We start from the raw sequence: 57671 nt of genomic DNA on the forward strand, positions 1-57671 counted from the left end.
CACGCCTGACCGAAGCCGACTGGCGGCTGTTCACCACGCTGGTGCGCTTTGATGCTGTTTATGTCGGTCACTTCAAGTGCAACATCCGGCGCATCGACGACTACCACAACCTGTCGAACTATCTCAGAGAGCTCTACCAGATGCCGGGGATTGCAGAAACGGTGGAATTCGAGGCCATCAAGCTGCACTACTACGGCAGCCACGACACCATCAATCCGAACCGCATCGTGCCGCTGGGGCCAGCGCTGGACTTTCATCGGGCGCACGATCGCGCGCGTCTGCCGGCTGATTGATTGCCCTGATCTCATGCTGCCTGCCGGCGGCCGACAGTCGGTCGGTTGCGCGCCGCGAGCCGCCCACCTGCGTGGCCAGACGGCGGCGCCCGGCCGGACGGGTTGACATCAGTGCCTGCACCAGCAGCGGCACCACGATCAGGGTGGTGCCCACCCAGAACCACAGGTCCGGCACTTCGGCAAACAGCAGCCAGCCGATCACGAAAGCCCAGACGATTCCGGTGTACTCGGAGGCCGTGACCTGATTGGCGTCCACATGGCGATAGGCCAGGATCACGGTCATGTTGTAGCCGAGAATGAACAGCGCCGAACCAAACGCCGCCCCCAGCGAGGAATAATCCAGCGGCGCGCCCTCGATGAAGGCCAGCACCGTCGCTGCGGGCAGGGCAAACAGGTAGTTCAGCAGCAGGCTGTGCACCACGGTCTGTTTTTGTGGGAGCTTGCGCACCAGCAGCGCGTTAATCGCCAGCGCCACGGCCAGTCCCAGCGCCGTGAAGCCGGCCGTCGTCATTTCGGTCGGGCGCAGAATGATCAGCACGCCGAGCAGGCCGCCGACCACGGCGACCACGCTGCTGCGGTTGAGTCGCTCGCCGAAGAAGAGCACGCCCATGATCATCACCAGCACCGGCGCGGCATAGAAAATGGCGTTGGCGGTGGCCAGCGGCAGGGCGCCCAGGGCGACGACCATGCACAGGATGCCGCCCAGGCCGACGTGCGAGCGCAGCAGATGAACGCGCGTTCCGCCCCAGAAATTCTTCCAGTCGACCTGCCCCAGAAAAGGCACCAGCAGCAGCACCGTGAACACGAAGCGCACCGCCACAAATTGAAATATGGCCAGGTCGCCGCTGGCCCACTTGATCAGCGTATCGGAGAAGATCGCCAGCAGATTGCCGACGACCAGCAGAAAGATCGCGCTGTTGACGGTGCGTCCGGACATCGCTTTCGCCTTCGAATACGGTTGAGTGACAGTGTCGCGAGCCTGTCATTGTGGAAGCGCACCGTCATTATGTAAAATGATCAATGCTCATCCCCCATGAAAAAATTAAATAACAGCCTGGCGGGATGCCGGAATCAGATGATTCGCAAGGTGATGGCTTTCAGCACGGCTCGCGTGCGGTCACCGGTGTTGAGCTTGTCGAGAATGTCGGAAACGTAGTTTTTAACCGTACCTTCGGCCAGGTGGATGGAGCGGGCGATTTCACGATTGGAGTAGCCGCCGGCGATGAGGCGCAGAATTTCGACTTCCCGACCGGAAAAGGTGTCCGCCGGCGGCGAATCATCGCGGTAGGGGTAGCGCTCGGCCACCCCCGTGGTATCGATCGGCTGCAGCCGGCGCTTGCCCTGCAGGATGGCGGCGATCAGCCCGGCGAGGTCTTCGGGCGAGATGTCCTTGAGCGCAAAACCCTGCGCGCCGGCATCCACGGCGGCCAGCATCAGCTCGCTGTCGTCGAAAGTGGTCAGCAACAGTACCGGCGGCGCGTTTTCCCGGTGCTTCAGGCGTCGGCACAGCTCGATGCCGTCGACGCCCGGCATGCGGATATCGGATACGATCAGGTCGACCGTGTCGTGATCCAGCGCCTCAAGCAGGGGCGCGCCGGATGCGGCTTCGACGGCGACGGTCACGCCCGGCAGGTCGTTAAGCACGGACTTAAGACCCTCGCGAATCAGGGCCTGATCGTCGGCCAGCGCGATGCGGATGGGCATCAGTGCAGCTCCAGGGGCAGGGTGGCAGTCAGTTTCAGACCGCCGGAATCCGACTGCGAGATTGCCAGCGATCCGTCCAGCTCGGCCAGGCGCTCGTGCATGCCGGTCAGGCCGTGGCCTGGCCGGACCTTGCCGTTGACGCGCCCGTCGTCTTCGACGGTGAGAATCAGGTCATCGGACTCGCGCCGAAGCTGCACGCCCAGCGTTTCGGCCGGGCCGTGGCGCGCGGCGTTGGTCAGCGCCTCCTGGACCACCCGCAGCAGCGCCTCGGCCTGGTCGGCCCGCGGTACGCGCGCGGTTTGGTCCAGGCGCAGCTTCAGCTTCGGCCGCGGAAAGGGCCGAGCCAGTTCGTGCAGGCTCGACGCCAGCTCGATGCCCTCGCTCTGGCGCAGGTGCTTGACTACCGAGCGCAGGTCCTGCAGCAGCTCGTCAGCCAGGCTGGTCGCCCGCTCCACTTCCATGGCGGCCGCGGCGTCGTCAAGCCGCTGCGTCAGCCCGCGCAGGTTGAGCTTGAGGGCGGTGAGCTTGTGTCCGGCCACGTCGTGGAGCTCGCGCGACAGGCGCAGACGCTCCTGGTCGCGGGCTGTCTCGCTCAATAGCGAGCGCGTGGCCAGCAGGCGCGCGTTGACCGACCGGAGATCCTCGGCCATGTCCTCGGCGCGGATGGCATAGCGCATCACCAGCACGGCAAACATCTGGAAACCGATAAAGCTCAGCAGGGAGAAGCCGGCGTCGGCCGGACCGATTTTCCAGCCAAGGATCAGGATGCCGGCAAAGACAAGATTGATCGCCACCAGGGCGGCTGCCAGCATCGGCGTGCGCAATCGCTGCGCGAACTGGGTCACCAGCAGGATCATCAGGATGGGCGTCGCACCCGAGGGCACGAACCACAGAATGATGAAGGTCAGGCCCGTGAGCGCGATCAGAAAGAGGTCGAATATCCGCCGGCCGACAAGCTCGTCGAGCAGACAGCCCAGCCAGGCGACAAGAAAAAGCAGCAGCAGCCCGTCGACCCACCAGTTCATGTCGCGCCAGCCGAACACACCGGTGACCGTCAGCCAGACCGCCGCCCAGGCGGCATACGAGGCCCAGGCCAGCGGATTGGTCAGCAGCTCGTGCGCGCCGTCTTTCCACAATTGCTTCATGCCCCCTGTATAACGGTGCCGGGCGGCGACGACAACTGTCAAAGCGCAAGTCATGACTTTCGGCACCTGGTGTACCCCGCACCGGTCATGACCGGTGCGGGGCTTTCCGTCCGCCGTTCGACTGGCGCTTTCAGCGCATCCGAATGCTGATTTCGGCACCGTTCTCGCCGACTTCGAATGCGGCTTCTTCGAACGTGGCCTCGCGCATGACCTGCGGATTGTTGCTGAAGCCGTAGCCTTCGACCGGGACGCCGCTGGGGCCTACATCGAGCCTGCCGTTGTCATTTTCATCGTGCATGACCTTGATCGCATAGATGCCCGGGGCCAGGTCGGTAAAGGAGACGGCTTCCTCGCTGCCCGAGGGCTTGCGCGAGGCTGCGGCCGCGAAGTCGCTTTTGCCTTCCCAGGCTTGTTGCGAGTCGGCGACGCCGATATGCAGGGTGCCGCGGGTGTTGTCGATGTTGGAAAGGTTGACCGTCAGGTCGGCAGCGTGCGCGGCCGAGCAAGTGATCAGGGCGGAAACGATCAGTCCTTTGCAGATAGCTTTCATGTGTTTGCTCCGTTAAGTGAGTGGATGCCGGCAGGTAAGTCAGTGGGTGCCGGCAGGATTCATTCTCGGAGCCACGCGGCATCGCGACAGGTGCCATTTGTCATCGAATCGTCGGCCGAAAGTCATCTTTCACCGATGCCGGGTTAATATCAGCGCTGATGCATCAAGATTGACCATGAGCGAATTGAATAATGCGCCTGCCCCCGCTCAGGGCCCTCCCGGTCTTCGAGGCCGTGGCCCGAACGCTGAGTTTTTCCGCTGCCGCCGTGGAGCTGCACGTCACCCAGTCGGCGGTTTCGCACCAGATTCGCCAGCTCGAGGATGATCTCGGTGAGACCCTGTTCGACCGAGGCGGTCGCCGCGTGGCGCTGACCGAGCAGGGCGAGCGCTATCTGGAGTCCATTGGCCCTGCACTGGCGCAGATCGAGCGCGCCAGCCAGCAGCTGCGCGGCGTGGAGGATTCGCGCATTCGCCTTGCCGTGCCCAGTTCATTTGCCGTTGGCTGGCTGATTCCACGCCTGCCGCATGTGCAGCGCCAGCACCCCGAGCTGGATCTGGACCTGGAAATGGTTGCCGACATGCCGCTGATGTCCGAGCGGCTGGCGGATTGCTTCATCACGTTTCGCTTCAATCAGCGCGGCTACCTGACCGAGCGTCTCTACGTCGAGCGCCTGTTCGCCGTGTGCTCGCGACAGTACTGGAACCGCATTCGAGAAGACCTCGACGAGGCTGGGCTGAGAAAGATCGGCAGCGGGCTGGATATGCGCCCGGAATGGTTTGCACGCTTTACGCTGCTTTCGGCCGCCAGCGTGTTCAATCGCCCGGGCGAGGACTGGCGACGCTGGTTTGCCACCGGCGACGCCGTGCTCCCCGACGAGGCCCACGTACAGCACTTTTCCCACATGCTGCTGGCCCACGAGGCCGCCCGTCACCACCAGGGAATTGCGCTGTCCAACGACTATATGCTCGACACCGCCACCGATCCGGATCTGGTTCGCCTGCCGGCGCACGAGCTTCGCACCGGCGATGAATTTCACTTTGCCTGCAAAACCGCGCGCGCCAATGAACCAGGCGTCCGCCACCTGCGCCAATGGCTGGTCAAGCAGGCTGAAGCCTCGGGCTGGGAGCGGGGCGACTGATCCGGTAGCGGCGCCCAGGGAGGTCAGTTGTCGAGCAGGTCGGGTTCGTTTCGGGCCAGCCCGGCGCGGAAGTCGCGCACCTTGCTGCCGCCGCAAAACACCCGCTTGAACTCTGCGCGGGAGACCGGCACGTAGCGATCGTTGCCGCCGATCTCCACCTGTTCGCCGGCGGTGACGGCGTAGCCGTTTTCATCCACTCGCACCACCATGGTCGCCTTTTTGCCGGTGTGGCAGATGGTCTTGAGCTCCTTGAGCTCGTCCGCCCACGCCAGCAGATGGCGGCTGCCCGCGAACAGCTCGCCGCGAAAGTCCGTGCGCAGACCAAACGCCAGCACCGGAATACCCAGACGGTCGACAATCTCGCTTAACTGGTAGACCTGTTCGCGGGTGAAGAACTGCGACTCGTCGGTGAGCACGCAGTGAATGTTGCCCGCCTCGAGACGGTTGCGTACGAGCTCGAACAGGTCGTCGCCAGCGTCAACGGCCAGGGCCGGCTGCTCGATGCCCACGCGCGAGCGAATCACCCCGCGGCCGGCGCGGTCGTCGATGCCGGGGCTGAGCAGCAGCGGGCGCATGCCGCGCTCAAGGTAGTTCCACGCCGATTGCAGCAGCAGCGTGGTTTTGCCGGCGTTCATGGTCGAGTAGTAGAAATAGAGCTTGGCCATCAACACGCTCCGTGCGCACTCGCGAATGCTTCAGGGCCGGCGGCCGGCGGCCGGCGGCCGGCGGCCTTATTCGGCCTGGTGGCGATCAATCCAGATGTCGAAGCGGACGGCGTCGAGTTCCGGCGATTCTTCCAGCCACTCGCTGAGGGTCGATTCGACCTGTTGACACTTTTCGCAGTCGCCCTGCTGGTAGAGCAACAGGTAGATGTCGGCGGCCGGCAGGTCTTCGACGGCGTATTCCCCGCCTTCGGGCGTGATGGTACGTTCGAGCAGGGTGTCGATGGCCACCATCGAGCGCTCGCGCCGGCCGTGTTCGTAGGTCAGCGCCAGCTTGCGTTCGAAACCGCGCCGGTAGCCGTGCAGATGCCAGGCCGGGCTGCGGTCGGTGAAATAGGCGTAAAGCTGCGGCACGTCCTGGATGACACCTTCGCGCTTGGCCTGCGCCCGCAGGTTGCCGACAAAGCGCTCGTGCTTGAGAAGCACCTCCTGGCGCTGGTGCAGCTCCACCCGGGTGACGTTGGCGTTGGCGCCGGCGGCCGGAGGGGCGACCAGAAGGGCGGTCAGGAAAAAGCTGAGGCAGAGGACTGTTCGCATGACAGAGAGTATATCGCCTCCGAAGCCCTGGCCGGTTGAGGTGAGCAAAAAACCAAGGCGGCTTGCAGTGGCAACGGCGTTCCTCAGATAGCCCGCTGGCCGCGGCGCCCGGAAACCCGGCCTGCAGCGCCCTTTTCCGCGGGGTCTGGACCAGTCGTTCGATCTCGGAAGTGTTCACACCGAGCTGAAGCGCGTGCTCCCGCCAAATCAGCCTTGCGCCAACCACCCTCCAGACCACCCCAGCTCGGTCCGGCTCTCTGTGACTTACGGCAATTTTCCCCTGATTACTGGCTCCGATCCTTGTCATAACAAAAATGGGGCACTTCACTTTTGCGGAAAGGGGGCATTACCGCTTTGGGATAACAAAGTTCATCGAATATTGACTCCCTGATTAACCTCAGGTAATTTCACGATGTCGCTTGGCATCGGGGGATGTGATTGACGCAAAAGCACCAGATGCTAGACGGCATTTGTCAATTATCTGGGAGAGCAATGAAATGGCGGCGGTAGCGACTTATACTGAGCAGAAGGCAGAAGGCAGAAGGCAGAAGGCAGAAGGCAGAAGGCAGAAGCAAACTAGTCTTGTAACCGCAAGGCTTCCCCGTGCCCCAATCCGGCGAGCTGCTCTGCTAATGCTTTTCTCAGCCTTGATCGGCTTCAGTACCCAACTCCCCGCCAGGACCGGATGCGCACGTGCTGATGATGGCTATTGGCGTTGCCATGAGGAGGTAGGGGATAACATACCTGGCGCACAGCCCGGCGGCGGTGGATTCCCCGGCGGTGGATCAGGCGGTTCTGGCCCCGGAGGAGGCAGTGGTTCCGGGCCGGCCCCACACTTGGGCCCAGTTCTAGATCGCTCTCCTATGGCGGATGACGACATCAGTTGTGGCAACTTATCGGAGATTCGACGGGCCTATGCGGGCGTAGAGGTGATTTACAGCCGGGAGCAAACAGGATGGCCACCAGGCAACCCATTAAATGGATCGCCGGCGCCCGGTTCTCTTTATACAATTGAGTTCGGGAATGGTCAGCGTGAATCCTATATTGCGGGTCCTTACGGAAGCCCGACGATCGCCGGAGGCGCAGAGGTGCCGGAGACCTGCCACTGATGACAATCAAAGAGCGCACAATATTTTTACTGATAGCAGTTCTTTTTGTCGGCATTGGTATCGTTTTTTGGGCGTGGTTTGGCCAATCGGAGCCGTTAACCGGGGAGGAAGCAGCTCCCCTTGCTTCTGAAAGCTCCTTGCAAACGCCAAGGGAGCCAGCAAGCAATCAGGCTGCTGGTGCAGAAACTGCAAAGCACCCCACCGCATTAGACTCGTCTCAAGCACAGTCTGTAAAGACTAAGGATGAAACTCAGCTGGCGCGCGATTTCAGAAGTGCTTTTGAAGCGCTCGCTGCTGAAGATGTAGTCGCCCAAGCGGAACAATCCGGTTTGGCCGTCGCCGTGGACTGGAGGATGCAACTTGATGCAGCTTGCAGCGCCGAGAACCTGGCCTGGGTGTCAGATAGGGCTAAAGCGAACCAGCGGCCATACGTGGAAAAGCTTTCCTCTTACTGCGATGGATACGTTCCTTCTCAGGATTTGTCTGGTCCTGACAATCAAGAAGCAGTGACTGATACGTTGCTGAGGCTGGATCGAGCTCAATCCAGGGATCGATTCGCCAATAGGTTGGAAGATGCAAGTGTTTCTGAGACGAATGGGATCGTGGTGGATTGGCTGCGGTCCGCGAGCATACCGCAGCAATTGCTGGGGGCGGGGGACTATCTTTCCGAATACTATCGAAGTACTGGGGATCCGCTTTGGCGACCGGAAATAGGTAATGTGAATGTAGGCGAATCGGCGATCACAGACTTGCAAATTGGTGCACTCGAGCTGTATTCCTGTCGGAGATTCGGCGGATGCGCGCCGGATTCATTGAAAATGATCCGGATTTGCGCTCAGGTGCCGGGTTGTCAGCCAGGCTGGAGCTATCAACAGTACGTGTTTGCAAATAGCAGTCCTCTTGAAATGGAGTACATTCAGCGGTTGCTTCAGCATATTCACGGGGCAGGAGAAAGCCCCTGACGCCATTGAAACCGGTCAGGGGCTCAGCGGTCACCGAGTGTCCCGGATGTCTGGACAGGTCCGGGCGCAGCGTTTCGGTAACGGGTGAGTGGAATCGAAAAGGCGGGCCTGCCCGGCCGCGTAACAGCCGGGTCAGGCTTCGCCTTCTTCCCCTGGCGATGTAGGCCAGGCCCGCCGCCGAGCGACTACTCGCTCGTGCCGGTCAGCACCGTGGTGTATTCACCGCCGCCCATCTGCGCGGGCAGTTTGCCTTCGACCTTGAGCATGGTGCGCGGTGTGTCGGTGGTGGCCCACAGCGTCATGTCACCGCCTTCGCCGTCGAGCGCTTCGAGGCTTACCTTCCAGGCATCGAATTCTCCGGCCGGCACTTCCACGCTCTCGCGTCCGGCCACGCTGAGCGTGAAGTAGCGCACTCGCTGCTGCAGGCCGACTTCGGCAATCCGGATCGGCGTACTGTAGTCGGCTTCCAGCGGCAGGCCAAGAATCACGGCCTCGAGGGCGGCATCGCCGCCGTAGACCGGTGCATCGAGCTCGATGTCGATCGGGATTTCCTGCTGCGCCTTGATGGTCCCGGTGACCGCGCGCGCCCCGTATTCCACCTCGATGGCTGCCGGGCCCTGAGCGAGCTTGCGGCTGATGGGCCGGAGGGTTTCGCCGTCGAGCACGATGCGGTCGCCGGCGGCGCCCATGGTCGATGAGGTGTCGGTGGTAATCACCAGAGTCTGGCCGTCTTCATTCTGCTCCATGCTGATCGTGCGCACGGCCTGCATCTCCATCTCGTTGCCCTGCATGCTCAGGGTGGTGGTGTAGCCGAAGCGGCCTTTGGCGATTTTCGCCGGGTCGCTGTTGGGCAGCGGCCGGGTTCTGGCCGCGTCGAGTTCGTCGGCGACGTTCTCGACTGTGACTGAGTCGACGTCGACGGTGATCTCACCGAGCCGTGTGGCGATCTCGTCTTCCATGCCTTCCTGGTAGCGACCGCCGAGGTGCGCCGCCAGGAATTCCTCGGTGCGGGCAAACATCGCCAGGCGATTGCTGCGGCCGCGGAAGCCGTGGCCCTCGTCGGGGGCGACGATGTACTCCACCGGCAGGCCGGCTTCGCGCATAGCAACCACGATCTGGTCGGATTCAGCCTGCTTGACGCGCGGGTCGTTGGCGCCCTGGATGACCAGCAGCGGTGCGGCAATGTTGGCAACGTGATTGAGCGGCGACTTGCGCTCGAGTTCGGCGCGGCCCTCTTCGGTGCCCGGATCGCCCATGCGCAGCGTGAACAGCTTGCGTATCGGACCCCAGTAGGGCGGAATCGAGTTGAGCAGGGTGATCAGGTTGGACGGCCCGACGATATCGACGCCGCAGGCGTAGAGATCGGGCGTGAAAGTCATGCCGGCAAGCGTGGCGTAACCGCCGTAGGAGCCGCCCATGATGCAGACTTGCCCGGCATCGACCACGCCCTTTTCGATCAGATGCTTGACGCCGTCGGTGATGTCGTCCTGCATGGCGTCGCCCCATTCGTTGTTGCCGGCGTTGAGAAACGCCTTGCCGTAGCCGGTGGAGCCGCGGAAGTTGGGCTGCAGCACGGCGTAGCCGCGGTTGGCCAGAAACTGGGCCAGGGCGTTGTAACCCCAGGTATCGCGCGCCCAGGGGCCGCCGTGAATCAGCGCCACCAGGGCCAGGTCCTGGTTCTCGACGCCCTTGGGTGTGGTCAGATAGGCAGGAATTTCCAGCCCGTCGCGCGCTTGGTAGCGGATCGGCTGCATTGCGGCCATGTGTTCGACCGGCAGCTCCGGGCGCGAGCGGTAGAGCTCGCTGACTTCCATGTCTTCCCAGTTGAACAGATAGGTGGTGCCGGGATCGACGTCGCGCGACAGGCCGACCAGCACCAGACGGTCGTCGGCGGTCTGCGGCCGGAAGCTGATCTCGCCGTCGGGCAGCTGCTCGCGCAAGAAGGCCAGGGCGTTCTCGAATTTCTCGTCTTTGGGATAAATGCGCGGCTTGTCGCCGACGTAGACGGTGGCCAGGATCTCATCGTTGGCGTTGGCGTAGATGGCGCCGCTGAAGTCGACTTCGCCTTCGGGGTCGCGCTCGACGAACTCGAGCTCGCCGCTGGCGACATCCATCAGATAGAGGCCGACCAGGTCGTTGTCTTCGCCCTTGTTGGACTGGAACCAGACGCGCTCGTTGTCCGCGTGGAAGCGGGTCGGGCCGCAGGTTTCGCGCCAGGAACAGGTGTAGAGCGTTTCACCGACCTTGCCGCCGGCAACGCGCAGGGTTTCGGTGCCGCCGTCTTCTGTCTGACGCACCGCCAGGCGGACCTGGCCTTCCAGGTCGACCACCCAGCCGACGATGTTCTGGTGGTTTTCGATCAACAGTTCGCGCTCGCCCGATTCGATATCGACGCGATAGACGTCGTGCAGGGCCGGGTCGCGATCGTTGAGGCCGACGATGATCTCGCCGGGCGTGGATTCGGGCACGCTGTAGATCTGGGCGCGCACACCGTCGATATCGGTCAGGTTGCGTGCAGCCGGCACACCGTTGTCGCCGGCGGGTTCGGCGTCGGCATCCACGGCCCAGACGTGATAGTTCTCGTTGCCGCCCTTGTCCTGAACATAGAGCACGTATTCGCTGTCGTGGCTCCAGAAGTACCCGGGCACGGGACGTTCGTCATCGGTCAGGGGCCGCGCCTGGTCGAACGGCTCGTCGACGCCCTTGATCCAGATATTGCGCACGCCCTGGTAGGGCCGCATGAAGGTCATGAAACCGCCGTCGGGCGAAACCTGGGCGCCGGAAATTTCAGGGTCGCCGAAGAATAGCTGGCGATCGAGCAGCGGCGGCAGCTCGTCGAGATAGTCCAGCGGCTCGGTTTGTTCGGCGGCGCCGGCAGACAGCGCCACGAGCGCGGCCAGGCTGGCCAGCGCGGATTTCAGCAGTCGGAAACTCATCGGCAATTGCTCCTTGGGGAATACCGCCGCTCCGGGAAGGCCGGCGCGAGCAGTTCAATATTAACCGCCAAGTACTTTATACCGGTCGCGGTTTGCGCGCCAATAGCCCGTTGGTCACGCGCACGACCTGCTCAGTGTCGGGGCTCGAAGCGCTGCATGTAGGGGTTGGCAGCGGTGGGCGCAATCGAGATGAAGCCGTAACCGGTGGCCTCGTGGCAGCCGTTGCACGCGGAGACCACGCCCCGCAGCCGCGGCTCGATCGTTTCCATGTCGCCGCCGTCGAGCGCCTGTTCGAGCTGTTCGAAGGTCGGCGTCAGAATCGAGCCGGTCAGCCGGCCGACGGGAATGTCGTGGTAGGCCTCGATCGACTCGGCGGCCTCGATGGCCTCCTCGAGTTCGTGGGCGTAGAAGTCGGCCAGCTCGATGTTGCCGGCGTCCACCGACAGGCTCAGCTTGTGCAGGAACAGCTGCAGCTGCCCCATGGTGTCGATCAGTTCGGGCTCGTCATCGGCCAGGGCGCGGCCGGCGGCGATGCTCAGTGCGAGCATCAGAAAAAGGGACAGCGGTGCTTTCATGGGTGGCTCCGGAATCAGCGGTAAATAACAATCATTCACATCAAGGCCATTGTAGCCCCTGACTATTGGCACTGGCTGGCCAGTTGCGGCTACGCTACCATCTTGCCAAACGCTCGAGAAAGGGAACATCCATGCGCTATCTGAGCCTGCTGCTGGCCTGCCTGGTCGTGCTGCCCGCCGTCGCCCGTGAGGACGAATCCCCACCCGTTGATGTCGATCCGGTGGTGATCAGCGAGACGGCAGAGCTGCAGCCCGGAGAACCGGCAACCGATGAGCTCGAGCCCGATGCGAATCAGACTTCTGCGGCGCCGGAGCTGGCGGATGAATTCGAGTGGCTGCGACAGCCGGGTCACGACAGCGTGGTTTGTCCCTTTCGCGACCGTATCGACTACGAGCCCGGCGAGGTTGAATGTGGCCTGATCCAGGTGCCGGAAAACCGCGAGGTCGAAGGCAGCCGCACCATCGAGCTGCACTTTGTGCACATTCCGGCGCGTGGCAAGGACGCAGACGGCAACAAGGTCGAGGTGCGCGATGATCCCGTGATCTACCTGACCGGCGGCCCCGGCGTCGTGGTCGAGGGCTATGTCCAGCGGCTCAAGGACCACAGCGTGGTCAACGGCCGCGACCTCTACATTCTCGAGCAGCGCGGCGTCGGCTACTCGGGCGATTTCTGCCCGTTCTTCGCCGATCGCAATCGTGCCGAGCTTCAGGCCGACAACTTCGTAGACAGTCAGCGCGCCATGTTCGAACAGGTTCGCGCCTGCATGGACAGCGCCCGCGCCAGCGGGGTCGACGTGACCGGCTATCACACGTTCGAAAACGCACGCGACGTCAAGGCGCTGCGCCTGGCCCTGGGTCTCACGGACTGGAACGTGTGGGGCATTTCCTATGGTTCGGTGCTCGGGCAGGCCTACATGAAGGTCGATCCCGAGGGCATCCGCGCCGCCGTCATTGACGCCATCGTGCCGCTGGATCTGCGTGATCTGATGCGTATTCCGCACTGGCACGAGCAGAACCTGGATCGCCTGTTTGCCGCCTGCAAGGAGCAGCCGGGCTGCGCCGCCGCCTTCGAGGGCCTGGAGCGTCGCTATCGCGCTGCGATTGCCAACATGAACGAAAACCCGGTGCGCGTCGAGGTGCCCGCGGGCGAGCGCTATCCCAACGGCGAGGCGTGGTTCTTTGGCGATGTCATTGCCGGCCTGCCCTTCAGCCTGCTCTACGAGCAGTCCAACCACCCGGCCATTCCGGCCATCATCGCCGGGCTGACAAGCGCGGTCGAGGACGAGGACGAAACCTTTTTCCGGGCGCTTGCCCTGGGCGAGTTCGACAGCGGCTCCGGGGTCAGCATGGGCATGTCCACGGCGGTGCGCTGCATGGACGGTTACGTCGACCGTCAGGCCGAAGCGGCGCCCGCCGACTTTCGCGATTATCCGACCATTGCGCGCGCATTCGGCGCCCTGGAAGTGATCGAGGAAATGCCCGAGCGCTGCCGCGACGCCGGGCTGGCCCCGCGCGACCCGGCACAGTTCGAGCTGGTAGAAACCGACCTGCCGGTGGTGGTGGCCAACGGCGCCTGGGATCCGATCACGCCGGTGCCCCTGGCCGAGGCGATCATGCCCGGCTTCAGCAACGGCCGGCTGGCGGTGTTCCCGCATGCCGGCCATGGCCCGACGCGCTCGCTGGACTGCGCCGGCGATTTCCTCAACAGCTTTTACGATGACCCGTCTGCCGAACTCGACACCGAGTGCGTGGAAGCGGGTGAAGAGGCGGCCACATACGTTGCGCCCCACTACGCCACCCGCGCCCTTATCGAGGGCGTGGTGCTCAACGAGGAACACGAAAAGCGCTTCAAGGCGCATATGGCCTGGGGCGGGGTGTCAACAGCGCTGTCTGCGCTCGGACTGCTCGTGATCCTGCTGGGCTGGCTGGCACGCCGCCTGGATGGCCGGCGTCTGGAAGCGGCCGGAGGGGCCCGCCTGATGGTCTGGCTGGCCACGCTTGCGACTGCCGTTTACGCCGGCGGTCTGGGCGCGGCTGTGCAGGCCACCGTGGAAGTCAACGAGGCGTTGATGCTGTTCGGCCTGGTGTCGTGGGCCAGCCTGATCGCCTGGTTCGGCCCGCTCAGCCTGCTTCTGGGGCTGCTCGGCCTGATTCAGACCTGGCGTTACCGCAGCCGAATCGCACCGGCTAGCCGCATCGGCCTGATACTGACGGCGCTGGCCACGATCAGCCTGTCGATCTTCGGTCTGGTTTGGGATCTGTGGCCGTTCTAGCTGCCGGGGTTCCGGGAGCGCTTGCGCCTGGCGGTTAGACTGGCCCGACTCATTCTTCGGGAGAGGGAGCGATGATCGAATCACCGATGGCGGTGCTCACCGTGCTGGCCGGGGTGGCCGCGCTGTTCTTCTATCTCGAGCAGCGCACCGGCTGGAAGGGTTTCAACTACTTCCCGCCGCTTCTGTTCATCTACGCCACGCCGGTGCTGCTCAACAACGCCGGCGTGATCCCCTCCGACTCGCCGATCTACGGGGGCCTGGGCGACTACGCCCTGCCGGTATTCATCGCGCTGATGCTGTTCAACGTCAACGTGCCCTCGGCGGTGCGCATCATGGGCAAGGGCGTGCTGGTGATGCTGCTGGGCACGCTCGGCATCGTGGTCGGCGGCGTGGTCTCCTACGCCATCGTCCATGCCGGGCTCGATGCGGAGGCCTGGCGCGGCTACGGTGCGCTTGCCGGCAGCTGGATCGGCGGTACCGGCAACATGGCCGGCGTCGCTGGCGCGCTGGAGACGCCGCCGGAGATGCTCGGCCTGGCGGTGCTGGCCGACAACCTGGTCTACGTCGTCTGGCTGCCCATCCTGCTCGGCTCCAAAGCCTTTGCCGATCGCTTCAACCGCTGGGCGAAAGTGCCCGAAGAGCGCCTCGAACAGATGGAAACCGCGGCCGCCCGCGAGGCCCGCGAGGAGGTCGTGCCGCGCATGCAGGACTATCTCTACCTGCTGTTCTGGGCCCTGCTGGTGGCCGGCGCCGCCAGGTTCCTCGCGCCGCTGCTGCCCGAGGTCGGCGAGGTACTCACCACCTCGACCTGGACGGTACTGCTGGTGACCACCTTTGCCCTGGCGCTTTCGGCCACGCCCGTGCGGCACCTGCCGGGATCGCATCCCCTGGCGATGGCAATCATCTACGTTTTTGTCGCCGGTATGGGTGCGCGCGCCTCATTGGCCGGTTTCGATCAGGCGCCGCTGTTCTTACTCGGCGCCTATATCTGGATCTTCATCCACGGTGCCTTCTGCCTGTTCGGTGCCTGGCTGTTCCGGGTCGACGTGCATTCGGCCGCCATCGCCTCGGCGGCCAACGTCGGCGGCGCGGCCTCGGCCCCGGTGGTCGCCGCCTATCATCGCAAGGCGCTCGTGCCGGTCGCCATTCTCATGGCCCTGATCGGCTACGCCCTGGGCAACTATCTGGCCATCGTGACCGCCCAACTCGCCCACTGGGTCGGGGGTTGAGAGTGGTTAGCGCTTGTGCAGGGCGCGCAGCCGGAAGGATACGATCGGGCTCAGCAAAACAGCACCGGCAAAGCAGTAGAGTCCGATCCGCGGCTCGAGGGTGGCCATGTCGGCCAGGCGGATCAGCCCGATGCACAGCGCCAGCGCGAAGACGTCGACCATGGCCCAGCGCTGAAACTCGATCAGAGTGGCGATCGCGCGCTTGCTGCCGCTGCCGAACAGCTGCGCGAACGAGAGCACGACCAGGGCCAGGGCGACCAGCAGCGGCAGCGTGATCACGAACAGGAAAAAGCCCGCGGCCAGCAGCCACTCGCCGTCGGTGACCAGCTTGAACGCGCCGGCAAGCACCGAGTAGTCTTCTTTCCACAGCAGCCACTTTTCGACCCGCATCATCGGCAGCAGCAGACCGAGCGCGAGCAGCCCCAGGCCGGCAACGGCCAGCGGTGGCAGCAGGAACGAGCGCTTGCGCGGTGACGACAGGTAGCGATGCTCCGGGCCGACGAGGGCGGCAATGAGCATCACCACGATCATCGACAGCAGGATGGCGGCGCTGAACACGTAGGCGCCGGCAAGCACCGAGGCGTCGGCGATCAGGCCCAGCTTGACTGCCCCGGCAAACAGGATCACCACCAGCACGTCGAGCATCGACCACTTGCCCAGCGGCTCGATGATGCGCAGGCTGCGGCGCCGGTTCTCGCGCACCGTCGGCGCAAACCACAGCCAGCCCAGCGCCACCAGCTTGGTGCCGGGAAAGATGCAGGAAAACAGCAGGATGATCGATCCGATGAAAATCTTGCCGTCGCCGAAATAGCCGGCGATGCCGCCGAGGATCGAGTACGAGGAATCCGCCGCCAGCGCCGATTCGATGCGCACGATGGGCATGAACAGACCGACGATCAGGGTGATCGCCGCCGCGGCGATCAGCAGCGGCACGTCAATCCGGCGCGGGTGTTCGCGGAAAAGCGGGCTTGGCGATGTTTTCGACACGGGCGCGGCCTGTCGTTCAATATCAATATGTCAGGGGCTCCAAGAATGGCCCGACTCGGCGTTGTCGCTCTTGGAAAGGGAATGACCCTTCCCAGCGAGCGACGCCTTGATTCGGGCCATTCCTGGAGCCCTGAGTGCAACCTGCTTTGATGCCGGGTTAATAGCGATCGGTTGCGGGATCGGCCACCGGATCGGGATCGTCGGCTTCCATGCGCAGGTAGGCATCGAGTTCGTCACGAATTTCGGGGATGATGTCCTCGGCGTGCGTGATGCGCATGTAGAAGATCGAGAAATAGATCACCTTGACCGAGTTGGTCAGCCGGTCGAGCACCACGCCGCCGAGCTTGCCCAGCCAGATGGCCACCAGCACCGGCAGCCAGGAGAAGTGCAGCTCGTCGGGCAGGAAGCCGGCTTCCACGCTGGCGAACAGTTCGCGCAGGTCGCCGGCATAGAACGCAGGGAAGGTATCGCCCACCCACAGGCCGAGCGCCAGCGCGCCGACGAACAAGACGAGATAGATCGGCGCCATGATGCTGCCGACCGCGCGCGCGGCGATGTCGATACCGAACACGCCGGCCAGGGTCTCGGGCACGTTGTCCTTGAGCGTGCCCATGCGCGAGACCGACTCGCGAATGCCGTAGCCATCGACCGCCGCTGAGGGCAGCAGGTAGTTGTTGAGCAGATCCCAGACTTCCTCGAGCCCCTTCATGAACAGCCGCACCAGCGCCCCGGCCTTGCCGGACGATCTCGCCAGCGCCATCAACCAGGCCACCAGCAGGTCGATCAGCGCGATCTTGCGGGCCGTCCAGGCGAGCTCTTTCACCCGTGCACCGGCCTGCACGGCGTTGCGTTTCTTGCCCTTGAGCGCACCGCTGACCAACCAGGCCTGTCGCAGCTCCTGTCGGGTGTCGAAGAAGTAGCGATAGACGAAGCCGATGATGGCAATCAGCAGCAGTAGCGCGCCCGTACCGCCGGCGCCCACGATGAATGCCGTGACGGCGGAGAAGAACAGACAGGTCAGCACCAGCCCGTAGATCGTCATGCGCACCCAGGGCCGGATGATGCCCGGATCGCGGCCGACGATGGTAAAGGTGTGCTTGAGCAGATAGGCGAGCTGCTTGAGCCGTTCGCCGAAGCCGGGTTTGCGCAGAGTCTGTTGCATGCTGGGATCCTTGAAATTCTCCCTGCCCTAACGCAATCGGGCGTAAGAATCTGACAGCCGACTCCGGCCGGTCGCTCGCGCGCCCGCCAGGCCCGTGATTCCAAGGAACAAGGCCAGTACAAGAAGCACCAGGCTGACACCCCAGGCGGCCGCGTTTACCGGGTCGCCGACGCACAACGCGGCATGCCAGGCGACGATCAGCACGATGAGCGCGGCGCTTGCCAGCTGTAGCCGGCTGCGAACCAGCAGGCCGGGAACGACCGCCGCAAGCGCGATCAGGCCAAGCTGAATCAGCCAGAAAAGTGCCACCAGCCAGGCCATTCGGGCGGTGACGGCCAGATCGGCGAAAGCGACCGCCGCCAGCGCCACGGGCGCGCCCCAGACGGTCGCGACCCAGGCCCGCTCCAAAGCGGGCACGGCGCGGCCGGCTTGGCGGCGCTTGGCCAGCCAGATGTTGAGCCCGCTGGCGATCACCACGCAGGCGGCCAGGCCCAGCAGGCCGTAGAGGATCTTGACCGGCAGGCCACCGAAGGAACCGAAATGCAGCGGGTAGAGCGCGGCTACCACCTGCTGGCCGACTTCGCCGTTGGACAGCCCGGTCCAACGGCCCAGCGTGCCGTCGGCATTGAAGCCGATATAGTCGCCGAAGATCAGGCGGCGCGGATGGTAGGCCAGAATTTCGGCGCTCTGCCCGGCGGTGGCGGGATCATGAAAGCTGACCACCCAGGCGCGGGCTCCGGGCTGTTCGCGCGAGAAGTTGATCAGGGCCGATTCGATATCGGCCAGCGGCGCCGGCGTGGCCCGACCCTCGATCTCCGAGCCGAAAACGGGATCGAAAAAGGTCGCGGTGTCGCCGTGGTTGACCACCGGCGCAAAAGCCGCGGCGACTACCAGCGCCAGGCCCAGCGCGGCGCCGGTCAGCGCGATCACCAGGTGGAACGGAAACGCCCAGACGCTGAGCCGGTTGTGCAGATCGGCCTGGGCCAGGCGCGCTCCGGATTTCAGGCGCAGGCGGAAGGCGTCGCGAAACAGCCTGGGGTGGGCCAGCAGGCCCGACAGGCACAGCCCGGCCATGAGCACGCCCAGAATTCCGACCAGCGTCAGGCCCGGCAGCGCGGGAAGGGTCAGGTAGTAGTGGATGCTTTCCAGAAAGTGCGACCACTCGTGGTCGGCTTGCGCAACGATGTTGCCGCCGGAGTCTGCAAACCAGGCGCGTTCGTCGGTTGCCACCCACAGCCGGGGCAGGGTCGGCGTCGGCAGGCCCAGGCAGAAATGGTGGGGCGCCTGTTCGAGCCGGGAGAGCGCCGTCCGGGCGGCCTGCGCGGCGGCGGCCGGGGTGACGCTGTCCATTTCCGGCACCGCCGGCTGCTCCCAGCGCTCGAACTCCTCGTGGAAAACCATCGCCGTGCCCGTAAGGCACAGGATGTAGAGCAGCATGCTGGCAGCCAGCCCCAGCGTGAGGTGGCCCGAGAGCATGCTCGAGACCAGCCCGGACGGCAGCCGGGACCACTTCAGGTTCACGTCGCACCTCCGGCCAGCGCCAGCGTTGCGCCGAGCCCGACCAGCCCCGGCAGGATCACCAGCAGCGCGCGCCTGCCCAGTCCACTGCCCATGGTGCCCAGGATCGTGAACACGGCCCAGATTACCGGCACCGAAAGCATGGCCACGGCGAGCACGTTGGCGGCATCGACTCCGGCCCGCGCCAGGCCGAGCCACAGCGCCAGACCGATGGTCAGCGTCGAGGCCAGCGCGACGGGACCGGCCAGGCAGAAAATCCACGCCCGGCGCAGCCACAAGCCTGCGCCGCGAGAGCTCGTTGCGGGCGGATCATTGCGCGGTTCGCGCCGGCGCTTTTGCCGCGTTGGCGCTTGCCAGGCTCGCCAGCCCTCGATGAGCGCGAGCGCCAGACCGACCAGCATGAACAAACCGACGGCCAGGGCGATGCCCCGGTCTTGCCCACCGGCGTGCACCCACGGCAACAGCGCGATGGCCAGCAGCAGCCAGCCGATCCAGCGCAGGGCCAGCTGCCGGCCGGGCCCGGGGCGGCGGCGCCAGTGCCAGGCCAGCCTGAGCGCCAGCACGCCGGCTGCGGTCAGCATGGCGGCAAGGGAGAGCGTCATCGTCATTTCCCGGCTCGATCAGAAGCGATAAGCCACGGTGCCGACCACCGTGCGGCGCTCGCCGAAGAAACAGTCACCGCGGGCCAGGCAGGAGGCGAGATAGGGCTTGTCGGTGAGATTGCGCGCATTGACGCGAAAGCGCCAGTCGCCGGTCTCGTAGCCGATCATCAGATCGTAGAGCGTGTATCCGGGCGCACGAATGTCGTCGAAGCCGTCCCAGGTCTGGCCGACGTAGCGGGCGCCGGCGCCGGCGATGAAACCCGACAGCGCGCCGTCGGGCTGCCAGCCCAACCAGGCCGAGGCCTGATCGCGGGGCATGCCCTGAAAGCGATAACCGGCCGCGTTTTCGGTGCTCAGTCGGCTGGCGTTGACCTCGAGCGTGAACGGCTTCATGCGCAGCACCGATTCGATCTCCACGCCCCGAATCACGGCCACGCCCTCCTGCTGAGAAAACTCGCCCGGCAGGCTGCCGGGATTGGGCAGGTTGGACTGCTCGATGTCGAAGGCCGAAACCGTGATCTGCCCCGGAATGCCGCGCGGCTGGTACTTGATGCCGACCTCGTACTGGCGCCCCTCCTGCGGGTCGAAGGGTTGGCCGGTGATTGCGTCGACGCCGACGACCGGCTCGAACGATTCGGCATAGCTGGCGTAGGGCGCCAGGCCGTTGTCGAAGCGATACAGCGCGCCGACGCTGTAGCTGAGCGCATCGTCGTCCTGCGACTGGGTGCCGGTGTCGGTGGCGACATCGTCGTAGCGCAGTCCGGCGGTGATCCGCCACTCGCCGATGCTGATCTGATCGTTGAGATAGAGTCCGCGGTCGGTCGTACTGGCCCGCGGGCCGTCGGACATCAGCCGCTCGAACAGCGCTTCCGGCGGCACGTCGCCGTAGACGGGGTCGAACAGATTGATCCAGTAGCGGTCGCCGAAGTTGTCGTCCGGCAGTCCGGTGGCCGGGTCCAGGCCCAGGGCAAAGGCCGAGCCGGCATCGTTGTCTGTGGTGACGTCCTGGTACTGAGCGCCGATCATCAGCTCGTGCTCGAACCGCCCGGTGAAGAATTCGGCGCGCACCCGCGAATCCAGCGCCATCTGCTCGGAAGTGGCGTCGCTGGCATACCAGGTTCTAGGCACCGTACCGTCCTTGTACAGGCTGCCGTCGGGGTTGTAGATGTAGCGTCCGGGAATGAAAGCCGGCCAGGCCTGGCGGTAGTCGGCGCTGCCCCGGGTCCAGCGCCCGGTCACTTCAACCGACCAGGTGGCGTTGAACACGTGATCGGCCAGCAAGGTGATCGAGTCACTGTCGGTGTCGTAGCGATCGAAGCCCGGCTCGCCGGCAAAGGTGCTGTCTTCGATGAATTCACCATTGGGCGCGGGCACCAGGGTGCCCTGAACCGGCATGAACTGCGCGCCGGCCTGGCCGCGCGTGCGCTGCACGCTGCCCAGAAGGGTGATGTTGGTCAGCGGCGAGGGCGAAAAAGTGATCGAAGGCGCGATCAGGGTGGTGTCGTTGGCCACGTGATCGACCATGGTGTCGGCGTCGCGGCCAACGGCAATCACGCGATAGATCAGCGAACCGGACTCGTTGAGGCCGCCGCCGAAGTCGGCGGCCAGCTGCTTGTGGTCGTGAGTGCCGTACTGCAACACCACTTCGGGCTGCAGATTCAGGCGGGGGCGTTTGCTGACCACGTTGGCCAGGCCGCCGGGCGAACCCTGGCCATAGAGCACCGAGGCCGGCCCCTTGAGGATCTCGACCTGCTCGATTGCATACGGGTGCGTGCGGGCATTGTTGTAGTTGCCGAACAGCGCCTGCAGGCTGTCGCGGTATTCCGGCACGTCCAGGCCGCGCACCCGAACCCAGTCGCCGCGGGTGGCGAAGCCGTAGACTTCGCCGAAAACGCCGGCGGAATACTGGTAGATATCGGCCAGCTCCAGCGCGCCCTTGTTCTCGATGTCGCGCTCGGTTTCGATCGAGACCGAACGGGCGGTTTCCATGATCGGCGTATCGGACTTGAGCGCCGAGTAGCGCGAGAGCGTGCCGACGACCGTCAGGCGATCGAGTTCGGCGTTCTTCTCGTTGCTGTGGTCGTCGCGGCTGTCGTCGTTCTTGCCGACGGAACCGGGCCCAGCGTTTTCATCCGCATCGCGAGGCTCCCGAGCGGCAAGCGGCTGAGTGGACAGAAGGCCAACGGCAAGAGCCGCCAGAATGGTGCTGCGAAGCGGACGGAATCGGGGCTGTCTCATTTCTTGTCTATCTGCGCGAGTGGTTTGATGGCCTGAGGCGCGCAGATGGTAATGCGAATTATTACTATATGCAATCCGCGTCTGGGGAGCAGGTCACGGCACGCTGCCGTAAAATGCTCCTTCGGCCCGGGCCGGTTGACCGCGCCCCGGCGAGGGTGGAAACTCGTTGACAGGCGGCCGATCGCGTTCGGCTCTTTCGGTCCCTGTCCGGATCACGCCGCCGGCCGACCCGCACCGAGGCTGCCATGCCCGAGAGCACCGCAACGACCGTACGCCGCACTCTCGAGGGTGTCCTCGGAATACCCTTTTTTACCGACAACGCAGTCACCGCGCTACGGAACGGCCGCGAGATCTTTCCGGCCATGCTCGCGGCCATCGAGCAGGCCCGCGAGCGTATCGAGTTTCTGACCTTCGTCTACTGGCGCGGCGAGGTTGCCGAGCGCTTTGCCCGCGCTCTGGCCGAGCGTGCTGCGGCCGGCGTGAACGTGCGCGTGCTGCTCGACGCGGTGGGCGGGCGCACCATCGACGATGCGCTGGTCGAGCAGATGCGCAGCGCCGGCGTGATGCTGCAGTGGTTTCGCCCGCTCAAGCGCTGGAAAGTCTGGGAGATCGATAACCGCACTCACCGCAAGATTCTGGTCGTTGACGGCCGCATGGGCTTCACCGGCGGAGTGGGCATTGCCGCTGAATGGGAGGGCGATGCGCGCAACGCAAACGAGTGGCGCGACAGTCACTTCTGCATTCGCGGGCCGGCGGTGCAGGGCCTGCAAGGTGCTTTTTACGGCAACTGGACGGAAGCGGGCCGGCGTCTGGTCGAGCCCATGCACTGCATGCCCGAGCCCGAGGCCGCCGGCTCGACGGCCATTCAGGTCATCCGCGCCACCGCTGCCAGCGGCTGGTCGGATATCGCCACGCTGATCGAGCTGTTGATCAGCGCAGCTGACCAACGGCTGGTGATCGCTACCGCCTATTTCGTGCCCGACGAGGAGACCATCGCCAACCTGCGCCAGGCCGTCGGGCGCGGGGTCGAGGTCGATGTCATCATGCCCGGAGAATACACCGACGAACGTCTCTCCCAGCTGGCCGGCGAGGATGAATACCGGCCGCTGCTCGACGCCGGCATCCGGTTGTGGCGTTACCAGCGCAGCATGTACCACGCCAAGTTCATCGTCGTCGACGGCCAGGTGGCCTGCATCGGCTCGGCCAATTTCAATCAGCGCTCGCTGCGCAAGGATGAAGAGGTGGCCGCCGTAGTGCTCGATGAGAAGCTTGCCGATACGTTGATGACGCATTTTCGCGACGATCTCGAGCACTGCCAGCGCATCGACGCCGAGACCTGGCGACAGCGCGGCCTGTGGCAGCGCGGCCTCGAATGGGCGGCGCGCTGGTTCAAGCCGCAAGTCTGAGCATTGGCTGCCCGCGGGAGGCGTCCCGGCTTGCCGCCGGGTCAGTCCTTGCCGATGCCGCGCTCGCTGAGCAGATAGACGGCAAAGCTGGCCAGCCAGTGGCCGCCGGCGTAATGTTCGCCGCCAACGCCGGCCAGGCCGGCGCTGGCGTGGCGCGCGGCGGCGGCGCGCAAGCTTTCGCGGCGCGGGTCGTTGTCCGGCAGGCTGGTGGCGATGCCTTCAAGCATCCAGGCGCGCGACAGATTGAGCCCGTCGATATGCGCCAGCTTGCCGTCGGCGCGATCGGTTACCACGGCTGTCGGCAGCCAGTCGTCCCCACCGATCTGCGGCAGGAAGTCGTCGAGCCAGGCAGCGAACTCGTCCGCCGCCATCACGCGCCGCATCAAGTCCGCCTCGGCCAGGCAGGGCGAGAGGAAATCGTGGCCGGAAGGCTCGTAGTCCAGCGGGCAGTCGCGGTCGTCGGCGTAGAAGTCCATCGCCGCGCGCTCGATGATGCCCGCCAGCCTGCTGTCATCGACCTGCCGCGCGTAGTCCAGCACCAGGCCGAAGGAAAACGCTGTCTGATCGTGCTCGCCGACGCGAATGGGATAGTGCAGCTTCGGGATCCACTCGCCAAGGCGCCGCACGGCGATGGCTTCCACCGGCCGCAGCCAATCGCGCCACTGCCGGGCCTGCTTGTCGTCTTTCTCACTGCCCCATTGATCGAGCTCGGCGACAAGCTGCAGCAGCCACGCAAGTCCGTAGGGCCGCTCGAAACCGGTGCGTTCCGGATGCGCCATGTAGGCGGCCTCGGCAAGCAGCCCGTTCTCGGTCAGGTTGGCGGCCAGCTTTGCGCGCGCCGCGTCGGCAGATTCCGCGTTCGGGAAAAGCCGGCTCAAACGCACCAGCAGCCAGTGGCCGTGCACGGATGAGTGCCAGTCGAAGCAGCCGTAAAAGGCCGGCGTGAGCTCACGCGGCGGGCCGAGGTCGTCATCGCCGGCCATCTCGTGGTGAATCAGGTTGGGGTACTCCTGGTCGACGCAGTCCAGCGCCAGCGTGGCAAACCGGCCGGCCGTATCGGCATCAAGACGCGTCTGCGCAGTGCCGATACCGGGTGCTGCGATCATCACGATGACCAACAGGAACGTGGAGAAGCGGGTGAGTCCGTGCATGAAGAATCCTCAGGGTGATGCATGTTTTTTAGCTTACCGCATGGGCATGACGGTGGCTTCGCGAGGGCTCCGTCGGAGAATCTGGTGGCTTTAGCGGCAACGGGACGAAGCCGACAGGAGGGCGGCGCGGCTTCGATTGGTGGTTAGCAGGCGATGAGAAGGCTTTCGGGTTTCTGGTTTCGATCAGCGCCGGATCGCGGTCTGGAGACCGCTCCTACAGTAGGATGCGTGAAGCGCAGCGTAACGCATCAGCCCCCGATCCAGCCTCGCCCGATGCGTTACGGCCTTCGGCCTGCACACATCATACGATCCCAAGCACCTACACGGGCACCGTTCCCTCGCCGGTAGCGTGCGCAAAGCGCGTTGGGGCAATCACGAGCGCAAGCCCGAGACCTTTCCCATCGCCACTTCCGGAAACTATCCCGGGCACCACGCGACCAGCCGGGCTGTCGCGAAGCCCGCCCACCGAAGGGGCCAGCCCCCGCAGCCTCCCATCTCCTGAGATAACCGAGCGTGGGACTTTGACGTGTCGAAACCCGCACAGCAACCAGGTAACCGGGCCCATCCGGCGTCGCGGGGCACGGTGCATCAGCCCGAGGTGAAGATCAGCTTCGGCCGGTTGTAGAGCGTGCCGGCAACGGCGGCCAGAATGCCGGCCAGCGCGGCGGTCGTGCCGATGCTCAGGCCGAACCAGGCCCAGTTGACCGGCTCGCCGCGGACCAGCTCGAGAATCAGCACGTTCTGGCTGAGCAGCGGCACCAGCGTCATCCAGGTTTCCGCTCGCGTGGGATCGATCAGAATCCAGAAGCTGGGGATCATCGGCACCAGGATGACCAGGCCCATGTAGCTCTGCGCCTCGCGAAAGCTCTTGGCAAATGATGCCAGGATGGTGAGCATGGCCGCGGCGAGCAAAGCCGCGGGTGCGACCAGCACAAAGGCCAGGCCGGCGACCCGGAAGTCGAGGTTGAGGGCGACATCCATGGCGGCGACCGGCAGAAAGCCCATGGCGTAGACAAAGGCAATCAGACCCAGCGCCAGGGTGGCCAGGGCAAAGAAAGTGGTGGCGGCGAGTTTGCCGGCCATGATCTGCCAGCGCGGCAGCGGATTGATCAACAGTGGCTCGAGCGACTTGCGCTCGCGCTCGCCGGCGGTGGTGTCGATGGCCATGTGCATCGAGCCCATGAACACCGTGATCAGTATGAAATACGGCAGGAAGGCCAGCACCATGCCGCCGCGTGACTCGGGCGTGGACAGATCCTGGATCGTGACGTTGATTGGCCGGGTGATTTCCGGGTGTACGCCGCGCAGCTGCAGCCGAAGCTGGCTGATCTGCTGGCTGTAACCGTTGAGGTAGGCGCGCACCCGACTGATCGAGGCGCCGGTATAGCGCCTGGACTGGTCGGCGATGATTTCTACCGGCGCCGGCCGGCCGGCCTTCCAGGCTTCGCCGAATTCCGGACTGATGCGCAGCACGACCTCTTCCTCCTCGCGTCGGACGGCACCTTCGGGATCCTCGGGCGCGTCTTTGATCAGCACGCCCCGTCGTTCCAGAAAGCCGATCAGGTTGGGGGCGTTGTCGGCGCCGATCACGGGCAGCTCCAGCCGTGATTCCATGCGCTCGGCGGCCTGGCTGGCCATGAAGGAGATCATCACCGCGAAGATCACCGGCCCCATCAGCGGCCCGATCACCAGGGTGTTGAGAATCACCCGGCGGTCGCGGAAGTTGTCGAGAAGCTCTTTGAAGAATACGGCGTTCATGCGAGCAGGCCCTCGTCCGATCCGATGAGCTTGACGAAGGCGTCTTCCAGGTTGGCCTCGCCGGAGCGGGCCAGCAGCTGGTCGGCTGTGCCCTCGGCGGCCACCCGGCCGTCGGCGATGATGACGATGCGGTCACACAGGGCGGCGACCTCCTGCATGATGTGGGTCGACAGCACCACGCAGCAGCCCTGCTTTCTCAGCTCGCGCAGGAATTCGCGCAGCGCGCGGGTGGTCATGACGTCCAGGCCGTTGGAGGGCTCGTCGAGCAGCACGGTGCGTGGCTTGTGTATCAGCGCACGCGCGATGGCCACCTTGACGCGCTGGCCCTGCGAGAAGCCGGTGGTGCGCCGGTCGATGAACTCGCCCATGTCCAGTATCTCGATCATCTCGTCGATGCGCCGGGCGATGGCGGCCTTGTCCAGGCCATGGAGCCGGCCGTAGTAGCGGATGTTCTCGCGTGCGCTCAGGCGGTCGTAGAGCCCGCGCGAGTCGGGCACGACGCCAAGTGCGCGCTTGATCGACAGCGGTTGCACTTCAGGGTCGACGCCATCGACGCGCATCGAGCCCGAGTCCGGTCGCAGCAGCGTGTAGAGCATGCGCAGCGTCGTCGTCTTGCCGGCCCCGTTGGGGCCCAGAAGGCCGGTGATTTCGCCGTCACGCGCCGTGAAGCTGACGTCATCGACGGCCACGACCTTGCCCTTGTTGAAGGTCTTGCGGAGATTCATCGCTTCGATCATGGCGCCGGTCCGAGCAGGTCGAGAAAGAAGGGTTCGTGGCCGATCCGCTCCATGCATTCCACGTCAAGCTCGTCGACGCTGGCCGTGCGTACGAATTCAGTCGCAATCGAGCTCATGCACGGACTGGTCAGCACGATGTGGCCGCGACCAGGTGCTACCAGGTGACGGCTGTGGGAAAATTGTGCGGCCGCTTCGTCGCCGTAATCGGGCGGGGTGACGGGATCGAGTTCGCCCGAGAACAACAGCACGGGGGCATCGGCATCGAAGGGCTGGTGAAAGTCGTCCGGCACATCGCCCTGTGGCCACCAGCTGCAGACGTGCTGGTAAATCTCGGTCATGCCGTTGCCCAGCAGGGTGCCGGCCTGGTCGAGCCGATCCGGCCAGGCCGGCCAGTCCTCGCTGCAGCCCACGGCAAAGTTCAGGCCGATGGCGATCATGTCGTTCATCTGGTCGGAGACGATCATTGCCTGGCTGGCCAGCCGCTGCGGGCTGCCCGTATTGGCGGCTTCGTGGATCAGATAGGGAATCATCATCTGGCTTTCGGGACTGTAGGCCAGAAAGCGAAGCGCAGAGGCGAGCACGTCGCGGGTAAAGCGCAGATCCACGCCCTCGCCGGTGCGCGGGTGGGTGACCACCAGCTGCGGATGGTCGTGCCGGTAGCGCGTCTTGAGCTGGGCAAATGCCGCATCGAGGTCGGGGAAGGCCTGGTTGCAGGCGGTGTCCCGGCGGCACTCCCTGAACAGTTTGCCGAGTGCGCGATCGAGCATCACCGCGTGCTCGGCGCCCAGCGCCAGCCGCGTTGGCACCACGCCGTCGAGCAGCACGCTGCGCACATGCTGTGGGTAGGCGCGCAGATAGACCTGGGCCATGCGCGTGCCGTAGGAGCCGCCGATCAGGTTCATCGAGTCGATGCCGTGGGCCGCCCGGAAGGCGTCAAGATCAGCCGCGGCATGCAGCGTCGTGTAGTAGCGTACGTCGGCATCCCAGCCGTCGACGCAGTCGCGCAGTTGTTCGTTGAGATCGTCCCAGTCGGGCTCGAGCCACAGCTCGCCCTGTTGATCGAAGCGGCACTCCAGAGCGTTGGAGCCGCCGGTGCCGCGCTGGTCCAGAAAGATCAGATCGCGCTGGCGGTTGATCTCGTGCAGCGCGGCCTGCATGATCGGCAGCGCATCGCGCGCCGACTGCCCGGGGCCGCCGGCCAGAAACACCACCGGATCGGGCCGGGCACTGCTGGCGCGCGCCGGCTTGACGGCATAGGCCAGCTCGATCTGGCGGCCTTCGGGCCGGTCGGGGTTTTCGGGCACCGTCAGGCTGCCGCACAGCGCGCTGGCGCTCAGGCGCCCGCCGGCCGCCGAGAGCTCGCACTTTGACAGGCCGGCCCAGCGATCTTTGACCGCTTGGCCTTCGGCCGATGCCGGCCCCGCCGCCAGCGCCAGGGCAGCGAGGCAGAGCAGGGATCGAAATCCGGATTTGATTCTCAAGTGAATGAGCCCAAGATGTAAGTGGCCCGGCACCCGACCGGGAGCAAGCCGCTATTCTGCCTTGCCGGCCGATTGAAACCAATAGGCAGATGCATGACCTACAACAACGATATCGAGAGCCATGTCGAGAGCCACGCATGCCCTGGAAGTCCGCGACCTCAGGAAAGTCTACCGCAATGATGTCGTCGCCCTGCGCGGCGTCAACCTGACGGTCGAGGAAGGCGACTTCTTCGCCCTGCTGGGCCCCAACGGCGCCGGCAAGTCGACGCTGATCGGCATTGTCAGCTCGCTGGTCAACGCCACCTCGGGCGAGGCGAAGGTTTTCGGCATCAGCGTGCAGAAGGAACGCTCGCGCGCCATGGCGCAGATCGGCCTGGTGCCGCAGGAAATCAACTTCAATCAGTTCGAGCGTCCCATCGACATCGTCGTCAACCAGGGCGGCTATTACGGCGTGCCGCGTCAAGAGGCCCGCGAGCGCGCGGAGTACTATCTGAAGAAGCTGAGCCTGTGGGACAAGGCCTTCGGCTCTTCGCGACAGCTCTCCGGCGGCATGAAGCGGCGCCTGATGATCGCCCGCGCCATGGTCCACGAGCCGAAGCTGCTGATTCTCGACGAACCCACCGCCGGCGTCGATATCGAGATTCGCCGGTCGATGTGGCGCTTCATCTCCGAAATCAACGCCGCCGGCACCACCGTGATATTGACCACCCACTACCTGGAAGAAGCCGAGAACCTGTGCCGCAACATCGCCATCATCGATCACGGCGATATCGTCGAGGACACCTCGGTCAAGACCCTGCTGGGCAAGCTTCAGGTCGAGACCTTCGTGCTCGATCTGCGCACGCCGATCGAAACGCTGCCGCAGGCCGAGGGCATCGATATCATCCAGCGCGATGCCAGCACCCTAGAGGCCAGCATTCCCAAGTCGCGCAGCCTCAACGCCCTGTTTCGCGCGCTTGAAGAACACGGCGTGGAGGTGGTTTCCATGCGCAACAAGGCCAATCGCCTCGAGGAGCTGTTCATGCGCCTGGTGGGCATCGAAGAGGAGGCAGCATGAGCGTCGACGTTTCCGCACACAGCTACTGGATCGGGTTCAAGACCATTCTGATCAAGGAGGTCACCCGGGTTCTGCGCATCTGGCCGCAGACGCTGTTTCCGCCGGTAATCACGATGACGCTGTATTTCGTCATCTTCGGGCGCATCATCGGCAGCCGCGTCGGCGAGATGGGCGGCTTCGACTACATGGAGTTCATCATTCCAGGCCTGATCATGCTGTCGGTCATCACCAACAGCTACGGCAACGTCACCAGTTCGTTCTTCGGCGCCAAGTTCGGTCGCCACGTCGAAGAACTGCTGATCAGCCCGCTGCCGCCGTGGATCATTCTGGCCGGCTACGTGACCGGCTCGCTGTTCCGGGCAATGGTCATCGGTTTGCTGGTGTGGGGGATTGCGTCGCTGTTTTCCGGCATCTTCATGTATAACCTGGCGGTCACCGTCTCCATTCTGGTCATGACGTCGATAGTTTTTGCCCTTGCCGGCTTCATCAATGCCGTGTTCGCGCGCAGCTTCGACGACATCGCCATCGTCCCCACCTTCGTGCTGCAGCCGATGACCTACCTGGGCGGCGTGTTCTTCTCGGTTGGCCTGCTGCCGGGCGTGTGGGAACAGATCGCCATGGTCAATCCCATCCTCTACATGGTCAACGCCTTGCGCTACGGCATGCTCGGCGTCACCGATGTGTCGCTGGGCCTGGCGTATTTCATGATCGTATTGTTCGGCACTATCCTGGCCACCGTGGCGCTGGTTTTGCTCAAGCGCGGAACCGGGCTGAGAACGTGATGTTCGTTGTCGGTGACGCCAGATAACCCGGGTCGCCTGTGATGTGGATCACGCAGATATTCCTCGATTGAGTTGACGTGCGGACTCCCGATAGCGTAGCTTTCCCTGCGTACCGTGAATCGGTCCAGTCCTGATTTTCAGGATCAATGGGCAGGGGAAGCACGGTTGGTAGCCAGAACAAGCTGCGGGGGCGGTTGGATTCGGCATAGTCGAAATTCGGCCGGCAGCTTTTGTTGACCCAGAAATGCTGAGGGAGTCTGCATGAAAATCAGGTATTTGTTTGCATCGTTCCTGCTGGCGACGGCGGCCATCGTGGCCATGCCCGCGCTGGCGGCGCAGCCCCAGGGCAGCGCCAGTGAGGTCTTTGTCGACCCCGGGCTGAAGGAGCAACTGCTCAAGAGCGATTCCGTCCGCATGTTGGTTTACATGCGCGAGCGCGCTGATCTCTCGCCCGCCTTCGACATGGGCTGGGAAGAGCGCGGCCAGTTCGTATACAAGACGCTCAAGGATCTGGCTGATCGCACGCAGGCCGGTGTCAGAGCCGAACTCGACGGCCTCGGCGCTGACTATCGCCCGTTCTGGATCGACAACGTGATTGCGGTCACTAACGCCGACATGGCGATGATCAACTCCCTGGCCTCGCACCGCGAGATTCAGGCGATGGTCGTCGAGCCGGTCGCGCACATTCCCGAGCCCAGTGGCGCGTCGGTCGGCGAGGGGGCCAGCATCAACGCGGTGGCCAGCAATATCGACCACATCAAGGCGCCCGATGTCTGGGCCCAGGGCCACACCGGCCAGGGCGTGGTGGTCGGCATCATTGACTCGGGCACCCGCCACACCCACGAGGCCCTGGTCAACCAGTATCGCGGCAACCTCGGCGGCGGCACGTTCGACCACAATTACAGCTGGTTCGACGTCGGCGGCTCAACCGAGCCGCAGTGGCCGCACCCGCACGGCTCGCACGTGACCGGTACTGCAGTAGGCGACAACGGCACCACCGAGCAGATCGGCGTGGCCCCCGAAGCCGACTGGATTTCCTGCCTGGGCTGCACCAGTTCGGGCTGCCCCGGCGCCAACCTGCTGGCCTGTGGTCAGTTCATGGCCGCGCCGACCGATCTGGCCGGCGACAACCCGGACCCGAACCTGCGCGCCCACGTGGTCAACAATTCCTGGGGTGACTGTGGCACAAGCCTGGATGGCTGGTACCAGGGCACGGTCGATGCCTGGATTGCTGCCGGCGTGGTGCCCGTCGTCTCCAACGGCAACGCCAGCAACTGCGGCTACTCCTCGCCGCCGGGGCTCAACACCGTCGGCAACCCGGCGCGCTATGGATCGGTGCTGGGCATCGGCTCGAGCGGCAACAACAACGGCCTCTACGCCCCGCATTCCAACTGGGGCCCGACCGACGATCCCAACGACGGCACGGACCCGACCCTGCCCGATCCGCGCGGCTATTTCGACCTGAAGCCCAACGTGATCGCGCCGGGTGTCGATATCTGGTCGGTCGACTCCAGCAGCGATACCGGCTATACCAGCACCAACTTTTCCGGCACCTCGATGTCTGCCCCGGCGGCAACCGGCGTGATTGCGCTGATGATCAGCGCCGCGCCCAGCCTGGCAGGCGACTACGCCACCCTTGGCACCCTGCTGATGGAAACAGCGAACCCGGTTCCCTACGACACCGGCACCGGCGATGAAGGCCCGGGCCTGGTGCCCAACTACGCCACCGGCTGGGGCGAAATCGACGCCTTTGCCGCCGTTCAGGCCGCCATTGCCGCCTCCGGTGATCGCGGCACGCTGGCTGGTACCGTGACCGATGATTCCAGCGGCCTGCCGATCAAGGGCGCCACGGTCGAAGCGACCGGGCCTGACGGTGATGGCGCGGACGTCACGAATGCCAGCGGCGAATACGACTTCGGCCTGGCAGTTGGCGACTACGATGTCACCTTCACCGCCTACGGCTATCAGGCCGTCAACCAGACCGGTGTCAGCATCGCTGATGATCAGACCACCACGCTGAATGTGTCCATGGTTGCGGCCGCGACCCACGAAGTTGCCGGCCTGGTCACCGACAGCGATACCGGCTGGCCGCTGCACGCCCAGATCGACATCGCCGGCTATCCGAACAGCCCGATCTACACCGACCCGGCCGATGGCAGTTACTCGGTCACCCTGCCCGAGGGCATGACTTTCGACTTCACCGTGACCGCACTTTCGGGCGGCTACGAATTCGAAACCCGCTCCGTCGGCCCGCTGACCGCGCCTGCCACCGAGGACTTTGCCCTCGATGCCGACCTGATCGCCTGCGAGGCGCCGGGGTACGATGACTCGGCCTCCACGCTGCTCAGTGAAAGCTTCGACACCACTACGCTGCCGGCCGGCTGGAGCGTGGTTGACAACATTGGCAACGGTCAGGAGTGGGTCTTCGACGACCCCGGCAGCCGCGGCAACCTGACCGGCGGCGCGGGCCGCTTCGCCATGGTCGATTCCGATAACTACGGCTCGGGCAGCGGCCAGAACACCGAGCTGGTCACGCCCACCTTCGACCTGAGCACTGCCGCCAACGCCGAGCTCGAGTTTGCGTCCGACTACCGTCATATCGGCTCCAGTTCGGCCGCGGTCGACGTCAGCACCGACGGCGGCAGCACCTGGACGACCGAGTGGACCGTCAGCGCCAGCGATCGCGGCCCGAAAACCGCCACGGTCAGTCTGTTTGACTACGCTGGCCAGTCCAGCGTCCAGGTCCGCTTCGTCTATACCGGCAGCTATTCATGGTGGTGGCAGGTTGACGATGTCGTCATCCGTGAATTCACCACCTGCTCACCCGCGGCCGGCGAACTGCTGACCGGCGTGGTGACCGACGCCAACACCAGCCAGCCGCTCAACGGCGCGACGGTTGCGGCTGACGGCACCGGCTTCGAGGCCACCACGGGCCCCAACCCGGATCTGGGTGATGGAACCTACTACCTGTTTGTGCCTGCCGGCGCACAGGATGTCATTGCCAGCGCCGATGGCTACAGCGATGACACGCTGTCCGACACCTTTGTCGACGGCCAGGCCCGCCGCGCCGACTTCGAACTCGGCGCCGGCCGCCTCAGCGTCCTGCCGGAGTCCCTGTCGGCCGACGTTGAATTTGGCCAGACCGCGGACAAGGCGCTGATCCTGGTCAACGACGGCTCTGCGCTGGTCGACGTCAACGTCATTCCGGTCGCCGGTATCGGAGAGGACTTCGAAACCTCCTTCCCGCCCGCGGGCTGGAGCCTGGAGGAGCTTGCTGCCAGCGACTGTCAGTGGATGCGCAACGACGAGTACGGCACGCCCAACCATGCCGGCGGCGACGGCTTTGCGGCCGCTGCCGAAGCAGGCACCTGCGGAATCTTTGCCTACATGGACGTCGCCCTGGTCTCGCCGGAGTTCCCGGTGGACGCCAGCAGCGATCTGAACTTCATGCTGTCGTTCAAGACCTTCCAGACAGACCAGTTCGACGTTGATATCACCACCGACGGCGGCAACAGCTGGACCACTCTGCAGAGCTGGACCAGCGATGTCAGTCCGGATGGTCCGGGTGCGGCCCAAAGCGTTTCGCTCAGTGCCCATGCCGGCCAGACCGCGCAGATCCGCTTCCGCTACCTCAGCGACTGGGGCTACCACGCCCACGTCGACCAGGTGGAGATCACCGGCATTGCCGACTGGCTGAGCGTCAGCCCGGATACCGGCACCTTTGCCAACGGACCGATTCAGCTGCAGTACGACACGCTCAACAGCACCGTCACCTTCGACGCCGGTGCACCCTCGATTACCGAGCCGGGCACTTACACTGCGGCGCTGCTGGTCGAAAACGACGGCCCGTACGGTGACATCACCGTGCCGGTGCAGATGAACGTGCTGCCGGCCGCCAATCAAGCGCAGATCGAAGGCACCATCACCAGCTTGGGATACTGCGACAGCGAGTCGCAGCCCCTGGCCGGCGCCACCGTCGAGCTGATCGGTCAGAACAACAGCTACACTCTGACCACCGACGCCAACGGCTACTACGAAGAGTGGCTCGACCTGGCCGAATCGCCTTTGGCCATTACCGTGACCGCCCCCGATCACGTCGCCAGGACGATCTCGGGTGTGGCGCTGTCGAGCGGCAGCACCACCACGCAGGATATCGACCTGCGCCTGGAGTCCGCCTGCCCCGACGTCACGCCGGCGAGCCTGACGGCGACCCATCTGCCCGGCGAGACCAGCACCCAGACGATCAGCCTGTCGAACACCGGCGCGGTTGACCTGAACTGGACCACCGACGAGGCGCCGGGCACCAACGTGACCGCCGGTGACGGCGGCAGCTATGTGCCGGGCTCCGGCGCGTCGCTCAATGCCGACAGTGCAGTTGACCTCCAGTCGCTCTACAGCGGGGACGTGCCGAGCATCGAAGGTTTTGCCCGCGTCAACGCCATCGACTGCGACACGGCCGACTTCCTGGTCATCCACGACAGCGGCAGTATCGACAACGGCTACTCGGCCAACGCCACCAACGTAGATGTCGTCAGCTTTGTCGAATACTTCGAACCCGGCATTCATCCGGCCATGCTCGGCGAGGTCTGTGTAAGCTTCATCAGCACGAACACGGGCGTCGTGGACCAGGACTTCGACCTGATCGTGTATGACGACGACGGAACTGGCGGCACCCCCGGAACCGAGCTGGGTGCCATCAGTGCCACGGCGGAAGGCGTTCCCGGTGGCGGCCTGCCGTCAACCACGCCGTGGTTCACGGTCGACCTGAGCAGCCTGGACCTGACGATCGACTCCGGCGGTGTCTATATCGGCGTGCGCTTCGATCCGGGCCAGCCGGGTGATACGTTCATCGCTTCTGACGAAAGCTCGGCTGCACAGACCGGCTTCTGGGATGTCGGAGACGGCTGGGAAGACCTGGTTTCCGCCTACGGAGACTACTCGGCCCTGTTCATTCGCCCGCAGATGCCGCCGGCCACCAGCTGCGTCAATCCGAGCGATGTGCCGTGGCTGAGCGTCAGCCCGGCCTCGGGCATGACCGCGCCGGGCAACAGCTCCGATATCGACGTCACCGTCGATACCACCGGGCTGCTGCCGGACACCTACGAGGCTGAAGTGTGCGTACTCACCGACGACTCGCGCAGGTCGATCATCGGGGTGCCGGTCACGCTGACCGTCGAGGCCCCGGCCAGCTACGGCACGCTCACCGGCAACGTGGAGAGCCTGGGCTACTGCTCGAACGACCCGCAGCCGGCCGAAGGCGCTACCGTTGAAGTGGTCGGTCAGAACGGCACCTTCACGGCCACCACCGACGCCAACGGTGACTACACGCTGGTGTTTGACAGTGCCGAATCGCCGGTTGATGCAACCGCCAGCGCCGCCGGTCATCTCGACGGCGCCCAGACCGGCCTGGTCATCACTGCAGGTGAAACCACGACCGCGAATTTCTCGCTGGAGCTGGATGCTGCCTGTGCCACCGCAACGCCATCACCGATGATCGAGGTGCTCGATCCGGGCCAGACGGCCACCCAGACGCTGACCATCGCCAACGACGGCGCCGCCGATCTGACCTGGACGCTGGAAGAGGCTGAGTCGATGACCTTCGTCGGCGGCGTCGCCGGCAACGCCGGGCCGGGTGTGGCCATGGGCAATCCTGCCGATGCGAGCGACATGCGATCCAGCTACGGCGGAACCCTGCCGAGCATCGAAGGGTACCAGCGCATCACCGCGATCGACTGCGACAGCGCCCCCGATCTGGTCATCCACGACGATGGTTCGATCGAGAACGGCTACTCGGGTAACGCGGCCAACGTCAACGAGGTTGCTATGGTCGAATACTTCGAGCCGGCCGCCTATCCGGCCAGCCTGGGCGAGGTGTGCATTTCCTTTATCACCACCGATCCCAACGACGTCGATCTGACCTTCGAGCTGGTCGTCTTTGCCGACGACGGCACCGGCGGCGCGCCGGGCACCGAGCTGGGTGCGATCACGGCCACGGCCACCGGCATCCCCGGCGGCGGCCTGCCCACCACCGTGCCGTGGTTCACGGCCGATCTGAGCAGCCTCGACCTGGCCATCCAGTCCGGCGGGGTCTATATCGGCGTGCGCTACGCGCCGGTCGACCCGGGTATCTTCATTGCCTCCGATGAGAGTCCCGGGACGGCTCAGCAGACCGGCTACTTCCAGACCGACGGCGGCGCGTGGACGGTGCTTTCCGACGCGTCGATGTTCCCGGACTACCGGGCCCTGTTCATCCGCCCGCAGATGCCGGCCGGCGGCTGTGCGTCGCCGAGCGACGTGCCCTGGCTGAGCCTGGCGTCGACCTCCGGCACCACGCCGGCGGGCGGCAGCTCGGATGTCGACGTCACCGCCGACGCCGCCGGCCTTTCGAACGGCACCTATGAAGCCCTGCTGTGCGTCAATACCGACGATCCGCAGCAGCCGCAGATCATCGTGCCGTATTCGCTCGAGGTTGGTGATATCGGCGAGATCTTCAGGGATCGCTTCGAGCAATAGACGACGTTCTCTGGAGCGGCATCGAGAAAAGCCCGGCCACCGGCCGGGCTTTTTGATGGCAGGGTGGTGGCGTGTCTAAAACGGGTCCACTTTTGCCGCGCTGGTTCACGTTATCCGGGCAAAAGTGCTTGACTTGATCGTGGTCAAGCGCTATTTTTTTAACTTGGGGTTGCCTTGAAGCTCGAGCCGTCAGGCTTGGGAATGGGGGCAGGCAATGCACTGCTTCACGGTGAGCCTGGGGCCTGCCTGACCTTCCGAGAGGATTGACTTCAATGCAACGCATCTATCCGAGCCGCGCTTGCGCGCTTGCCGCCATTGTTTCGGCGGCGTTCCTTTCCGTAGCTGCCTGGGCCGGTGATTCCGACGGGCAAGCAGCTGCCGATGGCAGCCAGACAGTGTTTTCCGAGGTCCACGACAGCGGCGAGGCACGACCGTCTTTCGGGCTGCAGGCAGCTCAGCCTGACGCTGATGGTCGAGCCAACTTCTTTATCCGCTTTCCCGAAGCGTCGGTTGCCAGCTACCGGGGTGGCCTGGAAAATCTTCCCGCCACCAGCCCGAGCGTCACTGGCCAGAGCATTGCCGGCCACAGCTCCGCGGTGCAGAAATACGAGAGCTTTCTTGCGCAGCGACACCGCGAGTATCTCGGGCGGCTGAGCCGGGTGCTGGGGCGTGATCTGGATTCACGCTACGATTTCCGCACCGTGCTCAACGCCGTTGTGGTGCCGCTGACCGCAGACGAGGCTCGCGTGGTTGCCGGGCTGGAGTTCGTGCAGCAGGTCGAAATCGAAAAGATCGCTACCATGGACACCGATGCCGGGCCGGAACTGATTCAGGCCCCCGCTTTCTGGAATGGCCAGACGCTTACGGGCGGCGCAAATTACGGTGAAGGTGTGGTCGTCGGCATCATTGACAGCGGCCTCGACCACGATCACGCCTCGTTTGCCGAGGACGATGGTGATGGTTTTACGCACACCAATCCGCTCGGACAGTACTTTGGCGTCTGTGTCGACACGCCCGAGCTGTGCAATGCCAAGCTGATTGGCGCCTACAGTTTCCATACGACAGACACTGACCCGCAAGACCAGGACGGCCACGGCTCTCACGTGGCCTCCACCGCTGCCGGTAACCCGGTGGTGGCCGACTATGCCGGGCTGTCGGTCGACATCAGCGGCGTCGCGCCCCGGGCCAACCTGATCAACTACAAGATCTGCAGTCCCGGCTGCCCGACCACTTCGGCGGTCGCTGCCGTGGCGCAGGCAGTTGAAGACGGCGTGGATATTCTCAATTACTCGATCTCGGGATCGGACGATCCCTGGAACGACATGGTCGATCTGGCCTTCCTCGATGCCGCCGATGCCGGAATCTTCGTTGCTGCCTCGGCGGGTAACAGCGGCCCGGGGGCATCCACCGTTGCCAAGACCGGCCCGTGGAATGCTTCGGTTGCCAATTCGACGCATGACCGCATCTTCGCTCAAAGCGTATCGTTGGCAGGCGGGCCGACGGGCGTTGGCGGCGTGCCGGGCTCCGGGCCTGAACAGACGGCTGACTACGTTGGCGACCTGGTGTGGGCCGGCGATGTGAGCGGCGGCGCCAACACCAATGGCTGCGCCGCTTTTCCCGCCGCGGCGTTTGACGGTAAGGCTGCCCTGATCGAGCGTGGCGACTGCGCCTTTGCCGCGAAAGTCGACAACGCGGCTGATGCCGGAGCCGAGTTCGTCATTGTCTATAACAATGCCGGCGGCCCGCCCATCGTCATGGGCGGCCTCGAGAGCACGAGCATTTCCGCGGTCATGGTCACCGACGCCGATGGCGCCGCGATGATTGCCACCCTCGCCGGCGGAAGCGCCCAGGTGACCGTCGAGGCGGCGGTTTCGCGGATTGTGGACTCAGCCTATGCCGATGTCCTGGCAAGCGGCAGTTCCCGCGGCCCCAGCCAGCACAACCTGCTCAAGCCTGATTTCGCCGCGCCGGGTACCAGCATCCTCGCGGCCTGGTTTGACGGCAGCTACCGGGCAATCAGCGGCACGTCGATGGCCTCTCCCCATGCCGCCGGCGCAGCGGCCCTGGTTCTCGCCGACCGCCCGGATCTGACTCCGGCAGAGGTCAAGTCTGCCCTGGCGCTGACGGCTGATCCGGACATGCTCAAGGAGGACGGCTCCACGGCGGCCGACGGGTTTGATCGCGGCTCCGGCCGGATCGATCTGGCCGGCGCTGCGAAAGTCGGTTTCGTGATGGATGAAACGAAGGCCAATTACCTTGCCGCCAATCCGGACGATGGTGGTGACCCGGCAACGCTGAACCAGCCGAGCATTCAGGACTGGCGTTGCGCTGATACCTGCACCTTCGAGCGCACCATCAGGAGCGTCGCTACGGATCCGGTTGATTATCAGATCAGCGCCACGACTGGTACGGGAGTTGCGCTCACTGCGACGCCGAGTTCATTCACCCTTCCAGCCGGCGGCACGCAGACTATCGAATTCGAATTCGACGTCAGTGCAGCGACCGGGGGCGAATGGACGTTTGGCGAAATTGCCATCCAGGAGTCGGGCACGACGGTCGGCGTCAGCGACGCCCGGCTTGCCTATGCGCTGGTTCCTCAAGATCCGGCCCCGATTGCACGCCTGAGTAAAGACAGCATCGTGGTCACGCAGGAGCGTGATGAAATCACGCAAGAGCAGTTCTCGGTACATAACGCAGGCGAACTGGCTCTGGAGTGGTCAGCCACCCAGTTTGATTCGCAGCTCACCGCCACTGCCAACGGCAAGCTCTGGGGCAACGCCCGAGCCGGATCCAGCGGCAGCATCAACAACTACGTCGATCCGGCCAACGTGGGCTACTACCAGAGCGACTATTTCCTGATCCATACTCAGAGCGAAATCAAGGAAATCAGGGTTGACGGCTTCTTCCTGGGCGGCAGCCTGAGCCAGGCAACTGAACTGACCTGGGCGGTGTATGCAGATGCCAATGGCGTGCCGGCCGGCCACCCGGACCTGTCGCCTGGTGATGCCCTGTGGACGTTCTCGGCCGCGCCGGGTGCTGCCGGTGTGGATATCAGCGATGAGGCGATGAACCTGGATCTCGATGCGGCGGCTGCGCCAACGCTGGACCTGGCAGCAGGTAAATACTGGCTGGTCGCCTTCCCGAGCCTGCAGACTTTCAGCCAGCAACCAGCCTACCTTTACGCCTGGTTCAACGGCATACGCGGCGACGGCCGCGTCACCGGAATGCTCGGCGGCATGAGCAGCTGGGAGCAGTCCTCGCCCGGCCGCTCGTTCGAGCTGTATGGCTCGGTTGACTGCTCCGGCGGTGGCTACAACCCGTGGATCGACTTCAGCCCGACCAGCGGCACGCTGACTCCGGGGCAATCCGAAACCGTCAGCGTGAGCTTCTACTCGAACGGCATGCAGGAAGGCAGCTATGAATCCGCGCTGTGCGTCACCACCAATGATCCGGAGCAGCCGTTCATCCTTCTGCCCGTTGCGCTCAATGTAGTTAACCTGCCCGCGGCCTCGGTTGCACCTGGGGCCCTGGACTTCCAGCTGGAGTATGGCCAGACCGACTCGAAGGACGTGGTCATCGGCAACAGTGGGCTGGGTGAGCTGGAGTTCGAGCTTTCGGGCGCGCAAGACCAGGATCTGCCGGTACAGTGCACGCCCGCCGATACGCTGGACTGGCTCGACGTTGATCCGGCTGCCGGCGTGGTCGCTCCCGAGGGCGGCGCAACAACGGTTGCCTTCGAAGTCGATGCCGGCCAGATTCTGCCGGGCGTTTATCAAGAAACGGTCTGCTTCCAGACCAACGATGAGGCTACGCCGTATCTGGAAGTGACCATCGATCTGGAAGTGACCGGCGAGGCGCCGGACCTGATCTTCGATGATCGCTTTGAGACAGCGCCATAGATGTCCTGACCGGCATCCTGATACGCAAAAGCCCGGCTGTTTGCCGGGCTTTTGCGTTCAGGGAAGGCGGACGGCTGCCGGAGCCTTGGTTTGCGGTTTAGAGTTGAATGCCGCCGGGCCCGCCCTGACCGCCACCCTGGCCGGGCACCATGATTGACGACTGCTGTTCCTGCTGCAGGCGCTTGAGCTCGGCAATGGTGTCTTCTACGGCCTTTTCGGCCGCCTCAGGGAACTGCTTGACCGCTTCGGCGAGTGAGTCGACCTCCAGCTCGAAGGTGATCGGCAGGGCGCCGGCGGGGCTCATGACCTGAGTTTGTCCGACGTAGCGCACGGCTCTGGAATCGTCCTTGTCGCCGTTTGCCGTGACCGGCGTAAGGCGCTGAATCGAGCCCACCCGCCGGTCGCTGAAGTTCTCTTCGAGATAGAGCGACTCGCCGTCCATGGTCAGCTGCTCGCGCATGCTGTCTTCGTTCATCATTCTGCTCCTGGTTGGGGCCTTGCGTTCAAGGCCGGGCATTGTGCTTTCACATCAGTGATGTTGGGGGCGCGGGCGCCTTGATTCAAAGTACCTGCGTTTGCCAACGCCTCTTTGAAGCTCTAATGTAGGAGTCGATGAACCTCAACAGAGACGGATGGAAGCACTCCCTCGCTCGCGGTCGCTGGCTGACGGTCTTCGCCATGCTGATGCTGGCCCTGGTGGCCGTGGCTCAGAGCCCGTCGGCCCCCGAAGCCGCCGGGAACGCGCCGCTGGTATACGTGCTTGACGTCGATGGCGCCATCGGACCGGCAACCCGGGACTATGTCGTGCGCGGCATCGAAGCGGCCGAATCCAAAGGCGCGGCGCTGGTGGTTCTCCGCCTCGACACGCCGGGCGGGCTGGACGCCTCGATGCGCGACATCATCACCAGGATTCTCAACGCCCAGGTGCCGGTGGCCGGCTGGGTGGGCCCGCCGGGTGCGCGTGCCGCCAGCGCCGGCACCTATATCCTGTATGCCAGCCACATTGCGGCAATGGCCGGCTCGACCAATCTCGGGGCCGCCACCCCGGTGCAGATCGGTGGCGGTGGCGGTGGTTCCGAAGATGAAGACCAGCCGGGCGGGGCGGCCGACAGCCTGAAGGATCTGCTCACGAGTGATGAGTCGGATAGCGGCAATGCGGAAAGTGGGGGCGGCGACGATACCGACAAAGGCGACGGGCAGGGCGGCAGCGACGGTGTATCCGAAGCAGCCGAAAGCGAAGGTGAAAGCCGCCAGCCTTCGGGCGATGCGTCGATGCGCAAGGCGATCGAAGATGCCGTTGCCTATATTCGCGGCCTGGCCGAGCGCCACGGCCGCAACGCCGACTGGGCCGAGCGGGCGGTGCGCGAGTCAGTCAGTCTGACATCGAGCCGGGCCCTGGAGCTGAACGTGATCGATCTCATGGCCGACTCGATTCCCGATTTGCTTGAACAGGTTCACGGCCGCGAGATCGAGCTGGCCGCCGGCAGCGTGACCCTGAATACCGCCGACGCCGAGCTCGTGGAGCGCGAGCCGGACTGGCGCAATCGTTTTCTGAGCGTGCTCACCAACCCCACGCTGGCTTACATCCTGATGATGGTCGGCATCTACGGCCTGCTGCTGGAAGGTTACAACCCCGGCGCGCTGGTGCCGGGCGTGATTGGCGGCATCTGCCTGCTTTTGGCGCTCTACGCTTTCCAGATTCTGCCGGTCAACTACGTTGGTCTGGCGCTGATGCTGCTGGGCTTTGCCCTGATTACCGTGGAGCTGTTCGTGCCCTCGATCGGCATTCTCGGTATCGGCGGGGTGATTGCCGTGGTGGTTGGCTCGATCATTCTGATGGATACCGAGGTGCCCGGCATGGGAATCAACACCGGCCTGATCGCGGCAATGGGCCTGGTCTCGGCGCTGGTTTTTCTGATCATCGTCTATCTGGCGGCCAAGTCCTTCCGTCAGCCGCGAGTCATCGGTCGTGAAACGCTCGCCGGCCGGCCCGCGGAGGCGATCAGCGATTTCAGCGACGGGCGCGGTCGCGTCCATCTGCAGGGAGAAGACTGGAGCGCCGCTTCTGACCATTCGATCGCGCGGGGGCAAACCGTCGAGGTCGTCGAAGTCGACGGCCTGGTGCTCAAGGTTCGCCCGCACGCGTCATCTTCCCGAGGAGGAACATCATGAATCTCGATTACCTGACTTTTCTGGGCACCGGCCTGGTTCTGCTGGTTCTTCTGATTGCCAATACCATCAAGATCCTGCGCGAGTACGAGCGCGGCGTCATTTTCACGCTCGGGCGGTTCCAGCTGGTCAAGGGCCCGGGACTGATCATCGTCATTCCCGTCATCCAGCAGATCGTGCGCGTGGATCTGCGCACCGTGGTCCTGGACGTGCCCACGCAGGACGTGATTTCGTTCGACAACGTGTCGGTCAAGGTCAACGCGGTGATCTACTATCGGGTCATCGATCCGGAAAAGGCGATCATCAACGTCGAGCACTTCAAGGACGCCACCAGTCAGCTGGCCCAGACCACCCTGCGATCTGTGCTGGGCAAGCACGAGCTCGACGAGATGTTGGCCGAGCGCGACAAGCTCAACGCCGACATCCAGGCCATTCTCGATCGCCAGACCGACGGCTGGGGCATCAAGGTCTCGAACGTCGAGATCAAGCACGTCGACCTGGATGAATCCATGATCCGTGCGATTGCCAAGCAGGCCGAGGCCGAGCGCCAGCGACGTGCCAAGGTGATTCACGCCCAGGGTGAACAGCAGGCTTCCGAAAAGCTGGTCGAGGCCGCCGTCAAGCTGGCCGAGTCGTCGGGCGCGATGCAGCTGCGCTACATGCAGACCCTGACCGAAATCGGCGCCGAACAGAACACCACCGTGGTGTTCCCGCTGCCCATGGACTTCATTGCCGCATTCATGGAAGGCAACACCAGCGCCGGCCGCGCCGACAACACGGGGCAGGAGCGGCCCTGAGTGTCGCTGGCCCGGCCCGCGTTCAGTCGTCCCACTCGGGCGACAGGTCGTCGGGCTTGCAGAGCCGGCGTTTCTTTTCGAGCCCGGCGATCCGCTGGCGGTCGTCGGTGTCGAGCTGAAAGTCGAAAATATCGATGTTGGCGGCGGCGTGGTGCGGGTTCGAGGTCGACGGGATGGCGGCGACGCGATCCTGCTCGACCAGCCAGCGAAGCGCGACCTGAGCGGCGGTCTTGCCGTACTGCTCGCCGATATCCCACAGCACCGGGTCGTTGACCGTGCGTGCCTTGGCCAGCGGCATGTAGGCCGTCAGCAGCAGATTGTTGTGCGCCAGCACGCGGCGCAGCTTGTCCTGGCCGAGATAGACGTGATACTCGACCTGGTTGGTCGCCAGTATGCCCTCGCCGCAGAAGGCGGCGGCTTGTTCGGTCTGGTCGATGGTGAAGTTGCTCAGCCCGATATGCCGGGTCAGGCCGTCGCGGCGAGCGCGCATCAGGGCCTCGAGCGTGGGATTCATGCCGTGGCCGCCAAACACCGGCCAGTGCAACAGCAGCAGGTCGACGTAATCGGTCTGCAGGCGCTCGAGGCTGCCTCGAACCGAGTCAATCAGGGCCTGTGGTTCAAAGCGATCAACCCAGACCTTGGTGGTAATGAACAGATCCTCGCGGGCAATGCCGCCGGCCGCGACCGCGCGGCCGACCGCCGCCTCGTTGCGATAGATCTGCGCGGTATCGATATGCCGATATCCCAGCTCCAGGGCACGCGGCAGAATGTCCTCGACCACGGCTTCTTCCAGTTCAAAGGTGCCGAAGCCCAGGGCCGGCATGTTGACGCCGTTGGCCGCAATGATGGGCACATCGCTCATGGCCTGTCCCTCTCGCCGAGATATTGATCTTTCAACCGCACATAGTGCGCGGCCGAATAGCGCAGCATTTCAAGCTCCTGATCGGTGAGCTCGCGCACCGGCCTTGCCGGCTGGCCGCGGTAGAGCCAGCCCGACTCCAGATGTTTGCCCGGGCTGACCAGACTGCCGGCGGCGAGCATGACGTCAGCGCCGATTTCAGCGCCGTCGAGCACCAGCGCGCCCATGCCGATCAGGCAGCGGTTGCCGATGGTGCAGGCATGCAGGATGGCGCCGTGGCCTACGGTGATGTCGGCGCCCAGAATCAGCGGTATGCCGCCCGGGGTGTACGGCCCGTCATGGGTCACATGGCAGATGGCGCCGTCCTGAATGTTGCTGCGCTCACCGACGCGTATGAAGTTGACATCACCGCGCAGCACCGCCCCGGGCCAGATGGAGGCGTCGTCGGCCAGCTCGACCTGCCCGATCACGCAGGCGGCCGGATCGACCAGAACGCGCTCTCCCAGGCGTGGTTCGATGTTCTGCCAGCTTCGAATGGGCGCGCTCACCGCGTCATGCCCCGGCTCTTATACACATGATGGTGCCGCCGCACAAGAAACAGCACCTTAGCGCCCCTGAGTTTCCCTTTACTCTCTGTTTCCAACACATCTTGTTGATTTTACTCACTTTATTGTTATGGCGAGAAGTTGTCCAATCTGCTGACATTGTGCTGGCAGCAGGCTCCGGACGCCATCTTCCCGATTCTGTTCACAGAGTTATCCACAGGATCTGTGGATAACCTTGCGGTCACAAGTCCCCCGCGCATCGTTACAATACCTGCTGTTTCCGCAGTTTGGCAAAACATGCGCGTTCATATCGAGGAATTGATCAGCCAGGCGCTCGGCTATCTCAAGCGCGAGGGCCAGCTGGCGGCCGACATCGATCCCGCCATCGAGATCGAACATACCCGTGATCGCAGCCACGGTGACTATGCCTGCAATATCGCCATGGTACTTGCCCGGCAAGCCTCTATGCCACCGCGCGAGCTGGCCGAAAAGCTGCGTGTCCGGTTGCCGGCGTCCAAGCGGGTGGCGCGGGTCGAGGTGGCCGGCCCCGGCTTTCTCAATTTTTTTGCCAGCACGCACTATCTCAAGGTCGTGCTGCGCGACATCCTCACCGAGCGCGACGGCTACGGTCGGGCGGCCGAGGGCAGCCGCGAGGACATCCTGATCGAGTTCGTCAGCGCCAACCCCACCGGGCCCCTGCACGTCGGTCATGGTCGCGGCGCGGCTTACGGCGCCAGTCTGGGCAACATCCTCGAGGCCGCCGGTCATCGTGTCCACCGCGAGTACTACGTCAACGATCACGGCCGGCAGATGGATATTCTGGCGGTATCGGTCTGGCTGCGTTATCTGGAGCTCAGCGGCGAGCAGGTCGCGTTCCCGGCCAACGGTTATCGCGGCGACTATATCTACGACGTGGCGCGCAAGGTGCGCCAGAGTCATGGCGACGAACTGCGGCATGCCGGCATGACCGTCAGCGAGGGCCTGCCGCCGGATGCCCCCGAGGGTGACGCGGAAAAGCACACCGATGCGCTCATCGGCCGTGCTCGCGAGCTGCTGGGCGATGCCGGCTATCAGGCCTGCTTCCAGGCCGCGCTGGAGTCGATTGTGGCCGACATCCGCAATGATCTGTCAGAGTTCGGTGTCGATTTTCAGCGCTGGTTTTCCGAGCGCGAGCTCGAATCCAGCGGCGCGCTCGCGCGCTCGCTCGAGCAGCTCGACGAGCGCGGCTGGCTGTACGAAAAGGACGGCGCGAAGTGGTTCAAGGCGACCGAGCTGGGTGACGACAAGGATCGAGTCGTGGTGCGCGAAAATGGCCGCAGCACCTACTTTGCCTCCGACGTCGCCTATCTGCTCGACAAGTTCGATCGCTGCAGCGGCACATCGCTTTATGTCTTCGGCGCGGACCATCACGGCTACGTGCCGCGACTGAAGGCCGCCGCGGCCGGGTTGGGCAAAGAGCCCGACCGTCTTGAATTCCAGCTGGTTCAGTTCGCCATTCTCTATCGTGGCGGCGACAAGGTGCAGATGTCGACGCGCTCGGGCAGCTTCGTGACCCTGCGCGAGTTGCGCAAGGAAGTGGGCAAGGATGCCGCGCGCTATTTCTACGTCATGCGCTCCCACGAGCAGCATCTGGACTTCGATCTCGACCTGGCCAAGTCGCGCGCCAACGATAACCCCGTCTACTACATCCAGTACGCTCACGCTCGCATCATGAGCGTGTTCCGGGAGCTCGACAGCCGTGGCCTGCGCCACAATCAGGCCATTGGCGAGGTCGCCGTCGAGCGCCTGACGACCGACCATGAACAGGAACTATTGCGCATGGTCGGACGCTTCCCGGAGCTGATCGAATCGGCGGCCCGGCAGCGGGCGGCCCACCTGCTGGCGCACTACCTGCACGAGCTGGCCTCGACCTTTCATTCCTGGTACAACGCCACGCCGTTTCTGATTGACGACGAAGACCTGCGCAATGCCCGGCTCAACCTGGTGGCGGCGGTGGGCCAGGTTCTGCGTAACGGTCTGAAGCTGATCGGCGTGTCCGCGCCGAAGGAAATGTAGATGACACGTCGTCAGGCCAAACGAGGCGGCTCGAGCGCGGCCGGCGGGCTGCTCACCTTTGGTGCCGGGCTGGTCTGCGGCCTGGTGCTGGCCACTCTGGCGTGGCTGGGCGGCTATCTTCCCGGCCGCGACGCGCCGGAAGATGTCCGCGCACCTTCGGGTCGGGACGAGCCGCCGATTGCCGAAGAAACCACCGGCGAGCGCAGCCGCCAGTACGACTTCTTCACCGTTCTGCCCGAGCGCGAGGTCGTGGTGCCGCGCGAGGAAATTGCCGAGCGCGCGCGCGAACGCAGCAACGAAGCGGCCACGCAGGGACCTTATGTTCTGCAGGTCGGCTCCTTTCGCACGGCCGAAGATGCCGACAGCCTCAGGGCCCGCGTGACCCTGCTGGGCCTTGATGCGACCGTGCAGTCGGTTACCGTTGACGACGTCACCTGGCATCGTGTGCGGGCCGGTCCTTTCGACAGCGCCAGGGCCGCCGACGGCGCGCGCCGGCGCCTGCTCGAAAACGGCTTCGAGGCCATGGTGCTGCGCGGCGGATGAGCTCGGTGCAACGGGCCGCGCTGGTGCTGCCCGGGGGCGGCGCGCGCGGTGCCTATCAGGTGGGCGTGCTGCAAGCCGTGGCCGAGCTCCTGCCCGGCACTACGGCGCCGTTCTCGATCATTGCCGGTACCTCGGCGGGTGCAATCAATGCGGCCGTGATGGCCAGCCACGCGGGCGACTTTGCCTACGGGGCGCGCCGTCTGGAGCACTTCTGGGGCAACTTCCGCTGCCATCACATCTATCGCACCGACTGGCCGCATATCCTCGGCCGGGGTCTGCACTGGCTGGCCTCGATGACGCTTGGCGGCCTGGGCGTGGCCAACCCCAGATCGCTGCTCGACAACCAGCCACTGGGCCGTCTGCTCGAGCGCGAGCTCGATGTCGAGGGCATCCGGCAATCGGTTGATGCCGGCGTGCTCGAGGCGCTGCTGGTGACCGCCTCGGGCTATTCGTCCGGCCGGGCGGTGACCTTCTTTCAGGCCGGCGCGCACATCGAGGGCTGGCAGGCAGGCAAGCGCATCGGCCGTCGGGCAACCATCGGCGCGCAACACCTGCTGGCCAGCGCCGCCCTGCCGCTGCTGTTTCCAGCCGCGCGTATCGGGCATGAGTATTTCGGCGACGGCGGCATGCGCCACATCACGCCGCTGAGCCCGCCCATCCGGATGGGCGCCGATCGCATGCTCATCATCGGCACCCGCGACGTACGCCCCGACCCGGAACCCACCGCGCACGTTGCCTACCCCACGCTGGGCGAGGTCGGCGGCTATCTGCTCGATGCCATTTTCATGGACTATCTGACCAACGATCTGGCCCGCCTCGAGCGTATCAATCGCACGCTCGAGCTGATGCCGACAGAGCAGCGCGCGAAAACCGGCCTGCGGCAGGTCAAGACCCTGTTGATCCAGCCGTCGAAAGACGTCCGCGAGATTGCCATGCGCCACCGTCACCGGGTGCCGGCCAGCGTTCGCACGCTGCTGCGCGGGGTTGGTGCCTGGGGCGAAGGGCGGCTGCCCAGCTATCTGCTGTTCGAGGCCGAGTTCTGCCGCGAGCTGATCGAGCTGGGCTACCGCGACGGCATGGCGCAGCAGTCGGAAATCATCGAACTCCTGGGACAGGGGGTTTCCGTAAGCGGGTGATTTCGGCTAGTGTATTCGCGGGCGACACTGGCCCGACTGAAGCAAACCAAGAGGGAATCTGAATGCTGGAGCTCATCACTGCCGCCAACAGCTGGCTCAACGGGATTGTCTGGGGCCCGCCGTTCATGGTTCTGCTGGTGGGTACCGGCGTTTATCTGACCCTGCGTCTGGGCTTTTTCCAGTTCCGTCATCTGGGACATGCCTGGAAGCACAGTTTCGGGCGCGTCTTTCGGCGCGAGACGGACACTGACGATGGCGCCATCACGCCGTTTCAGGCCGTCACCTCGGCCATGGCGGCCACCATCGGCGTGGGCAACATCGCCGGCGTGGCCACGGCCATTGCCCTGGGCGGACCGGGCGCCATCTTCTGGATGTGGGTGGTCTCGCTTTTCGGCATGGCGACCAAGATGGCCGAGGCCACCCTGGGCGTGAAGTATCGTCATGTCGACGCCGACGGCCACGTCTCCGGCGGCGTGTTCTGGTACATCGAAAAAGGCCTGGGCACGCACTGGAAGTGGTTGGGCATGCTCTACGCTTTCTTTGCCGGCGTCGCCGCCTTCGGCATCGGCAACATGGTGCAGTCCAACACCGTGGCGCAGTCGCTCGATACCGGGTTTCAAATACCGGCCTGGCTCAGCGGCGCCATTCTGGTGGTGCTGGTCGGTGCAGTCACCCTCGGCGGCATTCGCCGCATTGCGGTCACCGCCGAGAAGATCGTGCCCATCATGGCCGTCGCCTACCTGGCCGGCGCGCTCGGTATTCTGGCCATCCATGTCGGCGAGATTCCCGCCGCCCTTGCCATGATTGTCCGCCACGCCTTCGAGCCGGCACCGGCCATCGGCGGGTTTGCCGGGGCCACGGTGGCTGCCTCGGTACGTTTCGGTATCGCCCGCGGCATCTTCTCCAACGAAGCGGGCCTGGGTTCAGCCTCCATCGTGCACGCCCAGGCGCGCAACCAGCCTTTCCGCCAGGGCTTCTGGGGCGTGTGGGAGGTGTTCATCGATACCCTGGTGGTGTGCACCATGACGGCCCTGGTGATTCTGGTCACCGGCGCGATCGAAACCGGCGAAACCGGTGCCGACCTGACCAGCACGGCGTTTGCCACCGGCCTGCCCGGCCCGGGCGGCTACATCATCATCCTGACTATCGCTTTCTTTGCCTACACCACCATGCTGACGTGGAATTTCTACGGTGAGCAGAGCTGGCAATACCTGTTCGGCCGCCGGGTGGTGCTGCCCTACCGGCTGCTGTTTCTGCTGTTCCTCTACGTCGGCGCCGTTGGCGGCCTGGAGCTGGTGTGGGACATTGCCGATACCTTCAACGGCCTGATGGCCGCGCCCAACCTGATCGCCCTGCTGCTGCTGGGTGGCGTGATGACGAAGGAGAAGCTGGCCTATTTCAACCAGCTGCGCGACAGCACCCGGCCGGTCGAGCCTGAAGACTGACTGCCTGGTTGGATCACAGGCCGGGCTCTGAACAACCCCGAGCGCATCAGGTCTCGAGGTAGGTGTAGGCCGACAGGCCGTCTGTCAGCAGCTGCTCCAGTGCCCGGGCCTGTTCGGGCGCCAGGTCGGCGGCGGCCACGCGCTCGCGGCAGGCCGCCAGCAGCTCGGCGGGTTGGTATCCGACCAGCTCCAGCAGTCGCTCGGCGCTGTCGCCGGCGCGGGCGTTGGTCAGCCGAAAGCCGCTGCCATCAAGGTGCACATCAATGCTGTCGGTGTCGCCGAACAGATTGTGGATGTCGCCCAGGGTTTCCTGATAGGCACCGGCCAGGAAGATGCCGAGCAGATAGACTTCGTCGGAGCTGATGCGGTGGACGGGCAGGGTGGGCTCGAGCAGGCCGCGGTCGACGTAGTGGTCGATGCGCCCGTCGGAATCACAAGTCAGGTCCTCGAGCACGGCGCGCTCGGTGGGTTCTTCATCGAGCCGGCTCAGCGGCACGATCGGAAAGACCTGGTCGATGGCCCAGATATCGGGCAGCGACTGGAAGATCGACAGGTTGATGAAGTACTTGGCCGAAAGCCGATGGCGGATGCGTTCGCCCAGCTCACGGTGGCGGCGGTGCTCGGAATCAAGCCGGCTGGCGACGCGCTCGAGAATGGCATTGTGGAGCGGCTCCAGCCGGGCGCGATCGGGCAGCCCGAGGTCGCCATGAAGAAACAGGTTGCGGCCTTCCTCGAGCAGATGCTCGGCCTCCAGAAAGCTTTCCTCAGGCTCGCGCTCGTTGGCTTGTGCCAGCACCTCGGCCAGGGCGCGGATGACCGGCGGGTCGCCCTCTGCGCCGCTGCCGAGCGCGCGCGGCGGGGTTTCAGTCGCGGTAACGTTGGTGATCAGAACGGCATGATGCGCGGTCAGCGCACGGCCGGACTCCGAAACCAGATCCGGCATGGTCAGCCCGTGGGCGCGGCACAGCTCGGCGAAGCCTGCAACAATCGCCTGGGCGTATTGGCCCACGGAATAATTCATCGAGCAGAAGCTGCGCGTGCCACCGCCTTCGTAGTCCACGCCCAGGCCGCCGCCGATGTCGAGGCGGCGGATATCGACGCCGGCGTGCGCCAGCTCGACGAAGTAGCGCCCGGCCTCGCGCACGCCGCGCTGGATATCGCGCAGGTTGGAGATCTGCGAGCCCATGTGGAAGTGCAGCAGGCTGAACCAGTGCAGGCAGCCGCCTGCGCGCAGCGATTCAGTCAAGGCCAGCAGCTGGCTGGCGGCCAGGCCGAACTTGGCGCGCTCGCCGCCGGTGTTCTGCCAGTTGCCCGAGCCCAGCGACGACAGGCGCAGGCGCACGCCGAGCTCGGGCGTGATGCCCAGGCGCTCGGCCTCGCGGCGGATCAGCGGCCACTCGCCGAGCTTTTCGATCACGATGATCGGCTTGAGCCCCAGCCTGGTGGCGCTCAGCGCCAGGCGGATGTAGGCGGCGTCCTTGTAGCCGTTGCAGATGATCAGACGCCCGGGGCGGCTGACCGCCAGCGCGGTGATCAGCTCGGGCTTGCTGCCCACTTCCAGACCCATGGCCTCGACCCGGGTGAGCGTTTGCACCACGCTGGCCTGCTGGTTGACCTTGATCGGGTAGACCGGGTGGTAGTTGCCGCTGTAGCCGTGTTCGTCGATCGCGGCCTGGAAGGCCTGGCGCAACTGTCCGGCGCGCGCGTGCAGGATATCGGGAAAGCGCAGCAGCATGGGCAGGCGCAGTCCCTGCTCACGGGCCTGTGCCACAACCGCGTCGAGAACCAGATCGCGCTCGCGGTCGGGGCGGGCCAGCAGCCGGCCACGCGGGTCGATGCCGAAGTAGCCCTCCGACCAGCGCTCGATAGCGTAGCGTCGGCGGGCGCGGGCAATGGTGTCGTCGGTCATGGTGGTGATTGTAATGGACGATCCTGATGGCGGACGTGCGCAGATGAAACCACCGGAAACACGCAAGCACACGGAAAATGAACCTCAGGAGTACGGTCGAAAGGCCTTCTTTCCGTGTTTTCCCTGGCGTTTTCGGTTTTGAAAGGCTCGGCAGCGGGTTACCATGCGGGCTGGTCATCATCCTGATCGATACATGACGCTTCCCACTGACCGCAAGTGGTTCACCGAGCTGTGCTCCGAGGCCGGCAGCGCCGAGTCCTGGGCCATCGAGGGACATATCGCGCGCGAGGTCACCGACTACCAGACCATCGACATCTACCGCACTACTCACTGGGGCAATCTGATGGTGATCGACGGCTTCGTCATGCTGACCGCGCGCGACAATTTTCTCTATCACGAAATGATGGCGCACCCCGCGCTGTTCTCGCACCCGGACCCGAAGCGCGTGCTCATCATCGGTGGCGGCGACTGTGGCACCCTGCGCGAGGTGCTGGCGCACAGCACCGTGGAAGCCTGTACCCAGGTCGAGATCGACGAGCAGGTCACCCGCCTTTCAGAAAAGCACTTTCCCGAACTCTGTGAGCGCAACGAAGATTCGCGCGCCGAACTGATCTTCGAGGACGGCCTGGCGCACGTGAAAAATCTCGCGCCCGACAGCCTGGATGTGATCATCGTCGACTCGACCGATCCCATCGGCCCGGCCGAGGGCCTGTTCGGCCCGGAATTCGTTGCCGACTGTTATCGGGTTCTGGCCGAGGGCGGCTTGTTTGTGCAGCAAAGCGAGTCGCCGCTGCTGCATCAGAAGCTCATCGCCGGTATTCGATCCAACATGGACCAGGCCGGGTTTTCCACCATCCGGACGCTGGGGTTTCCGCAGCCGTGCTATCCCTCGGGCTGGTGGTCCGTGACCCAGGCGCGCAAGGGCGGGCCCATCGAGCCGGTCAGCGCCGAGCGCTTTGACGCCAGCGGCATCGAGATGCGCTACTTCAATCCCGGTGTGCACGTGGGGGCATTGGCGACGCAGTTGCCGTAGGGGTGGTTTCGAGACGGTGATGTCTTTTCGTCCGGTTCGCGCCACCGGCAGGGCGCTGGCGCCCGCCGTTGCAGGAGCGACCTCCAGATCGCGATATGGTGCTGGTCGAAGCCGGTGGCTTGCGCTTGGTGATTGATCCCCCGCGCCCTGCGCGCCACCCGGCAGGGCCTTGGCGCCCGCCGTTGCAGGAGCGATCTCCAGATCGCGATACGGCGCTGACCAAAGCCGGCAGGCTTCTGAGGGTTTGCTGCTGTTCTTTACCCTCGCAGCCGCCGCATGGAATCAAAAAAGCCGGGCGGTGCCCGGCTCTGAGTTCGATGCTTCGGCGGTAGCGGTTTATTCGCTTTCGCAGTCGCCGATGCGTTCGCCGGACATGTTGATGGTCATCTGCATGGCGCCCATCGGGGTTTCCATATTGCCCTGGACGGTGCCGCTGGCGGTGGTGCCGTTGAACTGCATCTCGGCGTCCATGGTCATTTGCGTGCCGTCGGGCTGGGCGCAGGTCATCGAGTAGTCCATGCCGTCGCTGCGCACGTCCTTGTGGGTAACGTCGCATTCATCGACATCGTCCAGAAAAGCGTCGCCTTCGGCAATGTCTTCAGCCGTGATGCATTCTTCGCTGGACTGGTTCTGATCGGGAATCGGCATGTCGCCGGAGAAGGTCATGTGGTTGTCGTATTTCCACAGGCCAGGCTCGATGTCGGGCGTTTCCGCCACGGCGGCGGTGATCAGTCCAAGCGCCAGGGCGGCGGTAAGCGTGCGTGCAATCATGTGTCACTCCTCGTTGTTGGGGGATCCGGGTCGGGCCCGGCATTTTTAATCGACATGTAGTGAAATAACGCAATCGGCCAGGCAGTCATGCCAGTCTGCGTGGTTATGGAGCGGCATTGTACCGCGCTGCCCTGAGCGGCGGCTGAATCGCCTGCTGCCCGAGCTCAGGGCTTTTCGGGCCAGTCGTGCTTGGGATAGCGCCCGCGCATGTCCTTGCGCACCTGCGGGTAGGCGTTGTCCCAGAAGCTTGCCAGATCGGCGGTGACCGCGAGCGGCCGCCCGGCCGGCGAGAGCAGGTGGAGCTGGATCGGCACCCGACCGCGGGCCACGGCGGGGGTGCGGCGGCAGCCGAACATGGCCTGCAGCTTGATGCGCAGCACCGGTGGATTCTCCGTGCAGTAGTCCAGCCGGGCGCGTTGCCCGGTGGGCAGGTCGAAACGGGTGGGTGCCAGTGTCTTCAGCTCGCGTGAGCGTTCGTGGCCAAGCCGGTTCGACAGCGCCGCGACCAGGTCGAGGGACGCCAGGTCGCGCCAGTGGCTCATGCCCGCCAGCCAGGGTGCCAGCCAGTCGTCGAGCGTTGCCGTCAGCGTGTCGTCGTCGAGCGCCGGCCAGTCGTCGGGCCACAGCGAGTGCAGCAGGGCAACGCGGGCCTGCAATTGCCGGGCGGCTGGCGTCCAGGGCAGCGCCTCGAGGCCCTTGCGCCGAACCGCGTCGAGCAGCCCGGCCTGCAGTGCTTCGGGTCCGGGGCGGTCAAGCTCGGTCGATTCCAGCACCAGCGCACCCAGGCGTCGTTCGCGCCGGGCGACGACGGTGCCGCGGCGCTCGTCCCAGTCGGCTCTCTCGTGCTCCCGGATGCGGTGTGCGAGCACCGTTTCAAGTTCATCTCGACTGAGCGCCGCGGCCAGGTAGACCCGCGCCTCGCGCGCCTGACCGTCGAGATCGCAGGCAACGATGAATTCGTTGCCGGCCAGCGGATCAGCGGCGTCGACGAAAGCACCGCGGCCGTTGGCGAGCAGGAATCGGCCCCGCTGCCCGCCGCGGGCCTGGCCGACGCGGTCGGGCCAGGCGGTGGCAAGCAGGGCGCCGATGCCCGTGGTCGCGCTCTTGTCGTCGCCGCGCCCGTCGGCCAGGCGGTCAGCCGTCTTCGAAACCTGCGCCAGCAGGCCGCCGGATCGCGGCCCGGCCCGGCGCAGCCGCGCCAGGCGCAGGGCCATGTCGGCCTCGCCGAAGCCGCCGATATCGCGCTCGCCCAGCAGCGCGGCCAGTTCGGCCGCCGTCCGGGCCCGGCCCAGCCGGCGGCCGGCCAGCACCATATGCGCCAGCCGCGGGTGCGTGCCCAGGGCGAGCATGGCGCGGCCGTCGGCGGTGATGCGCCTGGCCTCGTCGAGGGCCTGAAGTGCCTGCAGCAGCTCGATGGCCTGCTCGCGGGCCGCCGCTGGTGGCGGATCCAGCCAGTCGAGCTCGCCGGGATCGGCAACGCCCCACTGCGCCAGCTCGAGCATCAGCGGCGCCAGATCGGCGGAGAGAATTTCCGGCGCGCTCTGCGGCTGCAGGCGCGCCTGTTCGGCCTCGGTCCAAAGGCGGTAGCAGCAGCCCGGCTCCAGACGGCCGGCGCGCCCGCGCCGCTGCTCGGCCGAGGCTTTCGATACGCGCTCGGTCACCAGCCGGGTCATGCCGCTGTTGGGGTCGAAGCGTGCCTGCCGCTGCCAGCCGGCGTCGACGACCACGCGAATACCCTCGATGGTCAAGCTCGACTCGGCAATGGCGCTGGCGAGCACGATCTTGCGCCGGCTGGCAGCGGCCGGGCGGATGGCCGCGTCCTGCGCGGCTGCGCTGAGCTGGCCGTGCAGCAGATGCAGTTCTGCATCGTCGGGCAGGCGGCCTTCCAGCCGCTCGGCCACCCGGCGCATCTCGCGCATGCCCGGCAGGAATACCAGCACCGAGCCGGGTTCGCTGTCGAGCGCCTCGAGCACCACGGCGGCAGCGTGCGCCTCCATCCGGCGCTGTCGCAGGGCCGGACGGTAGCGCACATCAACCGGGTAGCTGCGGCCTTCGGCGGTGACCACCGGGCAGTCGTCGAGCAGGGCCGACAGGCGCTCGGTATCGAGCGTGGCCGACATCACGATCACGCGCAGGTCTTCGCGCAGGGCCTGCTGCGACTCGCGCACCAGCGCCAGGCCCAGATCGGCCTGCAGTGAGCGCTCGTGAAATTCGTCGAAGATGACCGCGGCGCAGTTCGCCAGTTCCGGGTCGGACTGGATCATGCGCGCGAGGATGCCTTCGGTGACCACCTCGATGCGGGTTTCAGTCGATATGCGGGTATCCAGGCGGGTGCGGTAGCCAACCGTTTGCCCGACCCGCTCGCCAAGCTGACCGGCCATGAAGCGCGCCGCCGAGCGTGCCGCCAGCCGCCTGGGTTCAAGCATGACAATGCGCCGCCCCTGCCGCCAGCCGGCCTCCAGCAGGGCCATCGGTGCCCGCGTGGTCTTGCCGCTGCCGGTCGGCGCCTGCAGCACCGCCGTGGGGTGGTTCTCGAGCGCGTCGAGCAGCTCCGGAAGAGCAGCGTCTACCGGGAGCAAATCACTCCTTCCACTTGATGTTGCACCCGATCGAGGGCTTCTGGTCTTCGGTGATCGGCAGACCGGCCAGCAGGGCATCCAGCGCGGCGCGCACGTCGCGGCCGGTCACCGGCCTGGCGTTGCCAGGACGCGAGTCGTCGAGCTGGCCGCGGTAGACCAGGCGGCGCTCGCCGTCGAAGATGTAGAAGTCCGGCGTGCAGGCGGCGTCGAATGCCCGCGCCGTGTCCTGGGGCTGGTCGTACAGGTAGGGGAAGGGAAACTCCCTTGCGCGGGCCAGCTCGGCCATCCGCTCGGGCCGATCCTGCGGGTAACCGGTCACGTCGTTGCTGCTGATCGCGACCATGCCGACCTGCTTTGGATCGTAATCGTTGCCCAGGCGAACCAGCTCGTCGAGCACGTGCCGGACGAAGGGGCAGTGATTGCAGATGAACATCACCAGGGTGGCGCGCTGCCCGGCGATGTCGTCGAGGCCCAGGGTCTTGCCGCTGACCGTGTCGGGCAGTTTGAAATCGGGCGCTGGCGTGCCCAGCGGGAGCATGGTCGACTCGATTCGGGCCATGGGCGTTCTCGCTACGTTGATGGATGGTTTCGCCGCGGGGCCAACCCCCGCTGGCTGCATCAGTCTACAACGTCAGGCCGCAGGGCTGTCGGGTTGGCGATCACTCGGCACGACGCTCTGTTGTTGCCGGATGCGCTGGCCGAAGCGCCCGGCGCGGTTGAGCGCGATGCGCAGCGGCAGGGGCAGGGCCTCGATCGGCAGGCGGTCGAGCAGGTTGCGGGTGGTCAGGCCGATGGCGGTATCGCCGGTGACCTCGAGCCGGCGCTGAAAGAACAGCGTGTCGGGGTCTTCCAGGCGGGCGATCAGCAGCAGGAATTCCAGCGCGCGGCCGCGGATGCTGGCATCGGCGCTCTCGCGGCCGGAGACGGTCTGCAGACGCTTATCGCCGGCGGTGACCACCCAGCGCAGGTCCATGTCTTCGATCTCGACGGCCAGGCGCCGTCCGGCCAGGTAGTCGAATTCACCGTCGGCGATGAGCTCAGCCAGCAGATGGTTGAGCGCGCGCTCGAGCAGGCGGCGCTCCACCGGCGGCGGGCACAGCCGCAGCGGCAGCGCCATCAGCTGCGGTGGCGGCATGCGGCGCGCCATTGCGTCCAGTGGATGGGCGGTGGCAGAACGAAGGCTCACGGCGGGTTCTCCAGGTGTCGTGCGTGGATGCCGGACCGTCGGCCGGGGTCCGCCCGACGGCCGCGGGCGGTCTGCGGTGTCCTCAGTCGTCGAGCGTACGAATGTAGGCGACGACGTTGTCGAGGTCCTCTTCGCTCAGCGCGTGGCCGAAGGCCGTCATGATCGGCGACAGGCCAACG

General features: G+C 65.0%; 43 protein-coding genes (2 of these 43 cut by a window edge). 17 read left to right on the forward strand and 26 right to left on the reverse strand.

The genetic code is table 11. The features are described from left to right. Positions 1 to 293, forward strand: partial view of a glutathione S-transferase family protein gene (locus tag ACEWQZ_RS05040; RefSeq protein WP_476481977.1) — the final stretch only. Its footprint begins 694 nt before the window's first position; the window shows 293 of its 987 coding nt (coding positions 695-987); the start codon falls outside the window, past its left edge; the stop codon is at positions 291 to 293. Here the strand turns inward: ACEWQZ_RS05040 and ACEWQZ_RS05045 are convergent. From ACEWQZ_RS05045 to ACEWQZ_RS05060, 4 genes are all read right to left on the reverse strand, one after another. Beyond that, entirely contained in the window at positions 211 to 1230 is a 1020-nt protein-coding gene (locus ACEWQZ_RS05045) for a DMT family transporter (RefSeq protein WP_476481978.1), read from the reverse strand. The two genes, ACEWQZ_RS05040 and ACEWQZ_RS05045, sit on opposite strands and share 83 nt — an antisense overlap. Positions 1231 to 1364: 134 nt before the next feature. Next, the gene (locus tag ACEWQZ_RS05050) at positions 1365 to 1997 is read right to left on the reverse strand and encodes a response regulator (protein WP_476481979.1); all 633 of its coding nucleotides are present in this window, start codon (positions 1995 to 1997) and stop codon (positions 1365 to 1367) included. Continuing rightward, positions 1997 to 3142, reverse strand: a complete 1146-nt coding sequence (locus ACEWQZ_RS05055; RefSeq protein ID WP_476481980.1) for a sensor histidine kinase — start codon at positions 3140 to 3142, stop codon at positions 1997 to 1999. Before ACEWQZ_RS05055 ends, ACEWQZ_RS05050 begins: the two co-directional genes overlap by 1 nt. 130 nt (positions 3143 to 3272) lie before the next feature. Then, positions 3273 to 3692: a DUF2141 domain-containing protein gene (locus tag ACEWQZ_RS05060; protein WP_476481981.1), complete on the reverse strand. Its 420-nt coding sequence runs from the start codon at positions 3690 to 3692 to the stop codon at positions 3273 to 3275. 191 nt (positions 3693 to 3883) lie between these two features. On the opposite strand from ACEWQZ_RS05060, the gene ACEWQZ_RS05065 reads away from it, so the two are divergent. Beyond that, complete coding sequence (locus ACEWQZ_RS05065; RefSeq protein WP_476481982.1) at positions 3884 to 4831, forward strand: LysR family transcriptional regulator; 948 nt, start codon at positions 3884 to 3886, stop codon at positions 4829 to 4831. 23 nt (positions 4832 to 4854) lie between these two features. On the opposite strand, the gene ACEWQZ_RS05070 is transcribed toward ACEWQZ_RS05065, so the two are convergent. Both ACEWQZ_RS05070 and ACEWQZ_RS05075 read right to left on the reverse strand, forming a co-directional pair. Continuing rightward, on the reverse strand, positions 4855 to 5496 hold the full coding sequence (locus tag ACEWQZ_RS05070; RefSeq protein WP_476481983.1) for a thymidine kinase: 642 nt from the start codon (positions 5494 to 5496) through the stop codon (positions 4855 to 4857). A gap of 66 nt (positions 5497 to 5562) precedes the next feature. Then, positions 5563 to 6090, reverse strand: a complete 528-nt coding sequence (locus tag ACEWQZ_RS05075) for a hypothetical protein (protein ID WP_476481984.1) — start codon at positions 6088 to 6090, stop codon at positions 5563 to 5565. Positions 6091 to 7198: 1108 nt separating this feature from the next. Between ACEWQZ_RS05075 and ACEWQZ_RS05080 the strand changes: the two genes are divergently transcribed. Then, positions 7199 to 8161: a hypothetical protein gene (locus tag ACEWQZ_RS05080; protein ID WP_476481985.1), complete on the forward strand. Its 963-nt coding sequence runs from the start codon at positions 7199 to 7201 to the stop codon at positions 8159 to 8161. A 185-nt stretch (positions 8162 to 8346) separates the two neighbouring features. Here ACEWQZ_RS05080 and ACEWQZ_RS05085 read toward each other — a convergent pair whose 3' ends face one another. Both ACEWQZ_RS05085 and ACEWQZ_RS05090 read right to left on the reverse strand, forming a co-directional pair. Further along, the gene (locus tag ACEWQZ_RS05085; RefSeq protein ID WP_476481986.1) at positions 8347 to 11097 is read right to left on the reverse strand and encodes a S9 family peptidase; all 2751 of its coding nucleotides are present in this window, start codon (positions 11095 to 11097) and stop codon (positions 8347 to 8349) included. A gap of 131 nt (positions 11098 to 11228) precedes the next feature. Continuing rightward, the gene (locus tag ACEWQZ_RS05090) at positions 11229 to 11672 is read right to left on the reverse strand and encodes a hypothetical protein (protein ID WP_476481987.1); all 444 of its coding nucleotides are present in this window, start codon (positions 11670 to 11672) and stop codon (positions 11229 to 11231) included. A gap of 131 nt (positions 11673 to 11803) precedes the next feature. On the opposite strand from ACEWQZ_RS05090, the gene ACEWQZ_RS05095 reads away from it, so the two are divergent. Both ACEWQZ_RS05095 and ACEWQZ_RS05100 read left to right on the forward strand, forming a co-directional pair. Continuing rightward, the gene (locus tag ACEWQZ_RS05095; RefSeq protein WP_476481988.1) at positions 11804 to 13945 is read left to right on the forward strand and encodes an alpha/beta hydrolase; all 2142 of its coding nucleotides are present in this window, start codon (positions 11804 to 11806) and stop codon (positions 13943 to 13945) included. Between the two features lie 71 nt (positions 13946 to 14016). Further along, positions 14017 to 15174 (forward strand): DUF819 family protein, encoded by a 1158-nt coding sequence (locus ACEWQZ_RS05100; RefSeq protein ID WP_476481989.1) that lies wholly within the window; start codon positions 14017 to 14019, stop codon positions 15172 to 15174. Positions 15175 to 15180: 6 nt separating this feature from the next. Here the strand turns inward: ACEWQZ_RS05100 and ACEWQZ_RS05105 are convergent, their stop codons facing one another. From ACEWQZ_RS05105 to ACEWQZ_RS05125, 5 genes are all read right to left on the reverse strand, one after another. Next, positions 15181 to 16161 (reverse strand): paraquat-inducible protein A, encoded by a 981-nt coding sequence (locus tag ACEWQZ_RS05105; RefSeq protein ID WP_476481990.1) that lies wholly within the window; start codon positions 16159 to 16161, stop codon positions 15181 to 15183. A gap of 157 nt (positions 16162 to 16318) precedes the next feature. Further along, a complete protein-coding gene (locus ACEWQZ_RS05110) occupies positions 16319 to 17323 on the reverse strand; it encodes a hypothetical protein (RefSeq protein ID WP_476481991.1) in 1005 nt (334 codons plus the stop codon). A gap of 27 nt (positions 17324 to 17350) precedes the next feature. Then, a complete protein-coding gene (locus ACEWQZ_RS05115; RefSeq protein WP_476481992.1) occupies positions 17351 to 18844 on the reverse strand; it encodes a PepSY-associated TM helix domain-containing protein in 1494 nt (497 codons plus the stop codon). Continuing rightward, a complete protein-coding gene (locus tag ACEWQZ_RS05120) occupies positions 18841 to 19443 on the reverse strand; it encodes a hypothetical protein (RefSeq protein ID WP_476481993.1) in 603 nt (200 codons plus the stop codon). Before ACEWQZ_RS05120 ends, ACEWQZ_RS05115 begins: the two co-directional genes overlap by 4 nt. Before the next feature lie 18 nt (positions 19444 to 19461). After that, positions 19462 to 21681 carry a TonB-dependent siderophore receptor gene (locus tag ACEWQZ_RS05125; protein ID WP_476481994.1) on the reverse strand — a complete coding sequence of 740 codons (2220 nt, stop codon included), beginning with the start codon at positions 21679 to 21681 and terminating at the stop codon, positions 19462 to 19464. A 245-nt stretch (positions 21682 to 21926) separates the two neighbouring features. Between ACEWQZ_RS05125 and ACEWQZ_RS05130 the strand changes: the two genes are divergently transcribed. Further along, positions 21927 to 23087 (forward strand): phospholipase D-like domain-containing protein, encoded by a 1161-nt coding sequence (locus tag ACEWQZ_RS05130; protein WP_476481995.1) that lies wholly within the window; start codon positions 21927 to 21929, stop codon positions 23085 to 23087. A gap of 41 nt (positions 23088 to 23128) precedes the next feature. On the opposite strand, the gene ACEWQZ_RS05135 is transcribed toward ACEWQZ_RS05130, so the two are convergent. From ACEWQZ_RS05135 to ACEWQZ_RS05150, 4 genes are all read right to left on the reverse strand, one after another. After that, positions 23129 to 24238 carry a DUF2891 domain-containing protein gene (locus ACEWQZ_RS05135; RefSeq protein WP_476481996.1) on the reverse strand — a complete coding sequence of 370 codons (1110 nt, stop codon included), beginning with the start codon at positions 24236 to 24238 and terminating at the stop codon, positions 23129 to 23131. A gap of 588 nt (positions 24239 to 24826) precedes the next feature. Next, positions 24827 to 25996 carry an ABC transporter permease gene (locus tag ACEWQZ_RS05140; protein ID WP_476481997.1) on the reverse strand — a complete coding sequence of 390 codons (1170 nt, stop codon included), beginning with the start codon at positions 25994 to 25996 and terminating at the stop codon, positions 24827 to 24829. After that, the gene (locus ACEWQZ_RS05145; RefSeq protein ID WP_476481998.1) at positions 25993 to 26733 is read right to left on the reverse strand and encodes an ABC transporter ATP-binding protein; all 741 of its coding nucleotides are present in this window, start codon (positions 26731 to 26733) and stop codon (positions 25993 to 25995) included. The genes ACEWQZ_RS05140 and ACEWQZ_RS05145 overlap by 4 nt, the downstream gene beginning before the upstream one ends. After that, the gene (locus ACEWQZ_RS05150; protein ID WP_476481999.1) at positions 26730 to 28214 is read right to left on the reverse strand and encodes an alpha/beta fold hydrolase; all 1485 of its coding nucleotides are present in this window, start codon (positions 28212 to 28214) and stop codon (positions 26730 to 26732) included. The genes ACEWQZ_RS05145 and ACEWQZ_RS05150 overlap by 4 nt, the downstream gene beginning before the upstream one ends. 121 nt (positions 28215 to 28335) lie before the next feature. On the opposite strand from ACEWQZ_RS05150, the gene ACEWQZ_RS05155 reads away from it, so the two are divergent. From ACEWQZ_RS05155 to ACEWQZ_RS05170, 4 genes are all read left to right on the forward strand, one after another. Further along, positions 28336 to 29271 carry an ABC transporter ATP-binding protein gene (locus ACEWQZ_RS05155; protein WP_476482000.1) on the forward strand — a complete coding sequence of 312 codons (936 nt, stop codon included), beginning with the start codon at positions 28336 to 28338 and terminating at the stop codon, positions 29269 to 29271. Then, positions 29268 to 30053, forward strand: a complete 786-nt coding sequence (locus ACEWQZ_RS05160; RefSeq protein ID WP_476482001.1) for an ABC transporter permease — start codon at positions 29268 to 29270, stop codon at positions 30051 to 30053. Before ACEWQZ_RS05155 ends, ACEWQZ_RS05160 begins: the two co-directional genes overlap by 4 nt. A 261-nt stretch (positions 30054 to 30314) precedes the next feature. After that, positions 30315 to 36566 (forward strand): carboxypeptidase regulatory-like domain-containing protein, encoded by a 6252-nt coding sequence (locus tag ACEWQZ_RS05165; RefSeq protein WP_476482002.1) that lies wholly within the window; start codon positions 30315 to 30317, stop codon positions 36564 to 36566. Between the two features lie 272 nt (positions 36567 to 36838). Then, the gene (locus ACEWQZ_RS05170; protein ID WP_476482003.1) at positions 36839 to 40465 is read left to right on the forward strand and encodes a S8 family serine peptidase; all 3627 of its coding nucleotides are present in this window, start codon (positions 36839 to 36841) and stop codon (positions 40463 to 40465) included. 97 nt (positions 40466 to 40562) lie between these two features. Here the strand turns inward: ACEWQZ_RS05170 and ACEWQZ_RS05175 are convergent, their stop codons facing one another. Further along, positions 40563 to 40940: a hypothetical protein gene (locus tag ACEWQZ_RS05175; RefSeq protein WP_476482004.1), complete on the reverse strand. Its 378-nt coding sequence runs from the start codon at positions 40938 to 40940 to the stop codon at positions 40563 to 40565. A 137-nt stretch (positions 40941 to 41077) separates the two neighbouring features. Here ACEWQZ_RS05175 and ACEWQZ_RS05180 point away from each other — a divergent pair, with 137 nt between their 5' ends. Together ACEWQZ_RS05180 and ACEWQZ_RS05185 are read left to right on the forward strand one after the other, a co-directional pair. Further along, on the forward strand, positions 41078 to 42637 hold the full coding sequence (locus ACEWQZ_RS05180; protein WP_476482005.1) for an NfeD family protein: 1560 nt from the start codon (positions 41078 to 41080) through the stop codon (positions 42635 to 42637). Next, positions 42634 to 43431 (forward strand): slipin family protein, encoded by a 798-nt coding sequence (locus ACEWQZ_RS05185; protein ID WP_476482006.1) that lies wholly within the window; start codon positions 42634 to 42636, stop codon positions 43429 to 43431. The genes ACEWQZ_RS05180 and ACEWQZ_RS05185 overlap by 4 nt, the downstream gene beginning before the upstream one ends. A gap of 22 nt (positions 43432 to 43453) precedes the next feature. Here the strand turns inward: ACEWQZ_RS05185 and ACEWQZ_RS05190 are convergent, their stop codons facing one another. Then, on the reverse strand, positions 43454 to 44293 hold the full coding sequence (locus ACEWQZ_RS05190; RefSeq protein ID WP_476482007.1) for an aldo/keto reductase: 840 nt from the start codon (positions 44291 to 44293) through the stop codon (positions 43454 to 43456). Continuing rightward, on the reverse strand, positions 44290 to 44838 hold the full coding sequence (locus ACEWQZ_RS05195; protein WP_476482008.1) for a gamma carbonic anhydrase family protein: 549 nt from the start codon (positions 44836 to 44838) through the stop codon (positions 44290 to 44292). The genes ACEWQZ_RS05190 and ACEWQZ_RS05195 overlap by 4 nt, the downstream gene beginning before the upstream one ends. 294 nt (positions 44839 to 45132) lie before the next feature. On the opposite strand from ACEWQZ_RS05195, the gene argS reads away from it, so the two are divergent. The 4 genes from argS (at position 45133) to ACEWQZ_RS05215 (ending at position 50014) form a co-directional block, all read left to right on the forward strand. Continuing rightward, on the forward strand, positions 45133 to 46890 hold the full coding sequence (gene argS, locus ACEWQZ_RS05200) for an arginine--tRNA ligase (RefSeq protein ID WP_476482009.1): 1758 nt from the start codon (positions 45133 to 45135) through the stop codon (positions 46888 to 46890). Further along, the gene (locus tag ACEWQZ_RS05205) at positions 46891 to 47433 is read left to right on the forward strand and encodes an SPOR domain-containing protein (protein ID WP_476482010.1); all 543 of its coding nucleotides are present in this window, start codon (positions 46891 to 46893) and stop codon (positions 47431 to 47433) included. A gap of 5 nt (positions 47434 to 47438) precedes the next feature. Beyond that, positions 47439 to 48569 carry a patatin-like phospholipase family protein gene (locus tag ACEWQZ_RS05210; protein WP_476482011.1) on the forward strand — a complete coding sequence of 377 codons (1131 nt, stop codon included), beginning with the start codon at positions 47439 to 47441 and terminating at the stop codon, positions 48567 to 48569. A gap of 62 nt (positions 48570 to 48631) precedes the next feature. Beyond that, a complete protein-coding gene (locus ACEWQZ_RS05215; protein ID WP_476482012.1) occupies positions 48632 to 50014 on the forward strand; it encodes an alanine/glycine:cation symporter family protein in 1383 nt (460 codons plus the stop codon). 46 nt (positions 50015 to 50060) lie between these two features. On the opposite strand, the gene speA is transcribed toward ACEWQZ_RS05215, so the two are convergent. Then, complete coding sequence (speA, locus tag ACEWQZ_RS05220) at positions 50061 to 51923, reverse strand: biosynthetic arginine decarboxylase (RefSeq protein ID WP_476482013.1); 1863 nt, start codon at positions 51921 to 51923, stop codon at positions 50061 to 50063. A 193-nt stretch (positions 51924 to 52116) separates the two neighbouring features. Here speA and speE point away from each other — a divergent pair, with 193 nt between their 5' ends. Beyond that, positions 52117 to 52956 (forward strand): polyamine aminopropyltransferase, encoded by an 840-nt coding sequence (gene speE, locus ACEWQZ_RS05225; RefSeq protein ID WP_476482014.1) that lies wholly within the window; start codon positions 52117 to 52119, stop codon positions 52954 to 52956. Positions 52957 to 53292: 336 nt separating this feature from the next. On the opposite strand, the gene ACEWQZ_RS05230 is transcribed toward speE, so the two are convergent. From ACEWQZ_RS05230 to ACEWQZ_RS05250, 5 genes are all read right to left on the reverse strand, one after another. Next, entirely contained in the window at positions 53293 to 53727 is a 435-nt protein-coding gene (locus ACEWQZ_RS05230; RefSeq protein ID WP_476482015.1) for a DUF3617 domain-containing protein, read from the reverse strand. A gap of 164 nt (positions 53728 to 53891) precedes the next feature. Next, on the reverse strand, positions 53892 to 56306 hold the full coding sequence (hrpB, locus tag ACEWQZ_RS05235; protein ID WP_476482016.1) for an ATP-dependent helicase HrpB: 2415 nt from the start codon (positions 56304 to 56306) through the stop codon (positions 53892 to 53894). 1 nt (position 56307) lies between these two features. Next, a complete protein-coding gene (locus tag ACEWQZ_RS05240) occupies positions 56308 to 56865 on the reverse strand; it encodes a thioredoxin family protein (protein ID WP_476482017.1) in 558 nt (185 codons plus the stop codon). Positions 56866 to 56937: 72 nt separating this feature from the next. Continuing rightward, positions 56938 to 57492: a ubiquinone anaerobic biosynthesis accessory factor UbiT gene (gene ubiT / locus ACEWQZ_RS05245; RefSeq protein WP_476482018.1), complete on the reverse strand. Its 555-nt coding sequence runs from the start codon at positions 57490 to 57492 to the stop codon at positions 56938 to 56940. An 82-nt stretch (positions 57493 to 57574) separates the two neighbouring features. After that, on the reverse strand, positions 57575 to 57671 hold the end of the coding sequence (locus ACEWQZ_RS05250; RefSeq protein WP_476482019.1) for a c-type cytochrome. 254 nt of this gene lie beyond the right edge of the window; the window shows 97 of its 351 coding nt (coding positions 255-351); the start codon falls outside the window, past its right edge; its stop codon occupies positions 57575 to 57577.

Source organism: Wenzhouxiangella sp. YN1 (assembly GCF_056324145.1).

What these genes read in the sequence shown, in the direction of transcription:
- ACEWQZ_RS05045 (WP_476481978.1), bottom strand. Translation starts at nt 1,230, where the DNA reads ATGTCCGGACGCACCGTCAACAGCGCGATCTTTCTGCTGGTCGTCGGC.
- ACEWQZ_RS05050 (WP_476481979.1), bottom strand. Translation starts at nt 1,997, where the DNA reads ATGCCCATCCGCATCGCGCTGGCCGACGATCAGGCCCTGATTCGCGAG.
- ACEWQZ_RS05055 (WP_476481980.1), bottom strand. Translation starts at nt 3,142, where the DNA reads ATGAAGCAATTGTGGAAAGACGGCGCGCACGAGCTGCTGACCAATCCG.
- ACEWQZ_RS05060 (WP_476481981.1), bottom strand. Translation starts at nt 3,692, where the DNA reads ATGAAAGCTATCTGCAAAGGACTGATCGTTTCCGCCCTGATCACTTGC.
- ACEWQZ_RS05065 (WP_476481982.1), top strand. Translation starts at nt 3,884, where the DNA reads ATGCGCCTGCCCCCGCTCAGGGCCCTCCCGGTCTTCGAGGCCGTGGCC.
- ACEWQZ_RS05070 (WP_476481983.1), bottom strand. Translation starts at nt 5,496, where the DNA reads ATGGCCAAGCTCTATTTCTACTACTCGACCATGAACGCCGGCAAAACC.
- ACEWQZ_RS05075 (WP_476481984.1), bottom strand. Translation starts at nt 6,090, where the DNA reads ATGCGAACAGTCCTCTGCCTCAGCTTTTTCCTGACCGCCCTTCTGGTC.
- ACEWQZ_RS05080 (WP_476481985.1), top strand. Translation starts at nt 7,199, where the DNA reads ATGACAATCAAAGAGCGCACAATATTTTTACTGATAGCAGTTCTTTTT.
- ACEWQZ_RS05085 (WP_476481986.1), bottom strand. Translation starts at nt 11,097, where the DNA reads ATGAGTTTCCGACTGCTGAAATCCGCGCTGGCCAGCCTGGCCGCGCTC.
- ACEWQZ_RS05090 (WP_476481987.1), bottom strand. Translation starts at nt 11,672, where the DNA reads ATGAAAGCACCGCTGTCCCTTTTTCTGATGCTCGCACTGAGCATCGCC.
- ACEWQZ_RS05095 (WP_476481988.1), top strand. Translation starts at nt 11,804, where the DNA reads ATGCGCTATCTGAGCCTGCTGCTGGCCTGCCTGGTCGTGCTGCCCGCC.
- ACEWQZ_RS05100 (WP_476481989.1), top strand. Translation starts at nt 14,017, where the DNA reads ATGATCGAATCACCGATGGCGGTGCTCACCGTGCTGGCCGGGGTGGCC.
- ACEWQZ_RS05110 (WP_476481991.1), bottom strand. Translation starts at nt 17,323, where the DNA reads ATGCAACAGACTCTGCGCAAACCCGGCTTCGGCGAACGGCTCAAGCAG.
- ACEWQZ_RS05120 (WP_476481993.1), bottom strand. Translation starts at nt 19,443, where the DNA reads ATGACGCTCTCCCTTGCCGCCATGCTGACCGCAGCCGGCGTGCTGGCG.
- ACEWQZ_RS05125 (WP_476481994.1), bottom strand. Translation starts at nt 21,681, where the DNA reads ATGAGACAGCCCCGATTCCGTCCGCTTCGCAGCACCATTCTGGCGGCT.
- ACEWQZ_RS05130 (WP_476481995.1), top strand. Translation starts at nt 21,927, where the DNA reads ATGCCCGAGAGCACCGCAACGACCGTACGCCGCACTCTCGAGGGTGTC.
- ACEWQZ_RS05135 (WP_476481996.1), bottom strand. Translation starts at nt 24,238, where the DNA reads ATGCACGGACTCACCCGCTTCTCCACGTTCCTGTTGGTCATCGTGATG.
- ACEWQZ_RS05140 (WP_476481997.1), bottom strand. Translation starts at nt 25,996, where the DNA reads ATGAACGCCGTATTCTTCAAAGAGCTTCTCGACAACTTCCGCGACCGC.
- ACEWQZ_RS05145 (WP_476481998.1), bottom strand. Translation starts at nt 26,733, where the DNA reads ATGATCGAAGCGATGAATCTCCGCAAGACCTTCAACAAGGGCAAGGTC.
- ACEWQZ_RS05155 (WP_476482000.1), top strand. Translation starts at nt 28,336, where the DNA reads ATGTCGAGAGCCACGCATGCCCTGGAAGTCCGCGACCTCAGGAAAGTC.
- ACEWQZ_RS05160 (WP_476482001.1), top strand. Translation starts at nt 29,268, where the DNA reads ATGAGCGTCGACGTTTCCGCACACAGCTACTGGATCGGGTTCAAGACC.
- ACEWQZ_RS05165 (WP_476482002.1), top strand. Translation starts at nt 30,315, where the DNA reads ATGAAAATCAGGTATTTGTTTGCATCGTTCCTGCTGGCGACGGCGGCC.
- ACEWQZ_RS05170 (WP_476482003.1), top strand. Translation starts at nt 36,839, where the DNA reads ATGCAACGCATCTATCCGAGCCGCGCTTGCGCGCTTGCCGCCATTGTT.
- ACEWQZ_RS05175 (WP_476482004.1), bottom strand. Translation starts at nt 40,940, where the DNA reads ATGAACGAAGACAGCATGCGCGAGCAGCTGACCATGGACGGCGAGTCG.
- ACEWQZ_RS05180 (WP_476482005.1), top strand. Translation starts at nt 41,078, where the DNA reads ATGAACCTCAACAGAGACGGATGGAAGCACTCCCTCGCTCGCGGTCGC.
- ACEWQZ_RS05185 (WP_476482006.1), top strand. Translation starts at nt 42,634, where the DNA reads ATGAATCTCGATTACCTGACTTTTCTGGGCACCGGCCTGGTTCTGCTG.
- ACEWQZ_RS05190 (WP_476482007.1), bottom strand. Translation starts at nt 44,293, where the DNA reads ATGAGCGATGTGCCCATCATTGCGGCCAACGGCGTCAACATGCCGGCC.
- argS (WP_476482009.1), top strand. Translation starts at nt 45,133, where the DNA reads ATGCGCGTTCATATCGAGGAATTGATCAGCCAGGCGCTCGGCTATCTC.
- ACEWQZ_RS05205 (WP_476482010.1), top strand. Translation starts at nt 46,891, where the DNA reads ATGACACGTCGTCAGGCCAAACGAGGCGGCTCGAGCGCGGCCGGCGGG.
- ACEWQZ_RS05215 (WP_476482012.1), top strand. Translation starts at nt 48,632, where the DNA reads ATGCTGGAGCTCATCACTGCCGCCAACAGCTGGCTCAACGGGATTGTC.
- speA (WP_476482013.1), bottom strand. Translation starts at nt 51,923, where the DNA reads ATGACCGACGACACCATTGCCCGCGCCCGCCGACGCTACGCTATCGAG.
- speE (WP_476482014.1), top strand. Translation starts at nt 52,117, where the DNA reads ATGACGCTTCCCACTGACCGCAAGTGGTTCACCGAGCTGTGCTCCGAG.
- ACEWQZ_RS05230 (WP_476482015.1), bottom strand. Translation starts at nt 53,727, where the DNA reads ATGATTGCACGCACGCTTACCGCCGCCCTGGCGCTTGGACTGATCACC.
- ACEWQZ_RS05240 (WP_476482017.1), bottom strand. Translation starts at nt 56,865, where the DNA reads ATGGCCCGAATCGAGTCGACCATGCTCCCGCTGGGCACGCCAGCGCCC.